The sequence below is a fragment of the Agromyces sp. NPDC060279 genome (assembly GCF_042726785.1).
Taxonomy (GTDB): Bacteria; Actinomycetota; Actinomycetes; order Actinomycetales; family Microbacteriaceae; genus Agromyces.
In genome coordinates this window covers 1-55,092 of sequence record NZ_JBHXBK010000007.1, presented here as the reverse complement: position 1 = coordinate 55,092, position 55,092 = coordinate 1, and the positions used below count along the sequence as shown (strand labels likewise).

The window sequence follows — 55,092 nt, the reverse complement described above, 5'->3', positions numbered from 1 at the left end:
TGATCGAGCCGAGCGAGTCGGGGCCGAGCTCGGTCGCCTGCTTCTGCAGTTCGAGCACGCGCTCCTCGGGCAGGCCGCCGAAGCCCGCCCGGGTGGGCTCGACGCCGGCCTGCTCGGCGAGCGCCCGGCCGAAGGCCTCGGCCCGTGAGGTGGCGACGTCGGCGAGCGCCGCCGACAGGGCGTAGGCCCCGTGGAACAGGCGCTGCGCCGCCGGCATGCCGAGGAGGGTGAGCACCGCGCCGCCGCCGGCCGACTGCCCGGCGATCGTCACCCGCCCGGGGTCGCCGCCGAACGCGGCGATGTTCCGCTGCACCCACTCGAGGGCGAGCAGCCAGTCGCGTACGCCGCGGTTCGACGGGGCATCCGCGATCCAGCCGAAGCCGTCGAAGCCGAGCCGGTAGGAGATCGTGACGGTGACGACCCCGTCGCGGTTGAAGCTGCGGCCGTCGTACCAGGGGCTCGCGGGGGAGCCGGCGAAGTAGCCGCCGCCGTGGATCCACACGAGCACGGGGAGCCCGGCCTCGCCCTGCGCGGGTGCGACCGGCGACGGGGTGAAGACGTTCACGTTGAGCGTGGACTCGCCCGGCACGCTCGGCTCCGGGATGAGCGTCACGCCGGGGTCGCCGCGCTGCGCCGTCGGCGCGAACTCCAGCGCGTCGAGCGTGCCGGTCCACGGCGCCTTCGGCACGGGCGCCGCGAAGCGCAGCTCGCCGGCGGGCGGTTCCGCGAAGGGGATGCCGAGGAACGCCGCCGAGCGCTCGGCGCCCCCGCCCCCGCTCGCGTCGCTCGTGCGGCGAACCGTCGGGCGCCACCGCCCGCGCACCCGTCCGGCGAGGGTGTCGACCTCCACGAACTCGGCGGTGTCGATGGCGGATGCCGATGGGCGGGGCTCGGTGGCGGGGGTGTGCGACATGCAGTGCTCCTAACGCACGCTCTTGATGGGGGCGGTGGCGATCGCAGCGATGATGACGAATACGATGCCGAAGACGAAGAGCATCGGGTAGCCCCCGAGCACGCCGATGATGGTGCCGGCGACCGCGGCGCTCATCGCCTGCGGGATGTTCGTCGCGATGTTCAGGATGCCGAGGTCCTTGCCCGCGGCCGCGCCGTCGCCCGGCAGCACCTCGCTCATGAGCGCGGCGTCGACCGACATGTAGAGCCCGAAGCCGATGCCGTTGATGACGGCCATCGCGATCATGCCGGTCATGTTCGGCATGAGGAGCGGCATGGTGAAGCCCGCGACCATGATGACCGAGGCGACGTAGATGAACACCTTGCGCCGGCCGATCTTGTCGCTCCACCAGCCGGAGAGCGCGATGGCCACGAGCGTGGGCACGAGCGAGACGAGCGTGAGCGTCACGGTCGCCCCGGCGGCGCCCTCGAGCGACATGCCGATGTAGTCGGTGAGGATGTAGAGCTGGAAGGCGGCGACGACGAAGTAGCCGAGCATGAGCAGGAAGCGCGCCGCGAACGCCCAGGCGAAGTCCGGGTGCTGCCGCGGGCTCACCCAGAAGCCGCCGAGGAAGCGCCTCCAGCTCCACGGCTCGATGGCCGCGTCCTTCGAGGACCAGTCGCGGTCGATGAGCACGTAGACCACGGTGACGACGATGATCGCGACGCCGAACGCCGAGTAGCCGACGCCGAAGTTCGTCGCGAACTGGCCGGCGATCATCACGCCGATGGTCATGCCGAGCTGCGTGCCGATGCCGAACATCGCGCTCGCGGCGCCGCGCTTGTCGCGCGGGAAACGGTCGGGCGTGATCGCCGACAGCGGGCCCTGGAGGGCGTTCAGCGAGACCTGGATCAGCACCCAGAAGATCGTCACCCAGAGGATCGAGTCGAGCATGCCGAGGCCGAACAGCAGGATGCCGCCGATGAGCGCGCCGCCCACCATCCACGGGGCGCGGCGGCCGAAGCGGGTGCGGGTGCGGTCGCTGATGGCGCCGACGATCGGCTGGGCGAAGAGGGTGAAGACGAAGGAGACGGTCGAGACGATCGCGAGGTTCGCGACCTTGTTCGCCTCGTCGATCATCGCGACCTGGATGGGCAGGAGGATCGCGATGAGCCCGCCGTAGGTCGCGAAGAGGGTGAGGGCCACGAGCAGGATGCCCGGGAGGGTGCGCCGCGTCGGCGGCGGGCTCGCGGGCGGGTCGCCCGGCACGGGCTCGGTGGCGGAGATGGCGCCCGTGGGGGCGAGCTCCGCGGCGGGGTCGATCGGGGGCTGCATGGACATGGGGCTCCTCATCGTCGAGTGGGCCGGTGCGGGTGGGGTGAGGCAGAGGCTGAATCCCGAGCGCCGTTCGGAATCCGTGGCACCAGTGTGCCGCGCGCGACGCAAAACTTCAAGTCTCGAATTATGTGCGTGCGGGTCGCGATCTGCGAGGATCGCCGCGTGAGTCAGAACGCGACCGACGGGGAGACCGGGCCCGCCGCGGCGACCGGCCGGCCGCGGCGCGCATCGGAGCGAGCGGCCCGACGTCGTCGCGCTCGCCTGCTCGTCGCGGCCTACGTGCTCGGCATCGTCGCGACGCTCACGGCGGCGGAGGCCCTGCGCACGCTGGGCGACGCGGCGGAACGCCCCGGCCTCGCCGCGTTCTACGCCGCGCCCGCTGCGGCCGAGCTCACGGGCGCGCCCGGCACGATCATCCGGAGCGAGCCGCTCGCCGGCGTCCCCCTCGCGAGCCGCGGCTGGCGCATCATGTACCGCTCGACCGACCTTCACGGAACCCCGATCGCCGTCACGGGCATCGTGGTCACCCCGCTCCGCCCGGTCATGGGCGAGCGCACGGTGCTCGCCTGGGGGCATCCGACCACCGGCACCTCGCCCGACTGCGCGCCGTCCCGCAGCGACGACCCGTTCCTCGGTATCGAGGGGCTGCGCCTGATGCTCGATCGCGGCTACACGGTCGTGGCCACGGACTACGCCGGAATGGGCACCGAGGGACCCGACTCGTACCTCGTCGGGGTCACCGCCGCGCACTCCGTGCTCGACGGCGTGCGCGCGGCGCAGGCGATCGAGGCGGCGGCGGCTGGCGACCGCGTCGTGCTCTGGGGGCACTCCCAAGGCGGACAGGCGGTGCTCTTCGCCGCCGAACAGGCGTCCGCCTACGCCCCGGAGCTCGAGATCGCCGCCGTCGCGGCCGCCGCGCCGGCGGCCGACCTCACCGCCCTCATGGGCTCGCACCTCGACGACCTCTCGGGCGTCACGATCGGGTCCTACGCCTTCGCCGCGTACGCCGACGTGTACGGTCCGACCATGCCCGGCGCCGAGCTCGACACGGTGCTCACCCCGGAGGCGATCGCACAGCTCCCGGAGATGAACCGGCTGTGCCTCCTGCCAGAGCTCGATCGGCTGCACGCGATCGCCGAGCCGCTCGTCGGCGACTTCTTCGCGCACGACCCGACGGCCATCGAGCCCTGGGCCGGTCTCCTCGAGGAGAACTCCGCCGGACGCACCGCGATCGACGTCCCCCTCTTCGTCGCGCAGGGAGCCGACGACCGGCTCGTGCTGCCCGCGGACACCGCCGAGTTCGTCGCCCGCGAGCGGTCGCTCGGCGTCGACGTCACCGAGACCGTCGTGCCGGGCGCCACGCACTCCACGATCGCCTATCTCGCGCTCCCGGCGCTCGACGCCTGGCTCGACCGAGTCGAACAGCGGGCCTCGGGCGGGTGAACCCGGTCGGCAGCGCAACGGCCCGGGCCGCTACGGCACCCTGAGCTCCGCGATCGGCTCGCGCCGCGCCGCGGACAGGGCGGGCAGGAGCGCGGCCAGCGTCGCGACGAGCACCCCGAGGACGTCGACGCCGATCAGGTACGCGAACTCGGGGACCGGATCGCCGGAGAGCCAGAGCACCGCCGCGGCGACCGCCGAGCCGACGGCGGCGCCCGCGGTCGCGGTGATCGCCGTCTGCGTCGTCACGAGGGCGACGATCAGCCGCTGCGAGGCGCCGAGGGCGCGTCGCCGGCCGAAGTCCTTGCGGCGGAGCATCACCATGCCGAACAGCAGCACGGCGACGAGGAGCGCGCTGCCGCCCAGGATGCCGAGCGTGAGCGCGCGTCCGTGCGCCCCGAGCTGCCCCCCGACGAGCCCGCGGAGGGTTGCGAGCGCCTCGCTGCTGCGGATCTCGACGGTGTCCGGATCGGTGACGTCGAGCAGCGTGCGGACGGTGTCGGTCACGGGCGCCACGAGCTCGGGCCGCGTCGCGATCACGACGAGTGCGCCGACCGGCGCCGCCCGCTCCGCCCCCGACTGCGGGGCGATGACGAGCGGTTCGAGGAACGCGAGGTGCTCGGGCGTCCCGATGCGTCCGGCGATCGCGTAGGAGGTGCCGCCGCGCACGGCGATGCCGCCGGCGGCCTCCGCCATGCCCAGCTGCGCCAGCGCTGCGTCGGAGGCGTACGCCGCCTCGCCGAGCGCGACCCCGGGCTGCGCCGACAGCCCGAGCCCGGCCCAGTCGTCGCTCCAGGCCCGGCGCAGCGCGACCGGGGCGCCGTCGGGGAATGCGGTGTTGCGCGCATCCTCGGAGAGCCCGAACGCTCCCGCCCACTCGATGCCGTCGATGTGGGCGAGGCGGTCGAGCACCGAGACGTCGAGCCCCGCGTCGGGCTCGGCGCGGACGACGATGGCGCGGGTGCCCGTCGAGTCGATCGAGGCGACGACCTGCTGCTCGGCCGCGACCGTGCGGCCCGAGGTGAGGAGCACCGCCGCGCACATCCCGGCGACCATGACGAAGCCGAGCACGGACCCGACCGGCTGGGCGAGGGCCGAGACGAGCGCCTCCCGCAGCAGCGCGCGCGCCCGCCGGACGGCGTTCACAGGACCAGTTCCCGGTCGCACCGGCCGACGAGCGCCGGATCGTGCGTCACCACGACGACCGCCGCCCCGCGAGCGGCCTGCTCGCGCAGCGCGGTGAACACGACCTCGCTCGACGCGGGGTCGAGGTTGCCCGTCGGCTCGTCGGCGAGCACGATCCGCGGGTCGCCGAGGAGCGCCCGGCACAGCGCGATGCGCTGCGCCTGCCCGCCAGAGACCTGGCCGGGCCTCGCGTCGGCGCGGAGCGCCACCCCGAACCGTTCGAGCAGCTCGTGCGCCCGGTGCCGGGACCGCCGGCGGTCGTCGCCGCGGTACAGGGCGGTCTCGAGCACGTTGTCGAGCACGGTGCGGGTGGTATCGAGCGCGGCGTCCTGGAAGACGAAGCCGAACCGGGCGGCGCGATGGGCGGCGCGCTCGCGATCGGGGCGGGACTGCATCGGCTCGCCGTCGAGCAGCACCTCGCCCGCCGTCGGGCGCAGCATGAGCCCGAGCAGGTAGAGCACCGTGGACTTGCCGCGGCCGGACGGCCCGGTCACGGCGACGAGCTCGCCCCGGTGGAACGTCGCCGACCAGTCGTCGAGCAGCGGGGTCGCCGGCTCGTAGCGGAAGGAGACGCGTTCGGCGCAGAGCACCGCCCGCGGAGGCCGGCTCATCCCTCGGCCGCCGGGTCGCCGCCCTCGGGTGCGGGGACGCGGACGCGGAGCCCCGCGTCGACCCCCTCGACGACGGCCATGCCGCGCGCGGCCGCCACGACCTCGACGGGATGCCTGCGGCCGCGCTCGTCGACGACCGCCACGGTGCCGTCGGCCGCGGAACCGAGTGCCGCGACCGGGACGACGAGGCCCCGCACCGTCTCGGCGGTCACGACGGTGGACGGCAGCGGAGTGTCGCCGCGTGCGGACAGCGCGCCGCAGCCCGCGCCGCAGATGGATGCGCCGTCGGCCCCGCCGAGCACGAGCGCGAGCTGGTCGTCGGCTTCGCCGGAGGGGAGCTGCTCGGCGACGACCGCCTGCCAGCTCGCACCGTCGGGCGCCTGGATCGCCACGGCGGTGCCGGGCGGCATCGACGCCGCCTGGGAGCGCCCGACCGGGATCACGAACTGCGGTTCGGCGGGAAGCGTGGAGACCACCGCCTCGCCGCCGACCAGCCCGGCACCCGGGCGGACGAGCTCGTCGTCGAGGGAGATGCGGCCCGGCAGCTCCGGCACGAAGACGAGGTCGCCGGCCTGCACGACGCCGTCGGCCGGTACGCCGAGCGACTCCTGCCAGCGCTTCACCGCCGCCTCGGTGAGCGGGCCGAACTCGCCGTCGACGAGGCCGTCGTACTGGCCGAGCTCGGCGAGCAGTTGCTGCAGCTGCTGCACGTCGGCGCCCTCGCTCGCCAGAGTGAGCGGGCGGAACGCTGGCACCGCGCCGGTCGCGACGACGACCGGACGGAGGTCGACCGAGTACAGCTCGGCGCCGTCGCCCACCTCGTCTCCGGGGCCCACCGCGACCGAGGTGACGGTGCCCGCCGCGCGGTTCGTGCCCGCCGGCGTCTGCGGCCACGACGCCACGGTCGTCAGCTGCACCGAGGAGCCGACCTCGCCGGCGACCACTTCGACGTGCGTGGAGCCGCTGGTGGCGAGCGCATCGCTCGGCGGGACGAAGACGGCCGAGACGGACCAGCCGACGAGGGCGCCCGCGCCGAGCAGCAGTGCGGCGACGACGAGACGCGCCGGCCAGCGCGCGGTCGTGTGCGGTGGTCGATTCCGTTCCATCATGCTGTGCACCCGTTCATCGTGGTATCCCGATGCATCGAGCGTACGCGAACCAGCCGACATCCATCGCCGGAAGTCCAGAGCGTATCCACCTCTGGCGGGGAACAGCGCGGGGTCGGCGGCCCCGGTGGAGGCATCCCGAGCCGCAGCCCCGGGCTGCGGGTCCTCAGTCGCGGGCGAGCGCCGCCGGATCGGCGAGGAGCCGCGCCACCGCGGTGCGCTCGGCGCCGACGAGCGCCGCATCCGCGCCGAGGCGGCTGCCGAGCACCCGAGGCGGGGTCAGGTACCGCCCGTCGATGCCGGGCTGGATGGCCGCGAGCGCCTCGCCGAGCTCGTCGGCCAGCTCGGCCAGGTAGCCGCCGAGCACGATCACCGTCGGATCGATCGCCATGACCAGGATCTGCAGCGCCCGGGCCAGTTCGGCGCGACCGCTCCGCCAGGCCGCGACCGCGCGGGGCTCCTCGGCCCGGATGCGGTCGACGAAGACGCGGAGCGCCGCGGTGAGGCCCGCCTCGCGGGCGAGCGCGTCGAGTCCGGCGGCGGCGAGGAGGACGTCGGGGCCGGCGACCGTGACGAGGCATCCGCGCTGCCCGCAGCCGCAGGCCGCGCCCTCGGGGACGACCGGCAGGTGGCCGAGCGCGCCCGCGATGTGGTGGCTGCCGTCGAGCGGGGCGCCGTCGACGACGATCGCGCCGCCGATGCCCGAGTCGCTCTTCAGGTACAGCAGTTCCGCCGGGCGTCCCGTGTCGAGGTGCTCGGCGACCGCGGCCACGGCCGTGTCGGCGAGCAGGCGCAGCCGCCCGGCGCGGGCGAGCGCGGCGATCGTGGGCGAGCGCTCGGCGAGGAGTGCGAGCAGATCGACCGTGCCCCAGTCGAGATCGGTGTCGGCCAGCACGACGGCGGGGTCCCCGCCGACCGGGGCCCAGGCGACGACGGATGCCTCGGCGATCCGGCGCCCGGCCGGCTCGAGCTCGGCGAGCAGCTCGCCGACGACGGCCGCGGCGACGTCCGCCACCCGGGCCGGGTCGCCCATCGGTCGGCCGTGCCGGCGTTCGGCGCGGTGCAGGCGCTCGCCGCGCAGGGAGGAGGCGACGGCGACCGCGCGGTCGGCGTCGATCAGCACGGTGAGGATCGCGAGGTGGTCGCCGCTCAGCTCGAGGAGCGTGCGCGGGCGGCCCTTGCCCGTCGGGGCGATCGATGCGGTCTCGCGCACGAGCCCGTCGTGCTCCAGGCGCCGCACGAGGGCGGTCACCGATCCGCGCGCGAGGCCCGTCGCGGTCGCGAGCTCGCTGCGGCTCGCGCTGCCGAGCGCCGCGAGCCGGCCGGCGACGAGCGCCAGGTTGTGCCGGCCGACGTCGGCGCTCGCGAGCGACCCGGTCATTCCGCGGCCGGCGGCTTCAGCGACGCGAGCAGGTACTCGATGTGATCGCCCATGTCGATCGAGGGGTCCATCAACCACTGGGTCTGCAGCCCGTCGGCGGCGGCGAGGAGCAGGCTCGCGATCTTCTCCGGGTCGAGGTCGGCGCGGAGCGTGCCGTCTGCCTGGCCCTCGCGGATGCTCTCCACCGACATCTCGCGGAACATCCGGAACCGCTCCGTGAAGAAGGGGCGGGCGGCGTGGTCGGCCTCGGTGGCCTCCGCCGACAGCCGGGCGTAGAGCTGCACGAGCCCGGGCACGTCGGCGTTGTGGCGCATCACCTGGACGAAGCCGTCCATCATGCTGAGCTCGTGGTCGGCGTCGGCGGCCTCGAGGACCTCGCGGTCGACCTCGTCGCGCTTGCGCAGGATCTCCGCGAAGAGCTCCTCCTTCGAGGAGAAGTAGTGCAGCAGGCCGGCCTGGCTGAGGCCGACGGCGTCGGCGAGCTCGCGCACGGAGGCGCGCCCGTAGCCGTTGCGGGCGATGACGTCGAGCGCGGCGGTGAGGATCTCCTCGCGCTTCGCGATGCCCTTCGCGTACGAACCCCTGCGTGCCATACGTGAATCGTAGTCGCTTGCAGAGCAAAACCGAGTGGCGTATGGTTTTCGCACCGCCTCGATGACGAGGCCTCCTGGAAGGACTTCCCCCGATGACGATGTCGTCCGCTCCGCAGCCCGCCGCCGAGTCCCGACCCGACGATCCCGAATCCCTCGAAGCCGCCGCCTTCGTCGAGGAGGCCGCCGGCAACGAGGACCCGCCCGCCCCGATCACGGGCGTCGGCCGGCTCCTCGGCTGGATCATCCCCGCGAACCTCGGCATCTTCCTGATCTGGGGCGCCGTCCCCGGCATCCTCCTGCCGCGCCAGGTCGAGCTCACCTTCGGCAGCGCCGACAAGGTCGCGAACCTCGCGATCGTCATGACCATCGGCGCGTTCTGCGCGATGATCGCCCAGCCCATCGCCGGGCAGATCTCCGACCGCACCCGCTCCCGCTTCGGCCGCCGCGCCCCCTGGATCTTCCTCGGCGCCCTGGCCGGCGGCCTCTCGCTCGTCGGCCTCGCCTTCGCCGACTCGCTCGTCGGCGTCGTCATCGCCTGGACCCTCGTGCAGATCACCTACAACTTCGCGCAGGGCCCGCTCAGCGCGGTCATGCCCGACCGCGTGCCGCTGAAGCGCCGCGGCACCTTCGCCGCGCTCTCCGGCATCGGGCTCATGGTCGGCGCGCTCGGCGGCCAGGTCGTCGGCTCGATGTTCTACGACAGCCTCACGGCCGGGTACTTCACCTTCGCCGCGATCGCGATCGTCGTGCTCACGCTCTTCATCGTGTTCAACCCCGATCACTCCTCGAAGGACCTCCCCGTCGAGCCGTTCAAGCTCGGCGACTTCCTGCGCACCTTCTGGGTGAACCCGGTCAAGCACCCCGACTTCTTCTGGGCGTTCACCGGGCGGCTGCTGCTCTACACGGGCTACTTCGCCGTGACCGGCTATCAGCTGTTCCTGCTCACCGACTACTTCGGCGTCGAGCGTCCGCAGGACGTCATCCCGCTGCTCGGCCTGATCAGCCTCGCCGGCATCCTCATCGCGACGGTCGTCTCGGGGCCGCTCTCCGACAAGCTCGGCCGCCGCAAGATCTTCGTCTTCGCCTCCTCGGTCGTCACCGGACTCGCCTTCCTGCTGCCGTGGGTCTGGCCCGACGTCACCGCGTGGATGATCATGATCTTCATCTCGGGCCTCGGCTTCGGCATGTTCCAGGCCGTCGACACCGCGCTCATGAGCGAGGTGCTGCCCTCGGCGAAGTCCTTCGCGAAGGACCTCGGCGTCGTCAACATCGCCGCGACCCTGCCGCAGACGCTCGCCCCCGGCGTCGCCGGCGCGATCGTGCTCGCCTTCGGCTTCGCCGGCCTGTTCCCGGTGGCGATCGTCCTCTCCGTGCTCGGCGCCTTCGCCGTCTGGCCGATCAGGGCCGTGCGATGACGGCGGATGCCTCGAGGTCCCGTCGCCCCCGGGTGCTGCTCGTCGCCGGGCTCGCCGGCCTGGCCGTGTTCGTCGCGTTCGCCTTCGCGGTGGCCGCGAACGTCGAGCAGCCCTTCACGCAGCCCTTCGACGACGCCTGGCGGGCGTTCGTCGGCCTCGCCCCCGGCACGGGCGGCGAGACGTGGGCGCTGCCGATGTTCTTCCAGTACCTCGGCGAGCTTCCCGGCGCGGTGCTCACGATCCTGCTCATCCCGATCTGGCTCTTCGTCGTGCGGCGCTGGCGCTCGGCGCTGTTCTTCCTCGCGGCCGAGTTCGGCGGCACCCTCCTCGTGTCGCAGCTGGTGAAGAACCTCGTCGACCGCCCGCGCCCGGCCGACGACGTCGCGGCGAACCTCTTCGGGCCGCTGTTCCAGGTCGACCACGGCTCGTTCCCCTCCGGGCACTCGGTCAGCGCCGGCATCCTGCTCGTCGGCGTCGCCGCGCTGCTGCCCGTCGCGAAGCGGCGCTGGTGGTGGCTCGTCGGCGGCCTGATCGCCGTCGGCATGGTGTGGCAGCGCACGCTCATCAACGCGCACTGGTTCTCGGACGCCGTCGTCGGCGTCATCGGCGGCGCCTCCGCGACGCTCGTGCTCTGGTGGGCCTTCGCGACGCTGCTGCAGCGCGACTACGGCAAGCCCCTCTTCCGCCGGGCCGATCCGGCACCGCTCGACGCCCGGCCGGCGTCACCCTACGAAGGAGCATCGGTATGACCGACACCATCGACCAGGCCGCCGAGTTCACCGCGCGCGACGCGGCGGAGCTCGTGGCGGGACTCACGCTCGAGGAGAAGGCGTCGCTCACGAGCGGCGCGAGCTTCTGGAGCACGAAGGCGGTCGAGCGGGCCGGCATTCCGTCCATCGTGCTGACCGACGGCCCGCACGGCGTGCGCCTGCAGCGCGGCTCCAGCGACCACCTCGGCCTCGCCGACAGCGTGCCGGCGACCTGCTTCCCGCCGGCCGTCGCCCTCGGCTCCGCGTGGGACCCCGAGCTCGCCGAGCGGGTCGGCCGCGCCCTCGGCGAGGAGGCGCGGGCCGAGGGCGTCGGTGTCCTCCTCGGGCCGGGCATCAACATCAAGCGCTCGCCGCTGTGCGGGCGCAACTTCGAGTACCTCTCCGAGGACCCGATCGTCTCGGGCGTGCTCGGCGCGGCGCTCGTCCGCGGCCTGCAGTCGCAGGGCGTCGGCGCCTCGCTGAAGCACTTCGCCGCGAACAACCAGGAGTTCGACCGCATGCGCGCGTCGAGCGACGTCGACCCGCGTCCGCTGCGCGAGATCTACCTGCGCGGCTTCCAGCGGGTCGTCGAGGACGCCCAGCCGTGGACCGTGATGTGCTCCTACAACCGCATCAACGGGGTGTTCGCGAGCGAGGACCCGTGGCTGCTCACGAAGGTGCTGCGCGAGGAGTGGGGTTTCGAGGGGCTCGTCGTCAGCGACTGGGGCGCCGTGAACGACCGGGTCGCGGGCCTGCCCGCCGGGCTCGATCTCGAGATGCCGTCCTCCGACGGCCGCACGGACGCGCAGCTCGTCGAGGCCGTGCGGGAGGGCCGGCTCGCCGAGTCCGCGCTCGACCTCGCGGCCGAGCGCGCCGTGCGGCTCGCGCAGCGGGCGGTCGCCGGGGCGGACGCGGATGCCTCGTACGACGTCGATGCCCATCACGCCCTCGCCCGCGAGGCCGCGGCCCGCGGCGTTGTGCTGCTGAAGAACGAGGGCGTGCTGCCGCTCGCTCCCGGCGCCCGGGTCGCCGTCGTCGGCGAGTTCGCCCGCACCCCGCGCTACCAGGGCGCCGGCTCCTCGCTGATCAACCCGACCCGGCTCGACACCGCGCTCGAGGAGATCGGCCGGCTCGCCGGCGCGGCCCCCGTGTTCGCCCCGGGCTTCACGCTCGACGCGAAGGCCGCCGCCGACCCCGCGCTCCTCGCCGAGGCCGTCGCCGCGGCCGAGGGCGCCGAGGTCGTGCTCGCCTTCCTGGGCCTGCCGGCCGCGGCCGAGTCGGAGGGCTTCGACCGCGAGCACCTGCGTCTCCCCGAGGCGCAGCTCGAGCTGCTCGCAGCCGTGCGCGCCGCGAACCCGAACGTCGTCGTCGTGCTCGCGAACGGCGGCGTCGTCGAGCTGCCGTTCGCCGAAGAGGTCCCGGCCGTCGTCGAGGGCTGGCTCGGCGGGCAGGCGGGCGGCGGCGGCGTCGCCGACGTGCTCTACGGGGTGGTGAACCCCTCGGGCCGCCTCACCGAGACGATCCCGCTGCGACTCGCGGACACCCCCGCCTACCTCGACTTCCCGGGCGAGTTCGGGCACGTCCGCTACGGCGAGGGGCTCTTCGTGGGCTACCGCTGGTACGACGCGCGCGACGCGGCCGTGCACTTCCCCTTCGGACACGGCCTCTCCTACACCTCCTTCGCCTACTCGGCGCTCGAGGTGTCGGCCGACGCCGACGGCATCGCCGCCCGCGTCACGGTGACGAACACGGGCGAGCGCGACGGCCGCGAGGTGGTGCAGCTCTACACCGGGCTCGCCGGCTCGGCCGTGCAGCGGGCGCACCGTGAGCTGAAGGCCTTCGCCTCGGTCGAGCTCGCGGCCGGGGAGTCTCGGGTGGTCGAGCTCGCGGTGCGTCGCAAGGACCTCGCCTACTGGGACGTCCGGGTCGACCGCTGGGTCGTCGAGGGCGGCGAGTACCTCGTCGCCGTCGGCGCCTCGAGCCGCGACCTCCGGGTCGAGGCCGGGGTCGTCGTCGAGGGCGACGCCGTGCGGCTGCCGCTGACGATGGAGTCCTCGATCGGCGATCTGATGGGCGACCCGGTCGCCGGCCCGATCGTCGCGCAGGCGCTCGGCGGCCTCTTCGGCGGTGACCCGACGATGGCGGCGATGGCCGACGACGAGGGCATGGCGAAGATGATGGCCTCGTTCCCGATCGGCCGGCTCGTCGGCTTCCCGGGCATCCCGGTGACGCGCGAGCAGATCGAGCAGCTGCTGCAGGCGGCGAACGCCGGGCGCTGATCCGGTCGCACGGCGTGCGGATGCCTCGGGCGCGGGCCGCCCGAGGCATCCGCCGTGCCGGGCGTCGCGGCTGATCGCGGCGCGGAGACTGGCCCGCCGTCACCGAGTGGCGCTACCATCGGCGGGTCGGGGGGGCGACACTCCCCGGACCATGTCCGCGACTCGGAGGAGCCCACCATGACCGACCCCAACACCCCGCAGGGCGAGCCGCCGCAGCCGGCCGAGCCCGCCGTCCCGGTCGAGCCCGCCGCCGCGCCCGCCGAGCCCGCCGCGGCTCCCGCGGAGCCCGTGGCTCCCGCCGAGCCGGCAGCTCCCGCCGCACCGGCGTACGAGGCGCCCGCCGCCCCGGCTGCCGAGCCCGCCGCTCCGGCCTACGCCGCACCGCCCGCACCGCCGGCCTACGGCACCCCGCAGGGGCAGCCCGGTTACGGCGCTCCGGGCCAGCCGGCCTACGCGCCCGCCCCGGCCGGCGACACCTTCCCGGGCAAGGGCCTCGGCATCGCCGGCCTGATCCTCGCGATCTTCATGCCGCTCATCGGCCTCATCCTGAGCATCGTGGCGAACTCGCAGTCGAAGAAGGCGGGCCACAAGAACGGCCCGGCGAAGGCCGGCATCATCGTCGGTTCGATCCTGCTGGCGCTCGGCATCATCGTGACGATCATCGCCATCGTGATCGCCGTCGCGGCCGCGGGCAGCCTCGGCGCCGCCTGCGCCGAGCTCGGCTCGGGCGTGTGGCAGCTCGACGACGGCACCGTCATCACCTGCAACTGATCGCGCAGCAGCGCTCGCACGCGGATGCCCCGGGGCCCGTCGGCCCCGGGGCATCCGTCGTTCCGGAGCGCGCTCAGGGCACGACGACCGCGCGACCCCGGAGCGTGCCCTCGTGCAGCCGGCGGTACGCCTCCGGCGCCTCGTCGAGCGAGAAGCGCTCGGTCTCGATCTTGACGAGCCCGGCGCGGGCCAGCTCGAAGACCTCGAACAGCTCGGCGCGCGAGCCCCAGTACGGCGCCCGCACCGTCGAGTCGTAGGGCGAGGCGAGCAGGCCCGCCGGCACCGCGCCCGCGCCGACCCCGACGAGCACCTGGTCGCCCTCGACCGCGAGCATGGCGTGCCCGGCGTCGATGGTCGGCTGGATGGCGACGAAGTCGAACACCGCCGTCGCGCCCTTGCCGCCCGTGAGCTCCTTCACGCGCTCGGCGGCCTCGGCGTCCGAGGGGAACACGTGGTGCGCGCCGACCTCGGTGGCCAGCCGCAGCTTGTCCTGGCTCACGTCGAGCGCCACCACCGTCGCCGGCGAGAGCGCGCGGAGCAGCTGGATCGCGACGTGGCCGAGGCCGCCCGCGCCGATGACGACGGCGGTCGTGCCGGGCACGAGCTTCGGCAGCGACATCTTGATCGCGTGGTACGGGGTGAGGCCCGCGTCGGTCAGCGCGACGTGCTCGACGGGGTCGAGGTCGCCGAGCGGCAGCAGGAAGCGGGCGTCCGGCACCACGAGGTACTCGGCCATCGCACCGGGCGCACCGAGCCCGGGCGGGCGGATGCCGAGCTCCGCGGCGCGCTCGCAGTAGTTCTCCTTGCCCTGCGCGCACTGCACGCAGCGGCCGCAGCCCTGCGGCCCGTAGACGGCGACGGCCTCGCCCACCTCGACGCCGGTGACGCCCTCGCCGAGCTTGTCCACGATGCCCGCGCCCTCGTGGCCGAGGGTGAGCGGCAGGCCGTAGACGTACTGCTCCTCGTTCAGCCCCATGATGAAGCTGTCCGAGTGGCAGGCGCCGGCGGCCGTGACCCGGATCCGCACCTCGCCCGGACCCGGCTCCGGCGTCTCGATCTCGACGATCTCGGGGGCGGCCCCGATCGTGCGGTACTGCAGCGCTTTCATGTGCACGGACTCCTCGGCTCGATTCCGGCCCGCCCAGCTGCGGGCTCACCGCCAGTCTGCTCCCCGATGCTGAACGCCAGTCGAGCAAGCGACGGACAGGTGGGGGCCTCAGTCGGCGGCTCGCCCCGGTTCGACGGATCGAGCAGGAATCGAGAAGCCCGGGGCATCCGCTCGCTCGTAGCGTGGCCGACATGGACACGAAGACGAACCCCACCACCGCCCCGGCGATCGACTCGATCGTCATCCAGGCCGACGACGTCGCCGCCGCCGAGCGCTTCGCCGCAGCCGCCTTCGGCCTCGGCGACCGCCTGCGGGTGCAGCCCGCGGAGGCTCCGAGCAGCGGCTTCCGCGGCTTCACCCTCTCGCTCATCGCCGCCCAGCCCGGCGACGTCGACGCGCTCGTGCGCTCGGCCCTCGACGCCGGCGCCACCGTCGTGAAGCCGCTCACGAAGTCCCTCTGGGGCTACGGCGGCACCGTGCAGGCGCCCGACGGCACCATCTGGAAGGTCGCGACCTCGGCGAAGAAGGACGTCCGTCCCGCCGCCGCCGTGTTCGACCGGATCGTGCTGCTCCTCGGGGCCGAGGACGTCGCGGCGAGCAAGCGCTTCTACACCGAGCGCGGCATCGCCGTCGGCAAGAGCTTCGGCAGCTACGTCGAGTTCGAGACACCCGGCAGCCGCATCGGGCTCGGCCTGTACAAGCGGCGCGCCCTCGCGAAGGACGCCGGAGTGCCCGCCGAGGGCGCAGGCTCGCACCGGATCGTCATCACGGGTGCGCTCGGCTCGGTCAGCGACCCGGACGGCTTCGCCTGGGCGGCATCCGCCCGCTGAGCGGGCTCCGCCCGCCCCACCCCCGAGTTGCCCAATTTTCATGGAAGTCGGGCAACTCGGGGTGGAGTCGGCGGGGCGCGCGACCCCCGCGCGAGCTCAGCGGCGGGGGAGGAGCCCCGCGACGAGGGCGTCGACGACCTCGTCGGTGGAGGTGCCGGGGTCGATCGGGCTCGTGAGCCGGTCGAGGAGGAGCCCGTCGATCGCGTAGTGGAACAGGGCGATCTCGCGGGCGCCGCCCGGCAGTCCGGCATCCGTGTTGAACGCGACGTCGGCCTCGAATCCGGCTCGCTGCCAGGCGCCGAGCACCGCGGCGAGTTCGGGGCGACGGGTCGACTCCAGCCGGAGCTCGAAGAGGGCGAGGGTGACCTCGCGCTCGGTCGTGAGCCGGCGGACGATGTCGCGGAGGTAGTCGGCGAAGAGCTCCGGGCTCGGCTCGGCGCCGGCGCGCGCCTCGAGGTCGGCCTCGCTCGGCGCCAGGCGCTCGCCGATGCGATCGACGAGCCCGCCGATGAGGGCCTCGCGACTGCGGAAGTAGTTCGAGGTCGTCCCTGCGGGCACGGATGCCGCGTCGTCCACCGCCCGGTGGGTGAGCCCGCGCGAGCCCTCGCGGGCGAGGACCTCGAGCCCGGCATCCGCGAGCGCCCGTCGGCGCGCCTCGTTCTTCGCCATGCTCCGACCCTAGCGCAACCACAACATCTGTTGTAGTCTCCCAATCACTACACATGTTGTGAATGGAGCAGGATGCGAGCACTCAGCTACTACGTCGCCGTCACCCTCGACGGGTTCATCGCGGGGCCGAACGGCGAGTTCGACGCCTTCCCGGTGGAGGGCGACCACATGTCGGCGATCAACGAGCGGTTCGCCGACACCGTCCCCACCGACGCGGCCGCCGCCCTCGGCCTCGCGCAGGTCCGCAGCCGCTTCGACACCGTGCTGATGGGCTGGAACACCTACGCCGTCGGCCTGCCCTTCGGCGTCGACAGTCCCTACCGGCACCTCAGGCAACTCGTGTTCAGCCGGGAGCAGGAGGCGAGCGGCGACGGCGTCGAGACCGTGCGTCGCGACCCCGTCGACGTCGTGCGCGAACTCAAGGCCGAGGAGGGATCGGGCATCTGGCTCTGCGGCGGCGGCGCGCTCGCCGCAGCGCTCGCCGACGAGATCGACCGGCTCGTGCTGAAGCGGTACCCGCTGCTGTTCGGCGCCGGCATCCCGCTGTTCGGACCGCGGCCGTACGCGCCGAGCGGCTTCGCCGAGGTCGCCACGCAGGTCTTCGAGACCGGCGTCGTGCTCTCCGAGTACGTACGCACGCGCTCGCTGCGGCGCCCTGCCCGCTGACCCGCGCTCGCCCATCCCACACCCCGAGTTGCCCGACTTCCATGAAAGTTGGGCAAGTCGGTTTGGGGGCCGCCGAGAGGGTCGGATTCCGACGCGGATGCCTCGGCGGATCGCCGCGGATGTCGGGATGCGACGCTCTCGGAGCGGGGAGCGGGGAGCGGGGAGCGGGGAGCGGGGAGCGGGGAGCGGGGAGCGGGGAGCGGGGAGCGGGGAGCGGGGAGCGGGGAGCGGGGTCAGCCGGCCTTCGGGGCGGCGGGCTTCTTCGGGGCGACGGGCTTCTTCGCGGCGGCGGCCGGCTTCTTCGCCGCAGGCCGCGGCGAGCGGACCGTCTTCGGCTTCGACGCGGCGGCCAGCTCCGCCGCGGCCTGCACCGGGCGGGCGATCGGCTGCAGGCGCGCGAGCTGCGTCACGTGCTGCGGGCCGAGCTCGTCGAGCGTCGACACCTCGAGCAGCTTCATGGTGCGCTCGATCTGCGTGCGCAGGATCGCGATCGTCTGGTCGACCCCGCGCCGCCCGCCGGCCATCAGGCCATAGAGGTAGGCGCGGCCGATGAGGGTGAAGCGCGCGCCGAGCGCGATCGAGGCGACGATGTCGGCGCCCGACATGATGCCGGTGTCGACGTGCACCTCGAGGTCGCCGCCGACCTCGCGCGCGACGTCCGGCAGCAGGTGGAACGGGATGGGCGCCCGGTCGAGCTGGCGCCCGCCGTGGTTGGAGAGCACGATGCCGTCAACGCCGAGGCCCGCGAGCTTCTTCGCGTCCTCCAGGGTCTGCACGCCCTTCACGACGATCTTGCCGGGCCACATCGCGCGGATGATCTCGAGGTCGTCGAAGGAGATCGTCGGATCCATCGCGGCGTCCAGCAGCTCGCCGACCGTGCCGCCGGTCGTCGACAGCGACGCGAACTCGAGCGGCGGGGTGGTGAGGAAGTTGATCCACCAGGCCGGGCGCGGGATCGCGTTCACGATCGTGCCGAGGGTGAGCTGCGGCGGGATCGAGAAGCCGTTGCGCTTGTCTCGGAGCCGCGCCCCGGCGACCGGGGTGTCGACCGTGAAGAAGAGCGTGTCGAAACCGGCGGCGGCAGCGCGCCGGGTCAGCTCATACGAGATCTCGCGGTCGCGCATGACGTACAGCTGGAACCAGTTGCGGCCGCTCGGGTTCGCCGCCTTCACGCCCTCGATCGAGGTGGTGCCGAGCGTCGACAGCGTGAACGGGATGCCCGCCGCGCCTGCGGCCCCGGCGCCCGCGACCTCGCCCTCGGTCTGCATCAGCCGGGTGAAGCCGGTCGGCGCGATGCCGAAGGGGAGTGCGCTCGGCCCGCCGAGCACCTCGCGGCTCGTGTCGACCACGGGCACGTTCCGCAGGATCGAGGGGTGGAACTCGACGTCCTGGAACGCCTGCCGCGCGCGGGCGAGCGAGAGCTCGTCCTCGGCGGCGCCCTCGGTGTAGTCGAAGGGGGCCTTCGGGGTGCGGCGCTGGGCGATGTCGCGGAGGTCCCAGATCGTGAGGGCGCGTTCGAGGCGGCGATCGGTGGGGTTCAGCGTCGGCGTCTTGAACTTCATGAGCTGGAAGAGCTCGCGCGGGTTCGGCAGCTGGCGTTGCACCATGTCGTGGTCCTATCGTGCGGGGTCGGAGATCGCCGCGTAGTACCCGGCGATGTGGTCGTGGATGCCTCGGCGGGCCGCCGCGGCATCCCCGTCGGTGATCGAGCGGAGCACACCGCGGTGCTCGGCGCGCAGCCGTGCGGCCATGGCGGGCCAATCGGCGATGCGCTGCATGCCGGCGACGACGTAGCCCTCGATGCCGCTGCGCAGGCCCGCCATCGTCGCGAGGGTGACCTGGTTGCCGGCGGCCTCGGCGAGGGCGAGGTGGAAGGCGGCGTCGAGCGCGAGGAACTCCTCGGGCGCGAGCGTCGGATCGTCCATGGCGTCAAGCAGGCGTTCGGCCGCGGCGAGCTCGGGTGCGGCGGATGCCTCGCCGGCGGATGCCTCGGCGAGGCGCGCCGCGACGGCGCCCTCGAGCAGCACGCGGGTGTCGACGAGGTCGGCGACGGGGAGTCCGCGCGCCGCGACCTGCAGGCGCATGAGGGTGCGCATGCCGCCGTCGGGGGTCGCGACGATCACCGCGCCGGCACTCGGGCCGGAGCCCGAGGCGGTGCGGACGAGGCCCATCGCCTCGAGCACCCGCAGCGCTTCGCGCACGCTCGAGCGGCCGACGCCGAGCTCGGCGGAGAGGGCGCGCTCGCCGGGGAGGCGGTCGCCGGGTGCGAGCTCGCCCGCGAGCAGGCGCGACTCGACGTGCTCGAGCACGTGCTGCCAGGCGCGGGTGTCGCTCACGGAAACCTCCTGTGGTCAGACCACAGGCTAGCAGATGTGGTCAGACCACACGGGCGCCGCTTCAGCGGGGAGCCCGCTCAGCCCTTCTTCGGGCGGATGCGCACGCGGCCCCGGCCCGACTCATCCAGCTCGACGACGCCGCCCCGCGACTTCAGGAACTCCGTGAACGAGGCGAAGCCGAGCCGGCGCTCCTGGAACGTCGGATCCATCCGCATCATCTGGTTCTTCACGGCGCTGGAGCTCTGCCACTCCTCGTCGTTCTTCGAGCGCAGCAGCTCGATGGCCTTCAGCAGCAGCCGCCCGGGGTTGCGGGGGCTGCCGGACGCCTCGGCCACCGGCTCGACCGGCGGCATGAACTGCAGCGTGCGCGCCGAGGGGCGTTCGGCGGGCGGGGCGGGGGCCTCGGCATCCTCCTGGTCCTCGGCGCTCGCCTCGGCCGCGACCTCCTGCGGCTTGCCTCCGCCGCGCCGCCGTCGCGAGCCCGAACCGCCCGTCGCGGCAGGAGCGGCCTCCGGGGCGGCATCCGCTGCGCCGTCGGCCGGGGCCGAAGCCGCCGCCTCGTCCTCGTCGTCGCCGACCGCCGCATCGGTCGCGAGCAGCGCGTCGTAGTCCGCGTACTCGTCGCACGCGGCGGTGAGCGCGCGGCTCGTGCCGCCCGCGACGCCGATGCCGACGACGTAGCGGCCGAGCCGCTTCGCCTTCTGCGCGAGCGCCACGTAGTCGGAGTCGCCCGCGACGATCACGATGTGCGTGAGGTCGTCGAGGCGGAACATGTCCTCCACCGCGTCGACCGCGAGCCGGATGTCCGCCCCGTTCTTCGTCGAGGAGAGCGGGAAGAGCTGCACCAGGTCGACCGCGCGGTCGATGAGCTGCCCGCGGTAGCTCGCGTTCACGTGCCCCGACCAGTCGGCGTACGCCCGGGCGATCGCGATCGTGCCGAACGTGGCCGCGAAGTCGAGCACGGCGTCGACGTCGACCGTCGCCTCCCGCAGTCGCTCCGCGGTCTTGGTGCCCGCGGTCGGGGACTTCGACCGCGAGGTGTCGCGGCGGTAGGAGCTGTCGCCGTGCAGCTGGTCGTAGCGGGAGATGACGATGTTGTCGAAGTCGAAGTAGAGGGCCACGCGGGGTTCGCTGGATGCCGGCATGACGCGAGCCTACGCCGCGCGCCTGAACGGGGAATACCCGCGCGGGGGTCGCCGTTGGCGGGAGGCATGACCGAATCCAGCGCCACCGCCGCCGTCAGCCCCGCCCTCGCCCGCCTCGCCGAGACGCTCGGGGTGCGCCCGTTCCCGCTCGCCCTCGGCGGCAACGTGTTCGGCTGGACGGCCGACGAGACGACGTCCTTCGAGGTGCTCGACGCCTTCGCCGCGGGCGGCGGCACGCTCCTCGACACCGCCGACGGCTACTCGCGCTGGGTCCCGGGGCACAGCGGCGGCGAGAGCGAGACGATCATCGGCCGCTGGCTCGCCGGCCGCTCCGACCGCGACGAACTCGCCATCGCGAGCAAGGTCAGCACGCACCCGGAGTTCGCCGGGCTCTCGGCCGCGAACATCCGGGCCGCGGCGGATGCCTCGCTGACGCGACTCGGCACCGATCGGATCGACCTCTACTACGCGCACTTCGACGACGAGTCCGTGCCGCTCGAGGAGACCGTCGGCGCCCTCTCCGCGCTCGTGGACGCGGGCAAGGTGCGGGCCATCGCGATCTCGAACTACACGCCCGAGCGCATCGACGAGTGGTTCCGCGTGACCGCCGAGAACGGGTTCCACCGCGCCGTCGCGCTGCAGCCGCACTACAACCTCGTCGAGCGCGAGTTCGAAGGGGCGCTGCGCGAGCGCGCCGAGCGCGAGGAGCTCGCGGTGCTGCCGTACTTCTCGCTCGCGAAGGGCTTCCTCGCCGGCAAGTACCGCGATGCCGCCGACGTCGAGGCCCCCGGCGCGAGCGTCCGCGCGGGCGGTGCCGCCGAGTACCTCGACGCGCGCGGGCAGGCCGTGCTCGCCGCGCTCGACGAGATCGCCGCCGCGCACGGGGTCGAGGTCGCGACGGTGTCGCTCGCCTGGCTGCACAGCCAGCCGACCGTCGCCGCGCCGATCGCGAGCGCCCGCACCACGGCGCAGCTGCCCGCGCTGCTCGCCTCCGCCGAGCTCGAGCTCACGGCGGCCGAGCTCGCGGCGCTCGCCGAGGCATCCGTGCGGGCGGCCTGAGCGCCCCCCGCCCCCGCCCCGCACACAACTCAGGAACATCTGGCGGTTATGGGTGCCGAGATCTTCGGCGCTCCCCGGAATCGCACGGGTTCTGCCGCGGGGATCCTGAGTTGTGTCGGGCGCAGGGGCGGCGTTCCTGAGTTGTGCCCGCGGCTCCTGAGCCGTGGGGACCGGCGGGCGCGGGGCGGATGCCTCGGCGCGCTCAGCTGCGGAACACGATGTTGCGCGGCTGCTCGCCGGCGAGCATGCGCTCGATCTGCTCCCGCAGCAGCCGGGCCATCCTCGGCATCATCGCCGACGAGGCCCCGCCGACGTGCGGCGTGATCAGCACGTTCGGCAGGGCGAACAGGGGGTGCCCTTCGGGCAGCGGCTCGGGGTCGACGACGTCGAGCGCGAAGCGGAGCCGCCCGCTGCGGGCCTCGGCGAGCACCGCGTCGGTGTCGGCGACCTTGCCGCGGGCGACGTTCACGACGAGCGCGCCGTCGGGCAGTGCGGCGAGGAAGTCGGCGTCGACGAGGCCGGTCGTCGCCTCGGTGAGCGGCACGCCGACGACGACGATCTCGGCCGCGGGCAGCAGCTCGGGCAGCTCGTCGATGCCGTGCACGTGACCGCGCTCGTCGTCCCTGGCGCGGCTCGCGACGCGGGTGAGCTCGACCTCGAAGGGGGCCAGACGGTCCTCGATCGCCCGGCCCACGCCGCCGACGCCGAGGAGCAGCACCCGCCGGTCGGCGAGGCTCGGCCGGCGCTCGGGCGCCCAGCGGCCTTCGTCGGCGGCGCGCACGAACTGGGGGATGCCGCGCTGCGCGGCGATCATCAGGCCGACGGCGAGCTCGGCGGTGGAGGGCTCGTGCACGCTGGCGGCGTTCGCGAGCACGTGACCGGCGGGCAGCACCTCGACGAGATCGTCGTAGCCGATCGACTGCGACTGCACGAGACGGCACTCGACGCCGGCGAGGGCGCCCACCCTGTCGGCCGCATCCATGTAGGGCGGCACGACGAGGTCGAGCCGCGGTGCGGGCGGCGGCGAGTCGAGCCCCCAGATGAGCACCTCGGCTCCCTCGGGGATTCCGCCCGGCGTGGCCTCGAGGGCCCGCAGCAGGGTCTCGCCGGGCACGGTCACCGTGAGTCGCGCGTCGCTCATGCCGCCATCCTTCCAGAGCCGCATGCACACGCCGGAACGCGGCCGCCGCGGCCGCCCGCTGCTAGCTTGGGGCGCATGGCCAGGCCGGATCGGGCGAGCGAGGAACGGGCGGATGCCCTGAAAGAGCGCGTGTACGCGACCTTCACCGGGCTCGCCATCGTGCTGGTGCAGCACTCCAACGTCGAACACATCGACGCGGCGCGCGCGACGGTGACGCTGCTCGTCGGCATCGTCGCGATCACGGCGGCGGGCTTCGTGGCCGATGTGATCGCCCATCTCGCGGTGCACGAGGCGTTCCCGGATCGCGCCGAGGCGGCACGGATGGTCCGGGTGTCGAGCACCGCGCTCGCCTCGGCGGCGCTGCCGCTCGTGCTGCTCGCGCTCGCCTGGGCCGGGATGCTGGAGCTCGGGCCCGCGCTGCGCATCTCGAGCATCGTGTACCTCGCGACGCTCGGGGTGATCGGCTACGCCGCCGTGCGGCGCACCCGCATCGCCTGGTGGAAGCAGCTCATCGCCCTCGGCATCCTCGTCGCGCTCGGCGCGGTCGTCGTGCTGCTGCAGCAGCTCGCCCACGGCCACTGAGCCGCCGGGCGGGCGGCCGTCACAGTTGCGGAGTCTCCGGTCCGGCTGGCTATGGTGGACCCAGCCCGCACGCAACGGCGCGTCGCTCGGCGACCCCGCACCGGCCCCGGCCCTTGCGCTTCCCGTCCGCCAAGTCCCGAAGGAGTTCCGCGTGCCCGCGACCCCGAATCTGATCGACGACGTCTACGACGAGATCCTGTCCCGCAACCCCGGTGAGCCCGAGTTCCACCAGGCCGTCCGCGAGGTCTTCGGCTCCCTCGACCGCGTGCTCGAGCGGAACCCGCAGTACGTGCAGGCGTCGATCCTCGAGCGCATCTGCGAGCCCGAGCGGCAGATCATCTTCCGGGTGCCGTGGGTCGACGACGCGAACCGCGTGCGCATCAACCGCGGCTTCCGCGTGCAGTTCAACTCGGCGCTCGGCCCGTACAAGGGCGGCCTGCGCTTCCACCCGACGGTCGGCCTCGGCACGGTCAAGTTCCTCGGCTTCGAGCAGATCTTCAAGAACGCCCTCACCGGCATGCCGATCGGCGGAGGCAAGGGCGGCAGCGACTTCGACCCCAAGGGCAAGTCCGAGGGGGAGATCATGCGCTTCTGCCAGTCGTTCATGACCGAGCTCTCGCGCCACGTCGGCGAGTACCGCGACGTGCCGGCGGGCGACATCGGCGTCGGCGGCCGGGAGATCGGCTACCTGTTCGGCCAGTACAAGCGGATGACGAACCAGTACGAGTCCGGCGTGCTCACCGGCAAGGGCCTGACCTGGGGCGGTTCGCTCGTGCGCACCGAAGCGACCGGCTACGGCGCCGTGTACTTCACCCAGCACATGCTGCAGACCCGCAGCCGCTCCTTCGACGGCGCCCGCGCGCTCGTCTCGGGCTCCGGCAACGTGGCGATCTACGCGATCGAGAAGGTCGTCGAGCTCGGCGGCGTCGTGGTCGGGGCCTCCGACTCGTCCGGTGCCATCCACGATCCCGACGGCATCGACCTGGCTCTGCTCCGCGACGTGAAGGAGCGCCGCCGCGAGCGCATCGCCGTCTACGCGGAGGAGCGCGGCGGCCGCGCCCGCTTCCTGCCCGGGGCATCCGTCTGGGACATCGAGAGCGACGAGCCGATCCACGTGGCCCTGCCCTGCGCGACCCAGAACGAGCTCAGCGAGGCGCAGGCGGCGAAGCTCGTCGCGAACGGGCTCGTCGCCGTCGCCGAGGGCGCGAACATGCCCGCCACGCCGGGCGCCGTGCGCGTGTTCCGCGAGGCCGGCGTGCTCTTCGGGCCGGGCAAGGCGGCCAACGCCGGCGGGGTCGCGACGAGCGCGCTCGAGATGCAGCAGAACGCCTCGCGCGATTCGTGGAGCTTCGAGCACACCGAGCAGCGGCTCGCCGAGATCATGGAGGCGATCCACGAGCGCACCGCGGCCACGGCCGAGGAGTACGGCGCCCCCGGCGACTACGTGGTCGGCGCGAACATCGCGGGCTTCACGCGGGTCGCCGACGCCATGCTGGCGCTGGGCGTCATCTAGCGGCTGGGCCCGGCCGGCCTGGCCCGGCCCGGCCTGACCCGGCCTGCTGGCTTCCGGCGGCGGAGGAGATTCGCACCGCGGGAGGATGTCTCGCGCGGCCGAGGCCTCCCGAAGCGACGATCTCCTCCCGCGGGGACGGCCGGCCCTCCCGTGAGCGGCCGGCGCCTACCTCGAGCGGGCGACCCTGGCCCGGCGCGTGCCGCCGAACCTGCCCCGGCGCGGGCGCACGGCCGAGTCCGAGGCGTCCGCGATGGGGCTCGCCTCGGTCGGCACCTGCAGCGCCTCCGCGGGGATGACCGGCACGGCCTCGGTGCGCGCCGCCGGGATGGCCGAGGTCGGCACGACGGCGATCGCCGCGGTCGGCGGCTCCTCGAAGCGCACGGCGGCGGCCCAGCGGCGCTCAGGATGCCGCACCAGGCGCATGCCGCGCGACGCCACGAGCCAGCCGAGGCCGATCAGCGCCGCAACCCCCGCCGCGATCGCGGCGACGCCGAGCCCCCAACGCGGGCCCCAGCTGTTCGCCACGGCGCCGACGATCGGGGCGCCGATCGGGGTGCCGCCGGAGAGGATCGCGAAGTAGAGCGCCAGCACGCGCCCGCGCAGCACCGGCTCGGTCGTCGTCTGCACGTAGCCGTTCGCGGTCGTGAGCAGGGTCACCGCGGTGAAGCCGATGAGCACGGTCGAGGCGGCGAACCAGCCGAACTCCGGCATGACCGCCGAGAGCAGCGCAGCGACGCCGAAGCCCGCCGCCGCGACGATGATGATGCGCATGCGAGCACGCTCGCGCCGGGCGGCGAGCAGGGCGCCCGCGAGCGAACCGATCGCGAGGATGGAGTTCAGCAGGCCATACTCGCCGGCGCCGCGGCCGAACTCCACCGCCATCGTCGAGGAGAAGATCGGGAAGTTCATGCCGAACGCGCCCACGAGGAACACGATCACGAAGACGACGACGAGGTCGGGGCGGCTCCACACGTAGCGGAAGCCCGCGATGAACGCGCCGCGCTCGCGCGGGGCCCGAGGCATCCGCTTGAGCTTGCGCCCGCGCAGCATCGCGAGCGCCGCGAGCACCGCGACGAAGCTGGCCGCGTTGATCACGAACACCCAGCCGGAGCCGACGACGACGATGAGCAGCCCCGCGACCGCCGGGCCGATGAGCCGGGCGGTGTTGAACGAGGCGGAGTTCAGGGCGACGGCGTTCGACATGTCGGAGCTCGCGACGAGGTCGGTGACGAAGGTCTGCCTGGCCGGGTTGTCGACGGCGTTCACGATGCCGAGCAGGCCGGCGAAGATGTAGAGGTGCCAGAGTTCGGCGTGGCCGAAGATCAGCAGCATGCCGAGCGCGAGGCCGAGCAGCATCATCGAGGACTGCGTCACGACGAGGATCTTGCGGCGATCGAAGCGGTCGGCGATGAGGCCGGTGACGGGCACGAGCAGCAGCTGCGGGGCGAACTGCAGCGCCATCGTGATGCCGACGGCGAGGGCGTCGTTGTCGCTGAGCTCGGTGAGGACGACCCAGTTCTGGGCGGTGGCCTGCATCCACGCGCCGATGTTCGACACGAGGGCCCCGATGAACCAGATGCGGTAGTTGACGTGGGCGAGGGAACGGAACATGGCACTCACTGGTCGATGAGCCTCCCGAGGATCGTGGTGGCGCGGGCGAGCGTCTCGCGCTCGTCGGGGGAGAGGGCGGCGTAGCGCTTCGCGATCCACGCGTCGCGCCGTTTGCGGGTCTCGAGCACGACGCGCGAGCCCGCCTCGGTGGCGGTGACGAGCACCTTGCGGCCGTCGTCGGGCGAGCTCGAGCGCACCGCGTAGCCGGCGTCGACGAGGCAGTTCACGGTGCGGTTCATCGACGGCGCGGTGACGCGTTCGAGCTCGGCGAGTCGGCCGATGGTGAGCGGCCCCTCGCTGTGGATCCAGCCGAGGGTCGAGAACTGCGAGCCGCTGATCTCGGTGTCGCTGCGCTCCTGTCGCAGTCGCCGCGACAGTCGCATGATCGCGATGCGCAGCTCGGTGGACTGCTCGGCGAGGGTACGACGGCGGGATGCCTCGGGGCGGCGTGCGTCGGTCGAGGCGGTGCTGGTCGCGGCATCCGTCATGATCGTTAGTCTAACAAATTAGTGTGGCTAAGTAAATCGCGTGAGCCGCGCCGGGCCGGTCGAGCCGTGCGCGGGCGGAGCCCGCCTGCCATGATGAGCGCATGGCGACCTTCACCGACTCGCACGGCGTCCGGATCCACTACGAGTCGTGGCGGGTGCCCGACGCGCATGCGGTGATCCAGCTCGCCCACGGCGTCGGCGAGCACATCGGCCGCTACGGCGAGCTCATCGCGGCGCTGAACGCGGCCGGCTACTCGGTGTGGGCCGACGACCACCGCGGCCACGGCAAGACGGGCTTCGAGCAGCACGGCGGCGACCTCACCCGGATGGGCAAGCTCGGCCCCGGCGGGCTCGTCGCGACGATCTCGGCGGTCGAGCAGTTCACCGAGGTGATCCGCGAGGCCGAGGGCTACGAGCTGCCGCTCGTGTACCTCGGCCACTCCTGGGGCTCGCTCATGGGCCAGATCATCGTGAACCGGCACGCCGAGCGCTACGACGGCGTCGTGCTCACCGGCACCGCGTATCGCACGCTCCGGCACATGAACGGCGGAGACCTCAACAAGCGGCACGCCCACCTCGGCGCGACGACGGTCGAGTGGCTCTCCCGCGACCGCGCCGTCGCCGAGGCCTTCATGGCCGACCCGTACACGACCGACGTCTCGCTGCAGAAGCTCTTCGGCCTGCTCGACGCCGCGCGGCTGCTCGGCCGCCCGGCGCGGAACCTGCCGAAGGAGCTGCCGCTGCTCATCATGGTCGGTGATGACGATCCGCTCGGCGGCGAGGAGAGCGCGCGCCGGCTCGCCGAGGCGTACGTGCGCCGGTCGGGCCTCGTCGATGTCGAGCTGATCGTCTACGCGGGCGCGCGGCACGAGATCTTCAACGAGACGAACCGCGAAGAGGTGCGCGCCGACCTCGTCGCCTGGCTCGACGAGCGCTTCGCCGTCGACTGAGTGGCGCCTTCCCTGTTCCGACTTGCCCGACTTTCATGAAAGTCGGGCAAGTCGAATAGGGCGGGCCGGCGGGGCGGGCCGGCGGCTCAGGTGGCGGCGCGGTCCGGCGGCACGTCGAAGCCGAGCAGGCGCATCCGGGGATGGTTCGGATGCCTCGCGCTCGACTCCATCGACCACGGGTAGACGATCGTCGTGACGTTGCAGTTGCCGAGCACGGGCAGCAGGTCGCGGTAGCCGTCGGGGTCCATGCCCGCCAGCTCGCAGAACAGCAGCCGGATGAGCGTCGCGTGGGCGACGATCAGCACGCGCCCGTCGGGGAACTCCTGCACGAGCTCGTCGAGCGCCGGCAGTGCTCGGGCGAGGCCCGCCCGCCCCGACTCGCCGCCGGGGAACGGGTTCGAGGCGGGTGCGCGGCAGAACGCCGCCCACTCGGCCGGGAACCGCTCGGCGAGTTCGTCGGGCGTGAGCCCCTCGGCGACGCCGAAGTCGACCTCGACGAGCCGCGGCTCGATGCGCAGTTCGAGGCCGGTCGTCTCGACGGCGGGCGCGGCGGAGCGCTGCGCGCGGCTGAGCGGCGAGGCGACGATGGCGTCGAGCCGGGCGTCGACGGCCCAGGCGCCGAGCGCCGCCGCCTGGCCGAGCCCGTGCCGGGTGAGCGCGACGTCGGAGTTGCCCGCGTAGCGGTGTTCGGCGTGCCAGACGGTCTCGCCGTGGCGAGCGAGGAAGAACGTCGTCATGGCCACAGCGTACTCGTGGGGGTGGCGCGTCGGCTGCGAGGCGGGTATCTTTTGAACATGTTCGAAAATGAGCGCAGCGACGGCGACACCGAGCCCGAGCCGGACACCGAGCCCGAGCGCACGGGCCCGAGGCGGAAGACCGGCGCGAAGGCCGAACGCACCCGCGCGCTCATCCGCGACACCGCCCTCGCCTCCTTCCGCGAACGCGGCTACGACGACACCACGCTTCGCCTCATCGCGCAGGAGGCCGGGGTGTCGCTCGGCAACGCGTACTACTACTTCCCGACGAAGAACCACCTCGTGCAAGAGCTCTACGCCGAGGTGCAGCGCGAGCACCGGGCGGCCGCGAGCGAGCTGCTCGCCGGCAGCGATGACCTCGTCGATCGCCTCGGCATCGTCTACCGCACGGGGCTCGCGACGCTCGAACCGTTCCACGCGTTCGCCCCGGGCTTCCTCACCGCCGCGATCTCGCCCCGCTCGCCGCTCAACCCGCTCGCCGAGGACTCCGCCGAAGCGCGAGAGCTCGCCGTGGGGCTCTTCCGCGACGCCGTCGCCGGGGCGCGCCACTCCCTGCCCGACGACCTCGCCCGCTCGCTCCCCGAGGTGTTCTGGCTCGCCTACCTGCTGCTCGCGCTCTTCTGGGCGTACGACCGCTCGCCCGGTCGCGAGCGCACCCTGCGCCTGCTCGACGGCGGCCTGCGCCTGCTCGGTCTGGCGCTGCCGCTCGCGCGGCTGCCGATGCTGCGCCGTCCGCTGCGGGAGCTGGTCGAACTGGTCGCGGCGGTGCGGGCATGAGCGCGCCGGAGCCGGGCACGGGCCCGGCCGCCGAGTCGCTCGCCGAACGCTACGGCCGCGGCACCCCGCGCACGGCGGAGCGCCCCATGGCCTTCACCTTCGGCGAGTTCGCGCGCGGCGCGGGCCTGGCGTGGCTCGCCTTCCAGCTCGCGTTCCCGCTCGTCTACGCCGTGGTGGGGATCGTGGCCGGCCTCCTCGCGCCGAGCTCGAGCGATCCGGTGGGGCAGTCGTTGGCCTTCGGGATCGCCTCGGTGTTCTACACCTTCCTCTCCCAGACCCCGTGGACCCTCGGCGCACTCGTCCTCGGCGGCATCCTCGCCTGGCTGCTGGGGTGGGCGCTGCAGCGGGTGCCGGCCCTCGGCTGGCACCTCGCGGCATTCGGGACCCTCGGTGCGGTGATCGGGGCCGTCGCGTCGTGGGTCGCGTTCGGCACGCTCGGCGGCGGGGCCGTCGTCGTGCAGCTCCCGGCGGTCGCGGTCTCGGCCGCCGCCGTCGCCTTCGGCTGGTGGTGGACGGCCAGGCGGGCGCTGCGCGCGGATGCCGCGGCGACCGTAGGCTTGGGGCATGCACGGTGAGTACAAGGTTCCCGGGGGCAAGCTCGTCGTCGTCGACTTCGACGTCGTCGACGGACTGATCCGCAATCCGCGGGTCGCCGGCGATTTCTTCCTCGAACCCGACGAGGCGCTCGGCGACCTCGACCGGGCGCTCGACGGCCTGCCCGCGGCATCCGATGCGAAGACGATCGCGAAGGCGGTGGCCGACGGCCTCCGCCCCGACGCGGTGCTGCTCGGCTTCTCGCCCGAGGCGGTCGCCGTGGTCGTGCGCCGCGCCCTCACCGAGGCGCGCAGCTGGACCGACTACGAGTGGGAGCTCGTGCACGACCCCGCCGTACCGCCGCGCCTGCACCTCGCGCTCGACGAGGTGCTCGCGAGCCGCGTCGGCGACGGCCGTCGCAAGCCGACCCTGCGCTTCTGGGAGTGGGACGAGTCCGCGGTCGTGATCGGCTCGTTCCAGTCGGTGAAGAACGAGGTCGACCCGGAGGGGGCCGCCAAGCACGGCTTCGAGGTCGTCCGGCGCATCTCGGGCGGCGGCGCGATGATGATGGAGAAGGGCAACGTCGTCACGTACTCGCTCTACGTGCCGGCCGAGCTCGTGCAGGGCATGAGCTTCGCCGACTCCTACGCCTTCCTCGACGACTGGGTGCTGCAGGGCCTGCGCTCGCTCGGCATCGAGGCCACGTACCAGCCGCTCAACGACATCGCGAGCCCGGCCGGCAAGATCGGCGGGGCCGCGCAGAAGCGGCTCGGCAACGGCGGCGTGCTGCACCACGTGACGATGTCCTACGACCTCGACAACGAGAAGATGCTCGAGGTGCTGCGCATCGGCCGCGAGAAGATCAGCGACAAGGGCATCGCCTCGGCGGCCAAGCGCGTCGACCCGCTGCGCGCGCAGACCGGACTCAGCCGCGCCGAGATCATCGAGCGCCTCGAGCAGACGTTCGTCTCGCTGTACGGCGCGCAGCCCGGCACGGTCGCGCCCGACGAGCTCGCCGAGGCCGAGGAGCTCGTCGCCTCGAAGTTCGCGACCCCGGAGTGGCTCAACCGGGTTCCCTAGGCCTCGACTGTCCACAGGCGGGCGGATGGCGCGAGGAACGCTCAGCGTCGGACGCTACAATCGCCCGGATGGAGTGGTGGGCCTGGGCACTGATCGCCGTCGCCGTGGTGGCGGTCGGCACGTTCCTGGTGCGCCGTGGGTGGATCGACCTCTCCGACAAGACGAAGCGCGGCAAGCCGTCCGGGCACGCGGTGCTCATGATCGGCGACGAGGTGTTCGCACCGCGCAAGTACGAGGCGCAGCTCGAGGTCGAGAAGCAGAACCGGCTGCCCACGCCCGCGCCGACGCCCGACGGTGACAAGGGCATCGCCTTCGCCGACGAGCAGGGCGACCCGACGGCGGAGCCCGATCCCTCCGACCGCTTCCGCGGCAGCATCCGCCTCGACGTCTAGCGCCCTGGTTCGCTGAGCTCGTCGAAGCGCTGGTTCGCTGAGCTTGTCGAAGCGCCCCTCCACGGGCTCGGGGAACCATCCCCTCGACGGGCTCGGCCCCTCGACAAGCTCGGGGAACCAGCGACTCAGCGAGCCACGGGGCAGCCGAGGTCGGCGGCGACGGCGCGCATCGCGGCCTCGGCGGTCGCGACCGTCATGAGCGCATTGCCGCCGACGATGTGCAGGCCGTACGCGTCCTCGAGCGCGACGAAGGTCATCGCGAGCTGCTCGTCGTCGAGGCGCGGGGCGAAGGCGCCGCTCGCGCGGCCGGCGGCGAGGATGCCCCGGTAGGTGCCGAGCTGCCGAAGGTAGAGCTTCTGCACGAGCTCGTCGTGCAGCGCCGAGTTGCCCGCGAGCACGTCGAACTCGTAGAGCAGGCTCATCAGGGCGTCGTCGGGACCGCTCGGCAGCCCGCCCGAGATGGCCGCCGACAGCTGCTCGCGAGGGTCGTCGAGCGCCGCGACGGCGGCGTCGCGGGCGTCGCAGAAGCGCTCGATGCCGGCGGCGTGCGCCTCGACGAGCAGAGCGTCGAGGTCCTCGTAGTAGTAGAGGATGGCGCCCCGGGTGAGGCCGGCCTGCGCGGCGACGTCGGTCAGCGAGAGCGAGCGGAGCCCGTGCATGCGTCCGGCGGCATACGTCGCCTCGATGAGCGCTTCGCGGCGGGCGCGCTGATCTCGGGGTCGGGCCATGACCTTGACATTAGCCGACCCCTTTGCCAGACTCGGGGAATTCTTTGACTCCAGCGTCAAAGAATCGGACCGGCCGCAGCCGCCACGGTTCCCCGACGAAGAGAGACCGCCCCCATGACCACCCCCACCCCGGCGGGTCCGCCCGCCCTCGACACCGCCGCCACGACGACGCACGGCGCCCAGCTCTCGCGTTCGCTCGGCGTCGGCGGCAACGTGCTCATCACGCTCTCGGGCATCTCGCCGGCGTCGAGCGTCTTCATCCTGGGCGGCGCCGCCCTCGCCACCTACGGCACCGGCGTCTTCTGGGGCTTCCTCCTCGCGGGCGTGATCAGCCTGCTCGTCGCGTACTGCTACGCCGAACTCGGCTCGAGGCATCCGATCGCCGGAGGCGACTACACCCTCGTGAACCGCGTGCTCGGCCCGGCCGCCGGCGCCGCCGTCTTCTTCATCAACCTGATCACGCTGCCGCTCATCGTCGCGATCTTCGGCATCGGCGTCGCCGACTACCTCGGCGTCGCGATCGCCGGCCTCGATCCCATGTGGACCGCCCTCATCGTGATCGCGCTCGCCACCGTCACCGCGTGCTTCAACATCCGCACGAACGCCTGGGTGACCGGCGCGTTCCTCTTCGTGGAGATGGCGGCGCTCGCCTTCCTCGCCCTGCTCGGCTTCATCCACATCGAGCGCCCCGTCACGGCCCTGCTCGACCCGCAGGCCCTCGACGCCGCCACCGGTGGGCTCGCCCCGCTCGGCATCGCCGGCCTCGTGCTCGCGGTGACGCAGGGCATCTTCTCGTACAACGGCTACGGCGGCGCCATCTACTTCGCCGAGGAGACCCGCAACGCCCGGCGCACCATCGCCCGCGCCGTGCTGTGGTCGGCGCTCATCACGGTCGTCGCCGAGATCGTGCCGCTCTCGGCGATCCTGCTCGGCACCGACTCCCTCGAGGAGCTGTTCGGCGCGGCGCTGCCCGTCGAGTCCTTCCTCACAGCGCGCGCGGGCGAGGCGGTCTCGATCGTCATCCTCGTCGCGATCGCCCTCGCGATCGTGAACGCGATCATCGCGATCGCCCTGCAGTCGGGTCGCCTGCTGTTCGCGGCCGCGCGCGACCAGGCCATGCCGGCCGCCATCGCCCGCCCGCTCGCGACGATCTCGCCGACGACGCGGATGCCGGTGCGCGCGACGATCGTCATGGGCCTTATCGCCCTCGCCGCCTGCTTCGTGCCCTTCGACATCCTGCTGAACGCGACCGGTTCGACCCTCGCCTTCAGCTACGGCTTCATCGCCATCGCGGCCCTCGTCGTCCGCCGCCGCCGTGCCGGCGAGACGGTGCCGAGCGGCGGCTTCCGCATGCCGCTGTGGCCCGCGCCGCCGGTCGTCGCCCTCATCGCGATCGCGACGATCTTCGTGGTCGGCATCCTCGATCCGGCGCAGTGGCTGAGCCTCGGCCTCGCGGCGGGCATCGTCGCCGCGGGATTCCTCTACTACCTGCTCTACCTCCGCAGGCATCCAGGTGCCGCCCACCTGCTCGAGGCCGACGACGACGAACTGGAGCCCGTGAAGTGACCCTCGACACCCTGATCACCGGCGCCCGCGTGCGCACCTTCGACGCCGCGGCGCCCTGGGCGGAGGCGGTCGGCGTCGCCGACGGGCGCATCGCCTACGTCGGGCCTGCCGCTGCGGCGCCGGCGGCGCGCCGCACCGTGCACGCCGAGGGGCGACTCGTGACCCCCGGCGTCATCGACAGCCACAACCACCTGCTGCTCGGCTTCGACGAGGACGCCGTCTCGCTCGAGGGCGCGCACACCCTCGACGAGGTGCGCCGTCGCATCGCGGACTTCGCGGCGCGACGCCCCGAGCTGCCGTGGATCTGCGCCGAGAACGCCGTCTACGCCGTCGTGCAGGGCCGCCGCCCGAACGCGGCCGACCTCGCCGGGCTCGACCCCGCCGGCCGGCCGATGTTCGTCACGACGTACGATCAGCACTCCGTCTGGCTGAACGACGCCGCGCTGCGCGTGCTCGGCATCGCCGCCGGCGGCGAGATCGCGTGGGGCCGGCCGGAGCGCGACCCCGCGACGGGCGAGCCCACCGGGTGGGTCACCGACTTCTACACGAGCGCGATGACGGAGGCCGGCCTCGCCGAGCTGCAGCGCGACATCCCGATGTATTCGCCCGAGCGCCGGTACCGCAAGCTGCAGTCGAGCATGCGGATGGCGACGGCGCTCGGCATCACGACCGTCGTCGAGCCGCAGGTGCCGCTCGCCGAGCTGCCCCTGTTCGAGCGCGCCCTCGCCGAGGGGGTGCTGAGCTCGCGGGTGATCGCGGCGCTGTTCCACCCGGTCGGGGCGGATGGCGCGTTCCGCACGCGGCTCCGGGAGACGATCGACCGCGCGTCGGCCGAGGCGGATGCCGAGGGGCTGCTGCGCCTCGGCCCGATCAAGCTCTACGCCGACGACGTGATCGAGCCGCACACCGCACTCATGCTCGAGGACTACGCGAACCGGCCCGGACGGCGCGGCCGTCCGAGCTACGCCGGCAACGGCGGGCGCGAGCTCGTCGACATCGTGACCGAGCTCGACCGGCTCGGCCTGCAGACCCACACGCACGCGACGGGCGACGGCGGCATCCGGCTCGCCCTCGACGCGATCGAGCAGGCGCAGCGGGTGAACGGCGCGAACGATCGCCGGCACGGTGTCGTGCACGTCGAGTGCCTGCACCCCGACGACCTGCCCCGCTTCGCGGAGCTCGGGGTGACGGCTGCGATGCAGCCCCGGCACTGCTCGCCCGACCTCGTCGCGGGCACCTGGATGGAGAACGTCGGCGAGGCTCGCTGGGATCGCGCGTGGCGGTTCCGCAGTCTCCTCGATTCGGGTGCGACGGTCGCGTTCTCGAGCGACTGGCAGGTGGGCGAGATGGACCCGCTCGTCGGCGTGTTCTCGGCGGCGACGCGCGCCGCGCTCGACGGGACGGATGCCTGGACCGCCGCCGAACGCGTCGGCCTCGACCGCTCGCTCGAGGCGTACACCGTGCACGGGGCGCGGGCCTGGCACCTCGAGGGCTCGCGCGGCCGGCTCGCCGTGGGCATGGACGCCGACCTCGTCGTCTGGTCGGGCGACCTCTACGCGCACGAGCACGACCCGGCGGGGCTCCTCGGCGAGCACGCCGAGGTCACGATGGTCGGCGGGCGAGTGGTGCACTCGCTCGGTGCGGTGGCGGAGGCGGTCGGAGCCGCCGCGGGGGACGACCCGGCGGCCGGGCGCGAGCTCAGCGACGCGCACGCCCACGGGCACTGACGTGGTTCGCTGAGCTCGTCGAAGCGCCTGGTTCGCTGAGCCTGTCGAAGCGCCTGGTCCGCTGAGCTCGTCGAAGCGAACGAGTCGAAGCGTGCCGGGCCTTCGCTTCGACGAGCTCAGCGAACCAGTCGAGCTCAGCGAACCAGACGAGCTCAGCGAACCATGCCTCAGCGAACCGGGCTCAGCGGGCCGCGCCGAGCAGCCCCTCGGCCCAGGCGGCGGCGCGCTCGAGCTCGCCGTCGCGGAGCGGCCCGGCGGTCGGCCCCACCCGGAACGACGCCGGCTCGCCGATCGTGCGGAAGCCGAGCCCGTCGAGCCGGCGCCGCACCCGATGCGAGGGGGCGCCCGCCGTGCCCGGGGCCTGCCGCACGTCGAACGTCGCCGCGAACGGCGCGGGATCGGTGCGCACCGTCGCGAGCTCGGCGAGCCACTCGCGGATCCCCGCGCGGCTCGCGGCCGAGGCATCCGCCCCCTGGGCCCGCGCCGCCCGGCGCGAGAGCCGGCTCGGCAGCGCGAAGCCGTGCGTCGGTGAACCGACGATGACGAGTTCCGCATCGCCGACGTCGGGGCGGGTGTCGGCAAGCTCCAGGCGCACCGCGCCGGTGGGCGTGAGCGCCCGCGCCATCGCGGCCGCCACCGCGGCGGTGTTGCCGAACATGGATTCGTAGACGACGAGCGTGCGCATCCTGGCCTCCCGCGGGCATCGTAGCGGCCGCACGCCTTCGCCTGCTGGCAGACTGGAACGCGTGGCCGCCGCCGAACCGAACCGCGTCATCCACGCCGACAACCTCGACGTGCTGCCGACGCTGCCCGACGGCCGCTTCACGATGATCTACCTCGACCCGCCGTTCAACACCGGCCGGCCGCAGGAGCGGCGCACGACGAGCCACGTGCGCATCGTCGAGCCGGAGCTCGAGCCCGACGAGGCATCCGAGGACCCCGACCCCGATGCCGGCCCGCGCCCCGCTCCCGCGACGGTCCGCGGCTTCGCCGGCCAGCGCTACGAACGGGTGCGCGGCGATCTGCTGCGCTACGACGACCGCTTCGAGGACTACTGGGCGTTCCTCGAGCCGAGGCTGCTCGAGGCGTGGCGGCTGCTCGCCGACGACGGCACCCTCTACCTGCACCTCGACTACCGCGAGGCGCACTACGCGAAGGTGCTGCTCGACGCGCTCTTCGGGCGCGAGTGCTTCCTCAACGAGATCATCTGGGCCTACGACTACGGCGCGAAGACGAAGCGCCGCTGGCCGACGAAGCACGACACGATCCTCGTCTACGTGAAGGATCCGGACCGCTACTGGTTCGACTCGGCCGAGGTCGACCGCGAGCCGTACATGGCGCCCGGGCTCGTCACGCCCGAGAAGGCGGCCGCCGGCAAGCTGCCCACCGACGTCTGGTGGCACACGATCGTCTCGCCGACCGGGCGCGAGAAGACGGGCTATCCGACGCAGAAGCCCGAGGGGGTGCTGCGCCGCATCGTGCAGGCCTCCACCCGCGAGGGCGACTGGGTGCTCGACTTCTTCGCCGGCTCCGGCACGACGGGCGCAGTCGCCGCGGCCCTCGGCCGGCGCTTCGTGCTCGTCGACGAGCATCCCGACGCCGTCGCCGTGATGCGAGCTCGCCTCGGCGAGGTGCCCGGCACGGTCTTCGAAAGCAGTGCCACCGCGCCGGCCACGGCGCTCGACGCGAAGGAGCGCGCATGAAGTTCCGGATCTTCACCGAACCGCAGATGGGGGCGAGCTACGAGCAGCAGCTCGCGATGGCGCTCGCCGCGGAGCGGCTCGGCTTCGACGCGTTCTTCCGCAGCGATCACCTGCTCACGATGGGCGGCGACGGGATGCCGGGGCCGACCGACTCCTGGGTGACGCTCGGGGCGCTCGCGCGCGAGACGTCGACGATCCGGCTTGGCACGCTCGTCACGAGCGTGACCTTCCGGCATCCGGGGCTCACCGCGATCCAGGTCGCGCAGGTCGACGCGATGAGCGGCGGCCGGGTCGAGTTCGGGCTGGGCACGGGATGGTTCGCCGCGGAGCATTCGGCGTACGGCATCCCGTTCCCGGCGCAGCGCTTCGGCCTGCTCGAGGAGCAGCTCGAGATCATCACCGGGCTGTGGTCGACGCCCGTCGGCGGGCGCTTCTCGTTCGAGGGCGACCACTACACGCTCCAGGACTCCCCGGCGCTGCCGAAGCCCGTGCAGGACCCGGTGCCGATCATCGTCGGCGGCACCGGCCCGAGCCGCACGCCGGCGCTCGCCGCGCGCTTCGCGCACGAGTACAACGTGCCGTTCAGCACCGACCAGGAGATCGCCGAGGCCTTCGGGCGCGTGCGCCGGGCGGCGGAGGAGTTCGGCCGCGAGCCGGGTTCGCTCGTCTACTCGGCGGCCCTCACGACGACGGTGGGGGAGACGGATGCCGCCTACCGGCGCCGTGCCGCGGCCATCGACCACGACCCGGCGGAGCTCGCCCGGGACGGCATCGGCGGCACCGTCGCCCAGGTCGTCGACCGCATCGGCGGGCTCGCGGAGCTCGGCGTCGAGACGCTCTACCTGCAGGTGCTCGACTTCGACGACCTCGAGGTGCTGGAGCTGCTCGCCGCCGAGGTCGTGCCCGCCTTCCGCTGAGCGCCGGCCGAGGCATCCTGCGCCCGCCCTCCCGCCGCTCCCTCTCCTCCCTCGCATGAAGTCAGTATTTGCGGGTCCCCGCGCCGCCTGACCCGCAAATACTGACCACACGGGTGGGGTGAAGGTGAGGTGCCGGCCCCGATTCCCTTCGGCATCCCGCATGAAGTCGGTATTTGCGGGGCCCCGCGCCGCCGGACCTGCAAATGCTGACCACACGGGTGGGATGGCGTACGGGTGGGCGGGAGCGAGGGAGCTGCGGGAGGGATGGCGCGGCGGCGGATGGCCCGCGGTCCTCTTGCGGCGCAGAGCCGCAGCAGTATCATGGTGCCACGCGATGCGTAATCGATTGCGCAACTTTTGCTGACGCATCCGTCCTTGCATCCCCCCTGCCTCGCCAGACGAAGGAGTACCCGTGAGACAGCACCGCACCCGGACCGCCGTCGCGCTCGCCGCCATCGGCGGCCTCGCGACCGCCCTGACCGCCTGCTCGGCGCCCCCGGCCGAGAGCGGCGACGCCGCCGCGACCACCGACTTCCTCGCCTGTATGGTCTCCGACTTCGGCGGCTTCGACGACCGCGGCTTCAACCAGGCCGTGCTCGCCGCGCTCGACACCGCCGAGGAGAAGTACGGCGTTGAGACGCTGCGCCTCGAGTCCACGACGGAGAACGACTACGCGCCGAACCTCGCCCAGTCCGTCGACCAGGGCTGCGACTTCACCGTCACGGTCGGCTTCTCGCTCGCCGAAGCCACGAAGGCCGCGGCCGAGCAGAACCCCGATTCGCGGTTCGCGATCATCGACGACTCCTCGATCGAGCTGCCGAACGTCAAGCCGGTCGTCTTCGACACGGCGCAGGCCTCGTTCCTCGCGGGCTACCTCGCGGCGGGCTACTCGAAGACGGGCACGGTCGCGGTCTTCGGCGGCCAGCCGTTCCCGCCGGTGCTGCTGTTCATGGACGGCTTCTCCGACGGCGTCGACCGCTACAACGCCGACGCCGGCACCGACGTGAAGCTGCTCGGCTGGAACAAGGCGGCCCAGGACGGCACCTTCGCCGGCACCTTCACCGACATCGCCGCGGGCAAGACGCTGACCCAGACGTTCATCGACCAGGGCGCCGACGTCATCATGCCCGTCGCCGGCTCGCTCTACCTCGGCAGCGGCGAGGCGGCGCACGAGGCGCCGGGCGACGTCGTGCTCGTCGGCGTCGACAACGACGTGGTCGAGCTCTCGCCCGACCTCGCCGACGTCATGCTGACCTCGGTCATGAAGCAGATGGCCGACGCGGTCGTCGAGCTCATCGGGCAGGCCGTCGAGGACGAGTTCGACAACAGCCCGTACATCGGCGAGCTCGCCAACGACGGGGTCGCGATCGCGCCCTTCCACGAGTACGAGGACTCGGTGAGCCCCGAGCTCGCGGCGGCCGTCGACGCCATCCGGGAGCAGATCATCTCGGGCGAGATCGTGGTCGAGTCGGTCAACGCGCCGTAGCGAGCGAGCGTAACCGGATCATCCGGAACGGCGGATGCCGCGGGGCCCGAGGCGCCCCGCGGCATCCGTGCGTCGGCGCGCGCGCCCCGGCGCCGCCGCTCGGCGGGCATGCGCTCAGCGCGTGGTCGAACCGCCCACGAGCAGGGTCGGCGCGACCCGGCTGCTGCGCACCGGAGCCGTCGAGCCGGCGACGCGCGACAGCAGGAAGCCGATGGCGTCGGCCGCGACCGCCTCGATCGGCTGCACGACGGTCGTGAGCGTCGGCGCCAGCACCTGCGAGAGCTCGGTGCCGTCGAAGCCGGTGACGAGCAGATCGCGCGGCACCTCGACGCCGTGCTCGCGGAGCCGGCCGATGAGGCCGAGCGCGATGAGGTCGGAGGCGGCGATGACGGCGTCGGGCAGCTCGCCGCGGGCGACGAGCGCGTCGGCGGCCGCGGCGCCGGTAGCGAGGCTGAAGTCGCCCCGGAACGGCTCGCCCACCGCGACGGTGTCGCGGTCGACGGTGCGGTCGAAGGCGTTCCAGCGCTCGACGCCACTGGAGGTGACGTCGTCGGCGCCGACGTAGACGAGCGAGCGGGCGCCGCGCTCGTGCACGTGCTCGAGGGCGAGGCCGAGGCCGATCTCGTTGTCGACGCCCACGTAGTCGGCGAGCGAGACGCCCGCCGAGCGGTCGATCTGCACGAGCGGGATCTCGGCGCCCACGGCGCGCAGGGCGCCCGCGGAGCGTTGCCGGTGCGAGGGCACGATGACGATCCCGTCGACCTTGCGGTCGCCGAAGACGGTGAGGCGGCGCGACTCCTCGGCGAGCTCGCCGTGCGAGTCGGCGAGCAGCAGCTCGAAGCCGGCGCGGTGCAGCTCGTGCTCGACCGCGTCGACGAGCTGGGCGAAGTAGGGGTTGCCGATGACCGGGACGATCATCCCGACGATGCGGGTGGAGCCCTCGCGGAGCGCCCGGGCGATCGGGTCGACCCGGTAGCCGAGCTCGGCGGCGACGGCGCGGACCTTGGCGACGGTGTCGGCGGCCACGCGGTTCTTGCCGGAGAGCGCCCGCGACGCGGTCGCGACGGACACGCCGGCGGCGTCGGCGACCTCCTGCAGGGTCACGGCGTGCGGCATCGACTGCTCCGGTCTTGCGCACCCGGGCGGGCGCATCGCTCCCACTGTACGGGGTTTCCGGGGCCTCGCGGGGGAGGGGCTTGACAAAATCGACGCCGCAGAGTGCAATCGATTACGCAAAGCTTGTACAGTCTGGCACGGATGCCGCCACGGCATCCCGCGCCCTGCGCCCGAGACCACCGGAGCGGCCATGACCACCCCCATCATCCTCGACTGCGACCCCGGCCACGACGACGTGTTCGCCATCTGGCTGGCTGCGGGCGACCCCGCGATCGAGCTCCGGGCGATCACGACCGTCGGCGGCAACGGCCGCCTCGAGCACACCACGCTGAACGCCCGCATCGCCTGCACCGTCGCCGGCATCGAGGGCGTGCCGATCGCGGCCGGTGCCGCCGGTCCGCTCGCAGGCGAGCTGCACCCGGCCGACTGGATCCACGGCGACAACGCCCTCGGCGGGCCGGTGCTGCCCGAGCCGACCGTGCCGCTCGACGAGCGCGACGCGATCACGCTCATGCGCGACGTCATCGAGGCCTCCGCCGAGCCCGTCACGATCGTCGCGACCGGCCCGCTCACGAACGTCGCCGTGCTGCTGCGCGACCACGCCGAGCTGGCCCCGCGGATCGCCCGCATCGTCTGGATGGGCGGCTCGACGACCCGCGGCAACGTCACCCCGTACGCCGAGTTCAACGCCTGGACCGACCCCGAGGCGATCAAGATCGCGCTCGACAGCGGCGTCGACTTCAACATGGTCGGCCTGAACATCTCGCACCAGGCGCTCATCACCCGCGAGGTGCGCGACCGCCTGTCTGCGATCGGCACCCCGCTCTCGGCGTTCGGCGTCGAGCTGCTCGAGTTCTTCTGCTCCACCTACGAGCGCGCCGAGCGGATGCCCGACGGGCCGCTGCACGACCCGATCACCGTCGCCCTGCTCGCCGACCCGGCGGTCGCGACGACGGTGCGCACCCGCATCGATGTCGAGCTCGACGGCACCGAGACCCGCGGCGCGACGAGCACGGACCTCATCGACATCCTCGGCCGCGAGCACAACGCGACCGTCGCGCTCGACCTCGACGTCGACCGCTTCTGGGGGCTCATCGAGCGCTCGCTCCGCGCGCTCGGCTGAGACGGGTTCGGGTGGCACACGACCGGCCCGCCTCGACCGCTACGCCGAGTCGCGCAGCACGAGGCGGGTCGGCAGGATCGTCTGCCGCGGAACCGTCTCGTCGCCCTCGATCAGGCGGATGAGCAGCTCGGCCATGAGCCGGCCCTGCTCGGCTGAGGGCTGGGCGACCGTGGTGAGCGGCACCCCGGCGCGCAGCGCCGCAGGACTGTCGTCGAAGCCGACGATCGCGACGTCCGCCGGCGCGGTGAGCCCGCGCTCGGCGAGCACGGCGAGTGCGCCCGTCGCCATCAGGTCGCTCGCGACGAACAGGGCGTCGACGCCGAGCGGGCGCCCGTCGCGGCCGTCGCCGACCCGGTCGAGCAATCGCCGGGTCGCAGCGGTCGCGCCCTCGGCGGTGAAGTCGCCCGTCTCGACGAGGTCGGCGGGCAGGCCGGCCGCCTCGACCGCGCGGCGGAATCCCTCGAGCCGGTCGATGCCGGCGGGCATGTCGAGGGGGCCCGAGATCGTGCCGATCCGGCGCCGGCCGATCTCGATCAGGCGTTCGGTGCCGCGCACGGCGGCCTCGACGTTGTCGACGTCGACGACGTACGCATCGATGCCAGCCGGCGGGCGGCCGCCGTACACGAGCGGGACCGCCGCGCGCTCGAACAGCTCGTCGCCCGCGTGGTGCGAGATGACGATCGCCCCGTCGACGACGCCCGACTCGAGGTAGCCGCGGGTCTTGCGCTGCGGATCCGCCGAGGCCACGAGCAGGTTCAGCACGTACTCGCTGTCGTCGATGCGGTCCATGATGCCCTGCACGACCGCCGCGAAGTAGGGGTCGCCGAAGAAGACGGTGACGTCCTCCGGCACGATCAGGGCGATGGCGCTCGAGGAGCGGCGGGCCAGCGAACGGGCCGCCCGGTTCGGCACGTAGCGGAGCTCGGCGACGGCCGCGTTCACGGCGGTCACGACCTCGGGGCTCACCTTCGGCGAACCGTTCACGACGCGACTGACCGTCGCGCGCGAGACGCCGGCGCGTCGCGCGACCATCTCGAGGGTGGGCGCTCCGCCCGCGGCATCCTTCGCCATGCGGCAAGTCTAGGTCGCGCGCGCCGCGCGTCTCGGAGAGCCGCTTCTCGAGTTGCCCGACTTTCATGAAAGTCGGGCAAGTCGAGATGGGGGCGGGGTCAGAGGGCGCGGTCGCGGATGACCCGCTGGTACGTGCGCCCGCTCCGCTTCACCGTGCGCTCCTGCGTGTCGTAGTCGACGCGCACGATGCCGAAGCGCTTCTCGTAGCCCCAGGCCCACTCGAAGTTGTCGAGCAGTGACCAGTAGAAGTAGCCGTGCACGGGCGTGCCCTCGTCGATCGCGTCGAGGATCGCGCCGAGGTGCAGCTCCAGGAACTCGGCGCGCTCGACGTCGGGCACTTCGCCGTCGGCCTCGACGTCGTCGTCGTACGCGGCGCCGTTCTCGGTGACGTACAGGCGGATGCCTCGCTCGCCGGTGTACTCGCGGTGCACGCGGGTGAGCAGCTCGGTGAGGCCCGCCGGCTGTACCTCCCACTCCATCGCCGTGAGCGGCAGCCCCTGCGGGTGCCAGAAGACGCCGTCGCCGTTCGGGAACGGCGAGCGGGTCTCGCGGGCGGTGGGCGCCTGGGCGAGCAGCGGATGCTCCGCCGGCCGGTCGCTCAGGAGCTCGCCGTGGTAGTAGTTCACGCCGAGGGTGTCGATCGGGGCGCTGATGGTCCGGAGGTCGCCGTCCTGAACCGCCTCCTCGAGCACGTGCCCGAGCTCGATCTCGGCGAGGTCGGCGAGGAAGTCCGCGGGGTACTCGCCGCGCAGGATCGGGTCGAGGAACACCCGGTTGAAGCCCGCGTCGATGCGGCGCGCGGCATCCACGTCGCCCGGTCGCTCGGGGTCGACGGGCTTCGCGACGGTCAGGTTCAGCGTGATGCCGAGGTCGAGCGAGGCATCCCGCTCCCGAAGCGCCTCAATCGTGAGCCCGTGACCGAGCATGAGGTGGTGCGCGGCGCGCAGGCCGTCCGCCTTCGAGAAGCGGCCCGGCGCGTGCGCGCCCGCCGTGTAGCTCAGGAAGGAGGAGCACCACGGCTCGTTGAGCGTCGTCCAGACGTCGACCCGGTCGCCGAGCGCGTCGTGCACGCTGAGGGCGTAGTCGCGGAAGCGCGAGGCGGTGTCGCGGTTCGTCCAGCCGCCCTGCTCCTCGAGCGACTGCGGCAGGTCCCAGTGGTAGAGGGTGAGCCAGGGCTTGATGCCGGCGCCGAGCAGCTCGTCGACGAGCCGCGAGTAGAAGTCAATGCCCTCGGGGTTCACCGGGCCGCCGTCGGGGCGGACGCGCGACCAGGAGGTCGAGAAGCGGTAGGTCTGCAGGCCGAGCTCGCGCATGAGCGCGACGTCCTCGGGCATGCGGTGGTAGTGGTCGCAGGCCACGTCGCCGGTGTCGCCGTTGATGACCGCGCCGGGCACTCGGCAGAAGGCATCCCAGATCGACGCCGTGCGCCCGCCCTCGAAGGCCGCGCCCTCGATCTGGAACGCCGCGGTCGCGGCACCGAAGAGGAAGGAATCGGGGAAGGCGCGCCGCGGCTCGCCCGGGCGGGAGGCTTCCGTCGCATCGGTCATGGGCGTTCCTCCGGAGGGTCGGTGTCGTCGTCGTGCGGGCCCGTGTTCCCCGCGCTGCTGCGCATCGGGCCTCGGCGCTGCGACTCTAGGCGGGCCGCTCCGCGCTGTCAAGAGAGCGCTCTCACGCTCGGATTCCCAGGGACTCCCATTCGGCCGGACGTACACTCGGAGGGTGTCTGAGAGCTCCCCCCGCCCAGTCGTCAGCGAGGCGGTGCACCGCCGCCGCATGATCGTCGCGCTCGCCCTCACCGCGGCGCTGATCGGGATCGCCGCGTTCGTCGTCGGCGCCGCCTCCGGGGCACCCGCCGGTGCGTCGCCGAGCGGGGCGAAGGGCGCGGCGAGCGAGACCCCCACTCCGCGGCCGACGCCGGAGACCGCGCCCCCGGCGCAGTCCGTGCCCGTCTTCGACATGACCGCGCACTCGATCGACGACCCCGACAGCATCTGGGTCGTCGTCGACAAGCTGCGCCCCCTCGACCCGCAGGACTACGAGCCCGCCGACCTCGTCGAGGTGCCCGTCGCGCACACCTGGGAGCCGCTCATGCGGCAGGAGGCCTCCGACGCCATCGTCGAGATGTTCGACGCCGCTTCGAGCGAAGCCGGCCTGGCGCTCGCCTCGAACAGCGCCTACCGCTCGTACTCCACGCAGGAAGAGATCTACGACGGCGACGACACGCTCACCGCACGGCCCGGGTACAGCGAGCACCAGACCGGCCTCGTCATGGACATCGGCGCCGAGTCGGGGGACTGCTCGCTCGACGCGTGCTTCGGCGACACCGACGAGGGCATCTGGCTGCGCGACAACGCGTACCGCTTCGGATTCATCCTGCGGTACCCCGCCGACAAGATGGAGGTGACCGGCTACGAGTACGAGCCGTGGCACTTCCGCTACGTCGGCGTCGACCTCTCGACCGAGATGCACGAGCGCGGCATCACGACGCTCGAGGAGTTCTTCGGCCTCCCCGCCGCCCCCGAGTACGAGGAGTAGCCCGGCCGGGGCCAGCGGAGGAGATTCGCGCCGGGGGAGGAGTGGATGCCTCGAGGCATCCTCCCGATGCGACGATCTCCTCCCGCGGGGTGAATGGGCGGGGCGTGGCCCGGTGACCGCGCTCTCACGGGGCTCCCAGGATTCGGGAAGAATCCTCACAAAAACGCATGATGGGGTGTCCAGGTTCCGTTTCCCCCAACCCGGACTCCTGACTCAGTGCCTGACATTTCCCCCGACACCCCTGCCCGCCGCCCGAAGCACCGCGCCGCCCCGAGCGGCACCCGCGCCCCGAGCGGCACCCGCGCCGCCAATGGCACCCGCCGCCCGGGCGCCCGAGGCATCCGCCGGGTCGCTGCCCTCTCCGCAGCCAGCGCGATCCTCGGCGTGACCGCCTTCGGCGCCGTGTCCGCTGCCGGCGCCGACGGCGCGCCCGCCCCCGCCTCGCTCGCCGCCGAAGCCGCGCCGCACGTCGCGAGCGGCGACGAGCTCACCGTGACCCCCGGCGGCTCCACCGTCTCGCAGGTCGAGCAGGCCCCCGTCGTCACGAGCGGCCTCTCCGTCGCGGCGGCGCCCTTCACCGGCGGCACCCAGGTCACGGTGCAGGGCGAGTCGCTCGACGAGGTCGCCGCGGTGCAGGTGGGCGGCACCGCCGCGACGATCGTCTCCGCCGAGGAGGACCAGCTCACCTTCGCCGTGCCCGCCGTCGCCGAGACTGCGCTCGGCTCGGTCGCGGTCACCATGACCGAGGCCGACGGCACCGCGGTCGCCGCGGAGACCCCCGCTTCGCCTGCGACCGCCTCCTTCACGGCGGCGCATCCGCTCGTCGCGGCCGCCTCGCCGGTCGCCGTGCCGAGCGAGCTCAGCCTCACCTACACGAGCGACCCGCGAATCGACGCGCAGCTCGGCTACGTGCTCGCGTACTGGAGCGACTACAACACCGACGCCTACACGGTGATCTCGGGCAACGACTGCGCCAACTTCACGAGCCAGTCGCTCATCGCCCGCGGCTGGACGATGGACGGCGGCTGGTACTACGACGCCGGGACGGGCGCGATGTCGGCGAGCTGGTCGAGCTCGACGGCGATGCGCGACTGGCTGCTCGGCCGACCCGACCTCGCGACCCCGCTCGACGACTCGCAGCGCGCGCAGGTCAAGGTGGGCGACATCGCCCAGTTCGACTGGGATGCCTCGGGCGACCGCGACCACACGGCGATCGTCACCCGGGTCGAGCACAGCGACGCCGGCACCCGCATCTGGGTCGGCGGGCACACGAAGGACGCCGACTACTGGGACGTCGACGAGGCGATCGCCGGCGGCGGCACCGTCAGCTACTTCTCGGTGAAGTAACCGAGCTACCCGCCGAGCGCCTCGCCGACGATGCGCTGCGCCTCCGCCTGCACCAGCCGCAGGTGTTCAGGCCCGCGGAACGACTCCGCGTACACCTTGTACACGTCCTCGGTGCCGCTCGGCCTGGCCGCGAACCACGCGTCCTCGGTCACGACCTTGACCCCGCCGATCGCGGCGTCGTTGCCCGGCGCGCGCGACAGCTTCGCGGTGATCGGCTCGCCCGCGAGCTCGCTTGCCGCGATCGCGTCGCCGTCGAGCCGGCCGAGGGCGGTCTTCTGCTCGGGGGTGGCGGCGGCATCCGTCCGCTCGTACGCGGGGTCGCCGAAGCGCTCGACCAGGCCGCGGTAGAGCTCGGACGGGGACTTCCCGGTGACCGCGCGGATCTCCGCGGCCAGCAGGCACAGCAGGATGCCGTCCTTGTCGGTCGTCCACACCGAGCCGTCGAAGCGGAGGAAGGATGCCCCGGCGCTCTCCTCGCCGCCGAAGCCCACCGAGCCGTCGATGAGACCGGGCACGAACCACTTGAAGCCGACCGGCACCTCCCAGAGCCGCCGGCCGAGCGACGCCGCGACCCGGTCGATCATCGAGCTCGAGACGAGCGTTTTGCCGATCGCGGCATCCGCCGGCCACTCGGGCCGGTGCGCGAAGAGGTACTCGATCGCGACCGCGAGGTAGTGGTTCGGGTTCATCAGCCCGCCGTCGGGGGTGACGATGCCGTGCCGGTCGGCGTCGGCGTCGTTGCCGGTGAGCAGGTCGAAGTCGCCGGCCTTCGCGACGACGGAGGCCATCGCGTTCGGGCTCGACGGGTCCATGCGGATCTTGCCGTCCCAGTCGAGGGTCATGAACGACCAGGCGGGGTCGACGAGCTCGTTCACGACGGTGAGGTCGAGCCCGTAGCGGTCGCGGATGGCCGCCCAATAGTTGACCGAGGCGCCGCCGAGCGGGTCGGCGCCGATGCGGATGCCGGACTCGCGGATGGCGTCGAAGTCGATGATGCTCGCGAGGTCCTCGACGTAGGCGCTGCGGAAGTCGTACGTCTCGACCGCGCTCGGCTCGGCCTGCTTGACCTCGGCCAGGCCGCCCTCGATGAGCTCGTTCGCGCGGTTCGCGATCCAGCTCGTCGCGTCGCTGTCGGCGGGGCCGCCGTGCGGCGGGTTGTACTTGAAGCCGCCGTCCTGCGGCGGGTTGTGCGAGGGGGTGATGACGATGCCGTCGGCCTCGCCCTCGGCGCGGCGGGCGGGGTCGGCGTTCCACGCGATGATCGCGCGGGACAGTGCGGGCGTCGGCACGTAGTCGTCGAACTCGTCGACGAGCACGCGCACCTGATTGCCGACGAGCACGTCGAGCGCGGTGGTCTGCGCGGGGGCCGAGAGGGCGTGCGTGTCGGCGCCGATGAAGAGGGGACCGGTGATGCCCTGCGCCGTGCGGTACTCGACGATCGCCTGCGTGATCGCGAGGATGTGGGTCTCATTGAAGCTCGACGTCAGGCTCGAGCCGCGATGCCCCGAGGTACCGAACGCGACGCGCTGCGCCGGAACCGACACGTCGGGCGTCAGCTCGTAGTAGGCCCGGACCAGGGCGTCGACGTCGATCAGATCGGCCTCGAGGGCCGGTGTTCCCGCTCGCTCGTGCATGCGCCTAGTCTTCCACTCCGCCCTGTTCCGCTGAGGGGGGTTGCCCAACTTCCATGAAAGTTGGGCAAGTCTCGTCACCTCGAGCCGGGGTTGCCCGACTTTCATGAAAGTTGGGCAAGTCGGAGCAGTGCTCGCGGTCGGAGCGGCGGGTGCAGTCGGAGCGGCGCAGTCAGAGGAGGGCGTGCAGGGCGGTGGCGACGCTGAAGATCGCGAGGCCGGCGAGCGCGCCGACGACGGTGCCGTTGATGCGGATGAACTGCAGGTCCCGGCCGACCTGCAGCTCGAGCTTCTCGGTCGTCTCCCGGGGGTCCCAGCGCTCCACGGTCTCGGTGATGACGCCCGCGATGTCCGAGCGGTAGTTCCGCACCACGTAGGCCGCGGCATCCGTCAGCCAGCCGTCGACCTTCGCCTGCAGCCCCTCGTCGGCGGCGAGGCGCGCGCCGAGCTCGACGAGGGCGAGCCGGAGGCCTCGCCGCAGTTCGCTCTCCGGATCCGCGAGCGCCGCCGTCAGCGAGTTCTTCACCGCCGCCCAGGCCTCGCCCGCGAACTCGCGCACCCGCGGGCTGTCGAACAACTCCGTCTTCAGCCGCTCGACCTTGCCGATCGTCGCCGGGTCGTGCTGGAGGCTCTCGGCGAGGTCGCCCAGGTACCGGTCGATCGCGAGCCGCAGCGGGTGCGCGTCGTCGGCGCGCACGGCCCGCACGAAGGCGAGCACCTCGCGGTAGGCGCGGTCGTCGACGAAGCGGTCGACGAGCTTCGGCACCCAGCGCGGCAGCCGGTCGCTGACCATGCTCCCGAACGCCTCCGGGTGCGCGTCGAGCCATCCCTCCGCGCGTGCGAGCAGCGCGTCGATCGCCGGGCGCTGCTGGTCCGCCGCGACGAGCCGGGCACCGACCCGGCCGATCGCGGGCGCCCACTCGGGTTCCAGCAGGTGGCGCCGGGCGAGCTGCTCGAGCAGCTGCTCCACGTCGTCGTCGCCGAGCAGTTCGAGCAGCGCATTCGCGGCGACGGATGCCTCGGCGGCCAGCCGCTCGGCGTGCGCCGGTTCGCGCAACCACTCGCCGGCACGCCGGGCGGGCTCGACCGAGCGCAGCTTGCCGAGCACCACCTCGTCCGAGAGGAACTCGTGCTCGACGAAGGCGCCGAGGCTCGCGCCGATCTCGTCCTTGCGGGTCGGGATGATCGCCGTGTGCGGGATCGGCAGGCCGAGCGGCCGGCGGAACAGCGCCGTCACCGCGAACCAGTCGGCGATCGCGCCGACCATCGCCCCCTCGGCGGCGGCGCGCACGTAGCCGAGCCAGGGCAGGCGGTCCTGCAGGGCGAAGGACACGGCGAAGACGACCGCGGCGATGACGAGGAGCGCCGTCGCGATCGTCTTCATCCGGCGGAGCGCGGCGCGGCGCTCCGCGTCGCTCGGAACGACCCGTTGCATGCCTCGCAGTATTTCAGGGAAGGCCGGCGGACGCGCGACGGGATGCCGCCCGGCGCTCGACTAGGCTCGCGGCATGACGGACGCGCCGGCCCCCACCCCCAGTTACTCCTACCTGGGCCCGGCCGGCACGTTCACCGAGGCGGCGCTGAAGCAGGTCCCCGAGGCGCAGGGCACGAACTGGCGGCCGGTCAACAACGTCGGGGAGGCGCTCGCCGATGTCGTGGCAGGCCGGTCCGTCGCCGCCATGATCGCGATCGAGAACTCGGTCGACGGCGGCGTCAGCGCCACCCAGGACGCCCTCGCCACGGTGCCCGGCCTCCGCATCATCGGCGAGTACCTCGTGCCGGTGAACTTCGTGCTCGTCGCCCGGCGTGGCACCGCGCTCGCCGAGGTGCGCATCGTGAACGCCCACCCGGTCGCCTACGGCCAGTCGCGCGGATGGCTCGAGCAGCACCTGCCCGAGCACGGCCACATCCCGGCGACGAGCAACGTGCAGGCCGCCGCGAGCCTCTTCGAGGAGGGCGACCGCGCCGACGCGGCCGTCGCCCCGCCCGGCATCGTCGAACTCCTCGACGTCGACGTGCTCGCCAGCGACATCGGCGACAACCCCAACGCGGTCACCCGCTTCGTGCTCGTCGGCCGCTCGCGCGAACTGCCGGCGCCCACCGGCGCCGACAAGACGAGCGTCATCGTGGAGCTGCCCGACGACGAGCCCGGCGCGCTGCTCGCGATGCTCGAGCAGTTCTCGACCCGGGGCGTGAACCTCTCGCTCATCCAGTCCCGCCCGATCGGCGACGCCCTCGGCCGCTACCGCTTCGTGATCGACCTCGAGGGGCACGTGCGCGACGAGCGGGTGGCCGATGCCCTGCTGGGTCTGCGGCGGTTTTCACCCAACGTGATCTTTCTCGGCTCCTACCCGCGGGCGGACCGGCGCGAGATCCAGTACCACTCCAAGTACGACGACGGCGTCTTCGTCGAGGCGCGCGACTGGCTGCGCGGCATCCTCTCCGGGGAGCCGGAGGCCTGAGATGACCGAGCTCGACCCGCGGTTCGATGCGCGCTTTCAGCGCGGCTACGTGCCCGGGCCGGGCGAGGAGCAACCGCGGGCGGATGCCTCGCAGGGCACGCCGACCGTGCAGCGGTCGGCGGTCGCGCCCACCGACCGGATCCCCTCCGCCGAGCAGGACGCGGCGATCGAGAGCGCGGAGGCCCGACGGACGTCGCTGAGCTGGCTCGCCGGCGCCTACGGATTCTGCGCACTCCTCGTGCTGTTCGGGGCCTGGTGGCTGTGGGCCGGGGTCGCGGACGAGACCAACTTCCGCGGTCCCTTCTTCCAGAACCCTTGGAGCGAACTGCGATGGTGGCTCGCGCCGGCGCTGCTCGAGGTCGGCGCCGGCGGGGCGGTGCTGCTCGCCGTGGCGCTCGGGCTGTTGCGGGCGCGTCGCGGAGTCCGGCTCCGGGCGAATCCCTGCGTGGTGGGGCTCGGGGCCGCCGTGCTGGTGGCGGCGGGGCTCGTGATCTGGGCCGGCTCCGGCGCGACCTCCCAGCTCTCCGGTGACCCGGGGCTGTGGAGCGACGCCCAACGCCTGGACGCCGCCCTCGCCCAGTTGCGGCCGTATCTCGCGACGCCGGCCGCGCGGGCCGGTGCGCTCGCGGTGCTCGGCATCCTCGTCATCGGTGCCGCGTCCGCGATCGCGAGCCGCGCCGAGCCGGCCGAACCGCCCGCGGCTCCCGCCTCAGCGGGGGACGCGGATGGTGAGCGCGGCGGGGTCGACCCGGAAGCGCGCTGAGACGATCTCGCCGAACTCGTCGCCGTCGATCTCGAACTCCTGCGGCTCGCCGTCGATGTCGATCTCGACCGATCGGCCGCGCGAGTAGGCGACGGCGCGGTGCCGGTCGCCGCCGGTGAGGTCCATGAGCTGGCGGCCGAAGGCGCTCTTGCGCAGCACCCGGTTCTCCCAGGCGACGGTGCGCCACACGAACAGCCAGCCGAAGAGGTTGCGCGGCTGCAGGCGCACGACGTCGAGGCGGCCGTCGTCGATCTCGGCGTCGGGGACGAGCTCGATGTTGCCGGGCAGGTAGCCGAGGTTCGCGACGAGGATGCTCGACACCCGCGAGCGGTGGTGGCGACCGGCATCCATCCGGAACGTGATGCGGAACGGCTGGGACGCCGGCAGCGAGCGCAGCCCCGCGTCGACGTAGGCGAGCCAGCCGACGCGCTTCTTCAGCTCGGGGTTGGTGTTCGAGATCATGGCCGCGTCGATGCCGATGCCGGCCATGACGAGCGAGGTGTGCGACTCCTGGGCGCCGCTCGGGCGCACGACGTCGGCGACGAGCACGTCGACGGTGCGGTCGGCGCCGGAGAAGGCGAGCACCACGGCGTCGTCGGGATCATTGACCGGCACGTCGATGTTGCGCGCGAACAGGTTGCCGGTGCCGAGCGGCACGATGCCCATCGGCACGCCGCTGCCGCTGAGGCCCGCCGCGACCGAGCGCACGGTGCCGTCGCCGCCCGCGGCGATCACGAGATCGACGCCCGCCTCGAGCGCCTCGAGCGCCATGCCCTTGCCGGGGTCGTCCTCGAGCGTGTCGATCCAGAGCGAGGGCGCGAAGCCCTGCCGCTCCTCGGCGCGCTCGACGGCGGCGCGCAGCGCGTCGAGGCCCTGCTTGGTCGGGTTGCTGATCACGGCGGCGCGCGGGCGCGCAGCCTGATCGTCGGTCGCCGGGCCGCCGGCGGTCGTTTCGCTCGCCACACGCCAACGGTACGGCATCGCCGGGGGCGGATCCGGGAGCCCGGCGCCGGGCCCGTCGGCGGGGCGGGCCCGTGTGGGCGGTCCCGGCTAGACTTGCGGGGTGATCGATCCCGTGCTGCTCCGCGAAAACCCCGAGCTGGTCAAGCGTTCGCAGGAGCTGCGCGGGGAGTCTCCCGAGCTGGTCGACGAGGCCGTCGCCGCCGACGCCGCGCGCCGCACCGCCATCACCGCGTTCGAGACGCTCCGCGCCGAGCAGAACGCCTTCGGCAAGCAGGTCGCGAAGGCGCCGAAGGAGCAGAAGGCTGAACTCGTCGCCCAGGCGCAGCGCCTCGCGCAGGCGGTGAAAGACGCGAACCACGCCGCGAACGAGGCCGACGCCGCCTTCCAGGCCGTCGTGCAGCGCATCGGCAACGTCGTGCTCGACGGCGTGCCCGCCGGCGGCGAAGACGACTACGTGGTGCTGCGCGAGGTCGGGCAGGTGCCGGCCTTCGACTTCGAGCCGCGCGACCACCTCGAGCTCGGCGAGCTGCTCGACGCCATCGACATGGCGCGCGGGGCGAAGGTGTCCGGGGCGCGCTTCGACTACCTGAAGGGCGTCGGCGCCCGCCTCGAGCTCGGCCTCATGAACATGGGGCTCGACCGGGCCATCCGGGCCGGGTTCGTGCCGCTCATCACGCCGACGCTCGTGAAGCCCGAGATCATGCAGGGCACCGGCTTCCTCGGCGCCCACGCCGACGAGATTTACTACCTGCCCGACGACGAGCTCTACCTGACCGGCACGAGCGAGGTCGCGCTCGCCGGCTACCACCAGGGTGAGATCCTCGACGTCTCCGAGGGCCCGATCCGCTACGCCGGCTGGTCGACGTGCTACCGCCGCGAGGCGGGCTCGCACGGCAAGGACACCCGCGGCATCATCCGGGTGCACCAGTTCAACAAGCTCGAGATGTTCAGCTACATCGACCCCGCCGACGCCGAGGCCGAGCACGAGCGCCTGCTCGCCTGGCAGGAGGGCATGCTGCAAGACCTGGGCCTCGCCTACCGGGTGATCGACACCGCGGCCGGCGACCTCGGCTCGAGCGCGGCCCGCAAGTACGACGTCGAGGCCTGGGTGCCGACGCAGGGCGCGTACCGCGAGCTCACCTCCACCTCGAACTGCACGACCTTCCAGGCGCGTCGCCTCGACATCCGCCACCGCACCGAGAGCGGCAAGACGGCGCCCGTCGCGACCCTCAACGGCACGCTCGCGACGACCCGCTGGATCGTCGCGATCCTCGAGACGCACCAACAGGCCGACGGCTCGGTCGTGGTGCCCGAGGCCCTGCGCGGCTACCTTGGCGGCCTCGAGGTGCTGGAGCCGGTGCGGCGATGAGCGATCGTCGCGAGCCCCGGGTGCGCACCATCGTCGAGCAGACGGCGGATGCCTCGGCGGGCTCGCGCCCGTCGTCGCAGGCGCTCGCCGATGAGCACCGCTGGTTCGTCGCCCTCGACGTCGACGGCACCGTCATGCACGAAGACGAGTCGATCGACCACGCCGTCGCCGAGGCCGTCACCGCCGCCGTCGCGCGCGGGCACCACGTGACGCTCGCGACCGGGCGCTCCTGGTCGACGACCGGGCCGGTGCTGCGCTCCCTCGGCCTCGAGCCCGAGTACGTCGTCTGCGCGAACGGCGCGGTCACCATGCGCCGCGACGACACCGCCGAAGACGGGTACCGCCGTGAGTTCGTCGAGGTCTTCGACCCGACCGCGGTGCTCGAGCGCATCCGCGCAGTGCTGCCGTCGGGCGAGTTCATGATCGAGCTCGGCGACGGCTACCGCCTCTACACGGCCGGCATGACCGAATGGAACCTCGACCGCGCCCGCGAGGTGCCGTTCGACGAGCTGTTCGGTCAGCAGGCCACGCGCGTCGTCGTGCGCAGCCGCCAGCACGGCCTCGAGGAGTTCTTCGAGATCGTCGACCGCATGGGACTGCACCACGTGAGCTACGCCATCGGCTGGACCGCCTGGCTCGACATCGCCCCCGACGGGGTCAACAAGGCGACCGCGCTCGAGCGCGTGCGCGGCTGGATCGACCACCCCCTCGACCGGGTGCTCGCCGTCGGCGACGGCCGCAACGACATCGAGATGTTCCGCTGGGCGGGCTCCGCCGGCCGGGCGGTCGCGATGGGCCAGGCGCCCGACGAGGTGCGCGAGGTCGCGAGCGAGGTCACGGGCGCGATCCATGAGGCCGGCCTCGCGGCCGTGCTGCACTCGCTGCCCTGAGTCGAGCGCGCTGAGTCGAGCGCCCTGAGTCGAACGCGCTGAGTCGAGCCCGCTGAACCGAGCGTGCTGCCGCCGCCGACTCGCGCCCCTGAGCGCCGGGTGGTGGCCGGGGCATCCCGCTATCCTGTCGCTGCGACGGCCATCGACCTGGCCGGTCCGGGGGAGCGCACGCCATGGCGGCACGGCACGGCAGACAGCGGCGCCCGAGCGCGTGGCGCGCGCTCGGGAAGGGGCTCGCCGCGAGCGTCGCGGTGCTGCTCGTCTCGACGCTCGGCATCGCCGCGTACGCCGTCGCCGAC

General features: G+C 73.0%; 51 protein-coding genes (1 of these 51 only partly in view). 27 read left to right on the top strand and 24 right to left on the bottom strand.

Annotation, left to right across the window (positions count from 1 at the left end; all coding sequences use genetic code 11):
• Both ACFWE1_RS15795 and ACFWE1_RS15790 read right to left on the bottom strand, forming a co-directional pair.
• A protein-coding gene (locus ACFWE1_RS15795) for a carboxylesterase/lipase family protein (protein ID WP_376934361.1) crosses the window boundary here: on the bottom strand, positions 1 to 913 show its 5' portion. Its footprint begins 674 nt before the window's first position; the window shows 913 of its 1,587 coding nt (coding positions 1-913); the start codon lies at positions 911 to 913; its stop codon lies beyond the left edge, outside the window.
• A 9-nt stretch (positions 914 to 922) separates the two neighbouring features.
• On the bottom strand, positions 923 to 2,233 hold the full coding sequence (locus ACFWE1_RS15790; RefSeq protein ID WP_376934360.1) for an MFS transporter: 1,311 nt from the start codon (positions 2,231 to 2,233) through the stop codon (positions 923 to 925).
• A gap of 159 nt (positions 2,234 to 2,392) precedes the next feature.
• Between ACFWE1_RS15790 and ACFWE1_RS15785 the strand changes: the two genes are divergently transcribed.
• Positions 2,393 to 3,673, top strand: coding sequence for an alpha/beta fold hydrolase (locus tag ACFWE1_RS15785; protein ID WP_376934359.1), 1,281 nt, complete (start codon positions 2,393 to 2,395; stop codon positions 3,671 to 3,673).
• 30 nt (positions 3,674 to 3,703) lie between these two features.
• Here the strand turns inward: ACFWE1_RS15785 and ACFWE1_RS15780 are convergent, their stop codons facing one another.
• The 5 genes from ACFWE1_RS15780 to ACFWE1_RS15760 form a co-directional block, all read right to left on the bottom strand.
• On the bottom strand, positions 3,704 to 4,816 hold the full coding sequence (locus ACFWE1_RS15780; protein ID WP_376934358.1) for an FtsX-like permease family protein: 1,113 nt from the start codon (positions 4,814 to 4,816) through the stop codon (positions 3,704 to 3,706).
• The gene (locus tag ACFWE1_RS15775) at positions 4,813 to 5,466 is read right to left on the bottom strand and encodes an ABC transporter ATP-binding protein (RefSeq protein WP_376934357.1); all 654 of its coding nucleotides are present in this window, start codon (positions 5,464 to 5,466) and stop codon (positions 4,813 to 4,815) included. Before ACFWE1_RS15775 ends, ACFWE1_RS15780 begins: the two co-directional genes overlap by 4 nt.
• The gene (locus ACFWE1_RS15770) at positions 5,463 to 6,575 is read right to left on the bottom strand and encodes a peptidoglycan-binding protein (protein ID WP_376934356.1); all 1,113 of its coding nucleotides are present in this window, start codon (positions 6,573 to 6,575) and stop codon (positions 5,463 to 5,465) included. The genes ACFWE1_RS15775 and ACFWE1_RS15770 overlap by 4 nt, the downstream gene beginning before the upstream one ends.
• Before the next feature lie 163 nt (positions 6,576 to 6,738).
• Positions 6,739 to 7,953: an ROK family protein gene (locus tag ACFWE1_RS15765; RefSeq protein ID WP_376934355.1), complete on the bottom strand. Its 1,215-nt coding sequence runs from the start codon at positions 7,951 to 7,953 to the stop codon at positions 6,739 to 6,741.
• Positions 7,950 to 8,546 (bottom strand): TetR/AcrR family transcriptional regulator, encoded by a 597-nt coding sequence (locus tag ACFWE1_RS15760; protein WP_376934354.1) that lies wholly within the window; start codon positions 8,544 to 8,546, stop codon positions 7,950 to 7,952. Before ACFWE1_RS15760 ends, ACFWE1_RS15765 begins: the two co-directional genes overlap by 4 nt.
• Before the next feature lie 92 nt (positions 8,547 to 8,638).
• On the opposite strand from ACFWE1_RS15760, the gene ACFWE1_RS15755 reads away from it, so the two are divergent.
• From ACFWE1_RS15755 to ACFWE1_RS15740, 4 genes are all read left to right on the top strand, one after another.
• Positions 8,639 to 9,961: an MFS transporter gene (locus tag ACFWE1_RS15755; RefSeq protein ID WP_376934353.1), complete on the top strand. Its 1,323-nt coding sequence runs from the start codon at positions 8,639 to 8,641 to the stop codon at positions 9,959 to 9,961.
• Positions 9,958 to 10,710: a phosphatase PAP2 family protein gene (locus tag ACFWE1_RS15750; RefSeq protein ID WP_376934352.1), complete on the top strand. Its 753-nt coding sequence runs from the start codon at positions 9,958 to 9,960 to the stop codon at positions 10,708 to 10,710. The genes ACFWE1_RS15755 and ACFWE1_RS15750 overlap by 4 nt, the downstream gene beginning before the upstream one ends.
• Positions 10,707 to 12,989 carry a glycoside hydrolase family 3 C-terminal domain-containing protein gene (locus ACFWE1_RS15745; RefSeq protein ID WP_376934351.1) on the top strand — a complete coding sequence of 761 codons (2,283 nt, stop codon included), beginning with the start codon at positions 10,707 to 10,709 and terminating at the stop codon, positions 12,987 to 12,989. Before ACFWE1_RS15750 ends, ACFWE1_RS15745 begins: the two co-directional genes overlap by 4 nt.
• Positions 12,990 to 13,166: 177 nt before the next feature.
• Complete coding sequence (locus tag ACFWE1_RS15740) at positions 13,167 to 13,760, top strand: DUF4190 domain-containing protein (RefSeq protein WP_376934350.1); 594 nt, start codon at positions 13,167 to 13,169, stop codon at positions 13,758 to 13,760.
• 73 nt (positions 13,761 to 13,833) lie between these two features.
• Here the strand turns inward: ACFWE1_RS15740 and ACFWE1_RS15735 are convergent, their stop codons facing one another.
• Complete coding sequence (locus ACFWE1_RS15735) at positions 13,834 to 14,868, bottom strand: NAD(P)-dependent alcohol dehydrogenase (RefSeq protein WP_376934349.1); 1,035 nt, start codon at positions 14,866 to 14,868, stop codon at positions 13,834 to 13,836.
• A gap of 191 nt (positions 14,869 to 15,059) precedes the next feature.
• Here ACFWE1_RS15735 and ACFWE1_RS15730 point away from each other — a divergent pair, with 191 nt between their 5' ends.
• Positions 15,060 to 15,698, top strand: a complete 639-nt coding sequence (locus ACFWE1_RS15730; RefSeq protein ID WP_376934348.1) for a glyoxalase — start codon at positions 15,060 to 15,062, stop codon at positions 15,696 to 15,698.
• Between the two features lie 96 nt (positions 15,699 to 15,794).
• Here ACFWE1_RS15730 and ACFWE1_RS15725 read toward each other — a convergent pair whose 3' ends face one another.
• Complete coding sequence (locus ACFWE1_RS15725) at positions 15,795 to 16,367, bottom strand: TetR/AcrR family transcriptional regulator (RefSeq protein WP_376934347.1); 573 nt, start codon at positions 16,365 to 16,367, stop codon at positions 15,795 to 15,797.
• A gap of 72 nt (positions 16,368 to 16,439) precedes the next feature.
• Here ACFWE1_RS15725 and ACFWE1_RS15720 point away from each other — a divergent pair, with 72 nt between their 5' ends.
• Positions 16,440 to 17,033, top strand: a complete 594-nt coding sequence (locus ACFWE1_RS15720; RefSeq protein WP_376934346.1) for a dihydrofolate reductase family protein — start codon at positions 16,440 to 16,442, stop codon at positions 17,031 to 17,033.
• 233 nt (positions 17,034 to 17,266) lie between these two features.
• Here the strand turns inward: ACFWE1_RS15720 and ACFWE1_RS15715 are convergent, their stop codons facing one another.
• From ACFWE1_RS15715 to ACFWE1_RS15705, 3 genes are all read right to left on the bottom strand, one after another.
• On the bottom strand, positions 17,267 to 18,640 hold the full coding sequence (locus ACFWE1_RS15715; RefSeq protein ID WP_376934345.1) for an alpha-hydroxy-acid oxidizing protein: 1,374 nt from the start codon (positions 18,638 to 18,640) through the stop codon (positions 17,267 to 17,269).
• 9 nt (positions 18,641 to 18,649) lie between these two features.
• The gene (locus ACFWE1_RS15710) at positions 18,650 to 19,369 is read right to left on the bottom strand and encodes a FadR/GntR family transcriptional regulator (protein WP_376934344.1); all 720 of its coding nucleotides are present in this window, start codon (positions 19,367 to 19,369) and stop codon (positions 18,650 to 18,652) included.
• A gap of 77 nt (positions 19,370 to 19,446) precedes the next feature.
• Positions 19,447 to 20,514, bottom strand: a complete 1,068-nt coding sequence (locus tag ACFWE1_RS15705) for an NYN domain-containing protein (protein ID WP_376934343.1) — start codon at positions 20,512 to 20,514, stop codon at positions 19,447 to 19,449.
• Positions 20,515 to 20,580: 66 nt separating this feature from the next.
• Here ACFWE1_RS15705 and ACFWE1_RS15700 point away from each other — a divergent pair, with 66 nt between their 5' ends.
• A complete protein-coding gene (locus tag ACFWE1_RS15700) occupies positions 20,581 to 21,573 on the top strand; it encodes an aldo/keto reductase (RefSeq protein WP_376934342.1) in 993 nt (330 codons plus the stop codon).
• 202 nt (positions 21,574 to 21,775) lie between these two features.
• Here ACFWE1_RS15700 and ACFWE1_RS15695 read toward each other — a convergent pair whose 3' ends face one another.
• Positions 21,776 to 22,714 (bottom strand): 2-hydroxyacid dehydrogenase, encoded by a 939-nt coding sequence (locus tag ACFWE1_RS15695; protein ID WP_376934341.1) that lies wholly within the window; start codon positions 22,712 to 22,714, stop codon positions 21,776 to 21,778.
• A gap of 75 nt (positions 22,715 to 22,789) precedes the next feature.
• On the opposite strand from ACFWE1_RS15695, the gene ACFWE1_RS15690 reads away from it, so the two are divergent.
• Together ACFWE1_RS15690 and gdhA are read left to right on the top strand one after the other, a co-directional pair.
• Positions 22,790 to 23,296, top strand: a complete 507-nt coding sequence (locus ACFWE1_RS15690; RefSeq protein ID WP_376934340.1) for a hypothetical protein — start codon at positions 22,790 to 22,792, stop codon at positions 23,294 to 23,296.
• A gap of 151 nt (positions 23,297 to 23,447) precedes the next feature.
• Positions 23,448 to 24,809 (top strand): NADP-specific glutamate dehydrogenase, encoded by a 1,362-nt coding sequence (gene gdhA / locus ACFWE1_RS15685; protein WP_376934339.1) that lies wholly within the window; start codon positions 23,448 to 23,450, stop codon positions 24,807 to 24,809.
• 165 nt (positions 24,810 to 24,974) lie between these two features.
• On the opposite strand, the gene ACFWE1_RS15680 is transcribed toward gdhA, so the two are convergent.
• Positions 24,975 to 26,420: an MFS transporter gene (locus tag ACFWE1_RS15680; protein WP_376934338.1), complete on the bottom strand. Its 1,446-nt coding sequence runs from the start codon at positions 26,418 to 26,420 to the stop codon at positions 24,975 to 24,977.
• A gap of 5 nt (positions 26,421 to 26,425) precedes the next feature.
• Positions 26,426 to 26,908 (bottom strand): MarR family winged helix-turn-helix transcriptional regulator, encoded by a 483-nt coding sequence (locus tag ACFWE1_RS15675; protein ID WP_189085286.1) that lies wholly within the window; start codon positions 26,906 to 26,908, stop codon positions 26,426 to 26,428.
• 101 nt (positions 26,909 to 27,009) lie between these two features.
• Between ACFWE1_RS15675 and ACFWE1_RS15670 the strand changes: the two genes are divergently transcribed.
• A complete protein-coding gene (locus ACFWE1_RS15670) occupies positions 27,010 to 27,858 on the top strand; it encodes an alpha/beta hydrolase (RefSeq protein WP_376934337.1) in 849 nt (282 codons plus the stop codon).
• A gap of 86 nt (positions 27,859 to 27,944) precedes the next feature.
• Here the strand turns inward: ACFWE1_RS15670 and ACFWE1_RS15665 are convergent, their stop codons facing one another.
• Positions 27,945 to 28,595, bottom strand: coding sequence for a histidine phosphatase family protein (locus tag ACFWE1_RS15665; protein WP_376934336.1), 651 nt, complete (start codon positions 28,593 to 28,595; stop codon positions 27,945 to 27,947).
• 57 nt (positions 28,596 to 28,652) lie between these two features.
• Between ACFWE1_RS15665 and ACFWE1_RS15660 the strand changes: the two genes are divergently transcribed.
• The 4 genes from ACFWE1_RS15660 (at position 28,653) to ACFWE1_RS15645 (ending at position 31,396) form a co-directional block, all read left to right on the top strand.
• On the top strand, positions 28,653 to 29,390 hold the full coding sequence (locus ACFWE1_RS15660) for a TetR family transcriptional regulator (protein WP_376934335.1): 738 nt from the start codon (positions 28,653 to 28,655) through the stop codon (positions 29,388 to 29,390).
• Complete coding sequence (locus tag ACFWE1_RS15655) at positions 29,387 to 29,965, top strand: hypothetical protein (protein WP_376934334.1); 579 nt, start codon at positions 29,387 to 29,389, stop codon at positions 29,963 to 29,965. Before ACFWE1_RS15660 ends, ACFWE1_RS15655 begins: the two co-directional genes overlap by 4 nt.
• Positions 29,955 to 31,004 (top strand): biotin/lipoate A/B protein ligase family protein, encoded by a 1,050-nt coding sequence (locus tag ACFWE1_RS15650; protein ID WP_376934333.1) that lies wholly within the window; start codon positions 29,955 to 29,957, stop codon positions 31,002 to 31,004. The genes ACFWE1_RS15655 and ACFWE1_RS15650 overlap by 11 nt, the downstream gene beginning before the upstream one ends.
• A 68-nt stretch (positions 31,005 to 31,072) precedes the next feature.
• On the top strand, positions 31,073 to 31,396 hold the full coding sequence (locus ACFWE1_RS15645) for a hypothetical protein (protein ID WP_376934332.1): 324 nt from the start codon (positions 31,073 to 31,075) through the stop codon (positions 31,394 to 31,396).
• A gap of 125 nt (positions 31,397 to 31,521) precedes the next feature.
• Here ACFWE1_RS15645 and ACFWE1_RS15640 read toward each other — a convergent pair whose 3' ends face one another.
• Complete coding sequence (locus ACFWE1_RS15640) at positions 31,522 to 32,124, bottom strand: TetR/AcrR family transcriptional regulator (RefSeq protein ID WP_376934331.1); 603 nt, start codon at positions 32,122 to 32,124, stop codon at positions 31,522 to 31,524.
• A 114-nt stretch (positions 32,125 to 32,238) separates the two neighbouring features.
• Between ACFWE1_RS15640 and ACFWE1_RS15635 the strand changes: the two genes are divergently transcribed.
• The gene (locus ACFWE1_RS15635) at positions 32,239 to 33,690 is read left to right on the top strand and encodes an APC family permease (RefSeq protein WP_376934330.1); all 1,452 of its coding nucleotides are present in this window, start codon (positions 32,239 to 32,241) and stop codon (positions 33,688 to 33,690) included.
• Positions 33,687 to 35,417, top strand: coding sequence for an amidohydrolase (locus tag ACFWE1_RS15630; RefSeq protein WP_376934329.1), 1,731 nt, complete (start codon positions 33,687 to 33,689; stop codon positions 35,415 to 35,417). The genes ACFWE1_RS15635 and ACFWE1_RS15630 overlap by 4 nt, the downstream gene beginning before the upstream one ends.
• A gap of 181 nt (positions 35,418 to 35,598) precedes the next feature.
• Here ACFWE1_RS15630 and ACFWE1_RS15625 read toward each other — a convergent pair whose 3' ends face one another.
• Complete coding sequence (locus ACFWE1_RS15625) at positions 35,599 to 36,102, bottom strand: flavodoxin family protein (RefSeq protein WP_376934328.1); 504 nt, start codon at positions 36,100 to 36,102, stop codon at positions 35,599 to 35,601.
• 61 nt (positions 36,103 to 36,163) lie between these two features.
• Here ACFWE1_RS15625 and ACFWE1_RS15620 point away from each other — a divergent pair, with 61 nt between their 5' ends.
• The 3 genes from ACFWE1_RS15620 (at position 36,164) to ACFWE1_RS15610 (ending at position 39,523) form a co-directional block, all read left to right on the top strand.
• Positions 36,164 to 37,120, top strand: a complete 957-nt coding sequence (locus tag ACFWE1_RS15620; protein WP_376934327.1) for a DNA-methyltransferase — start codon at positions 36,164 to 36,166, stop codon at positions 37,118 to 37,120.
• Positions 37,117 to 38,037, top strand: coding sequence for an LLM class F420-dependent oxidoreductase (locus ACFWE1_RS15615; protein WP_376934326.1), 921 nt, complete (start codon positions 37,117 to 37,119; stop codon positions 38,035 to 38,037). The genes ACFWE1_RS15620 and ACFWE1_RS15615 overlap by 4 nt, the downstream gene beginning before the upstream one ends.
• Before the next feature lie 412 nt (positions 38,038 to 38,449).
• The gene (locus ACFWE1_RS15610) at positions 38,450 to 39,523 is read left to right on the top strand and encodes a BMP family protein (protein ID WP_376934325.1); all 1,074 of its coding nucleotides are present in this window, start codon (positions 38,450 to 38,452) and stop codon (positions 39,521 to 39,523) included.
• Between the two features lie 114 nt (positions 39,524 to 39,637).
• On the opposite strand, the gene ACFWE1_RS15605 is transcribed toward ACFWE1_RS15610, so the two are convergent.
• A complete protein-coding gene (locus ACFWE1_RS15605) occupies positions 39,638 to 40,639 on the bottom strand; it encodes a LacI family DNA-binding transcriptional regulator (RefSeq protein ID WP_376934324.1) in 1,002 nt (333 codons plus the stop codon).
• Positions 40,640 to 40,829: 190 nt separating this feature from the next.
• On the opposite strand from ACFWE1_RS15605, the gene ACFWE1_RS15600 reads away from it, so the two are divergent.
• Positions 40,830 to 41,762 (top strand): nucleoside hydrolase, encoded by a 933-nt coding sequence (locus ACFWE1_RS15600; protein ID WP_376934323.1) that lies wholly within the window; start codon positions 40,830 to 40,832, stop codon positions 41,760 to 41,762.
• A gap of 39 nt (positions 41,763 to 41,801) precedes the next feature.
• Here the strand turns inward: ACFWE1_RS15600 and ACFWE1_RS15595 are convergent, their stop codons facing one another.
• Positions 41,802 to 42,833 carry a LacI family DNA-binding transcriptional regulator gene (locus tag ACFWE1_RS15595; protein WP_376934322.1) on the bottom strand — a complete coding sequence of 344 codons (1,032 nt, stop codon included), beginning with the start codon at positions 42,831 to 42,833 and terminating at the stop codon, positions 41,802 to 41,804.
• A gap of 98 nt (positions 42,834 to 42,931) precedes the next feature.
• Complete coding sequence (locus tag ACFWE1_RS15590; protein ID WP_376934321.1) at positions 42,932 to 44,380, bottom strand: GH1 family beta-glucosidase; 1,449 nt, start codon at positions 44,378 to 44,380, stop codon at positions 42,932 to 42,934.
• A 172-nt stretch (positions 44,381 to 44,552) separates the two neighbouring features.
• Here ACFWE1_RS15590 and ACFWE1_RS15585 point away from each other — a divergent pair, with 172 nt between their 5' ends.
• Entirely contained in the window at positions 44,553 to 45,368 is an 816-nt protein-coding gene (locus ACFWE1_RS15585) for a M15 family metallopeptidase (RefSeq protein ID WP_376934320.1), read from the top strand.
• A gap of 216 nt (positions 45,369 to 45,584) precedes the next feature.
• Positions 45,585 to 46,715 (top strand): amidase domain-containing protein, encoded by a 1,131-nt coding sequence (locus tag ACFWE1_RS15580; RefSeq protein ID WP_376934319.1) that lies wholly within the window; start codon positions 45,585 to 45,587, stop codon positions 46,713 to 46,715.
• Positions 46,716 to 46,720: 5 nt separating this feature from the next.
• Here ACFWE1_RS15580 and pgm read toward each other — a convergent pair whose 3' ends face one another.
• Together pgm and ACFWE1_RS15570 are read right to left on the bottom strand one after the other, a co-directional pair.
• The gene (pgm, locus tag ACFWE1_RS15575; protein ID WP_376934318.1) at positions 46,721 to 48,349 is read right to left on the bottom strand and encodes a phosphoglucomutase (alpha-D-glucose-1,6-bisphosphate-dependent); all 1,629 of its coding nucleotides are present in this window, start codon (positions 48,347 to 48,349) and stop codon (positions 46,721 to 46,723) included.
• Between the two features lie 169 nt (positions 48,350 to 48,518).
• Positions 48,519 to 49,781 (bottom strand): DUF445 domain-containing protein, encoded by a 1,263-nt coding sequence (locus ACFWE1_RS15570; protein WP_376934317.1) that lies wholly within the window; start codon positions 49,779 to 49,781, stop codon positions 48,519 to 48,521.
• A 73-nt stretch (positions 49,782 to 49,854) separates the two neighbouring features.
• Here ACFWE1_RS15570 and pheA point away from each other — a divergent pair, with 73 nt between their 5' ends.
• Both pheA and ACFWE1_RS15560 read left to right on the top strand, forming a co-directional pair.
• Complete coding sequence (gene pheA, locus ACFWE1_RS15565; RefSeq protein WP_376934316.1) at positions 49,855 to 50,808, top strand: prephenate dehydratase; 954 nt, start codon at positions 49,855 to 49,857, stop codon at positions 50,806 to 50,808.
• A gap of 1 nt (position 50,809) precedes the next feature.
• Positions 50,810 to 51,571 carry a hypothetical protein gene (locus ACFWE1_RS15560; protein WP_376934315.1) on the top strand — a complete coding sequence of 254 codons (762 nt, stop codon included), beginning with the start codon at positions 50,810 to 50,812 and terminating at the stop codon, positions 51,569 to 51,571.
• On the opposite strand, the gene ACFWE1_RS15555 is transcribed toward ACFWE1_RS15560, so the two are convergent.
• Positions 51,518 to 52,534: a diacylglycerol/lipid kinase family protein gene (locus ACFWE1_RS15555; protein ID WP_376934314.1), complete on the bottom strand. Its 1,017-nt coding sequence runs from the start codon at positions 52,532 to 52,534 to the stop codon at positions 51,518 to 51,520. The genes ACFWE1_RS15560 and ACFWE1_RS15555 overlap by 54 nt on opposite strands.
• Positions 52,535 to 52,634: 100 nt before the next feature.
• On the opposite strand from ACFWE1_RS15555, the gene serS reads away from it, so the two are divergent.
• Entirely contained in the window at positions 52,635 to 53,903 is a 1,269-nt protein-coding gene (gene serS / locus ACFWE1_RS15550; RefSeq protein WP_376934313.1) for a serine--tRNA ligase, read from the top strand.
• A complete protein-coding gene (locus ACFWE1_RS15545; RefSeq protein WP_376934312.1) occupies positions 53,900 to 54,793 on the top strand; it encodes an HAD family hydrolase in 894 nt (297 codons plus the stop codon). Before serS ends, ACFWE1_RS15545 begins: the two co-directional genes overlap by 4 nt.
• Positions 54,794 to 55,092 lie beyond the last annotated feature (299 nt).

Bases quoted from the DNA above. Each gene is read 5' to 3' on its own strand.
- ACFWE1_RS15775 (WP_376934357.1), bottom strand. From the start codon at position 5,466: ATGAGCCGGCCTCCGCGGGCGGTGCTCTGCGCCGAACGCGTCTCCTTC.
- ACFWE1_RS15655 (WP_376934334.1), top strand. From the start codon at position 29,387: ATGAGCGCGCCGGAGCCGGGCACGGGCCCGGCCGCCGAGTCGCTCGCC.
- ACFWE1_RS15560 (WP_376934315.1), top strand. From the start codon at position 50,810: ATGACCGAGCTCGACCCGCGGTTCGATGCGCGCTTTCAGCGCGGCTAC.
- ACFWE1_RS15690 (WP_376934340.1), top strand. From the start codon at position 22,790: ATGGCCAGGCCGGATCGGGCGAGCGAGGAACGGGCGGATGCCCTGAAA.
- pgm (WP_376934318.1), bottom strand. From the start codon at position 48,349: ATGCACGAGCGAGCGGGAACACCGGCCCTCGAGGCCGATCTGATCGAC.
- ACFWE1_RS15595 (WP_376934322.1), bottom strand. From the start codon at position 42,833: ATGGCGAAGGATGCCGCGGGCGGAGCGCCCACCCTCGAGATGGTCGCG.
- ACFWE1_RS15590 (WP_376934321.1), bottom strand. From the start codon at position 44,380: ATGACCGATGCGACGGAAGCCTCCCGCCCGGGCGAGCCGCGGCGCGCC.
- pheA (WP_376934316.1), top strand. From the start codon at position 49,855: ATGACGGACGCGCCGGCCCCCACCCCCAGTTACTCCTACCTGGGCCCG.
- ACFWE1_RS15660 (WP_376934335.1), top strand. From the start codon at position 28,653: ATGTTCGAAAATGAGCGCAGCGACGGCGACACCGAGCCCGAGCCGGAC.
- ACFWE1_RS15700 (WP_376934342.1), top strand. From the start codon at position 20,581: ATGACCGAATCCAGCGCCACCGCCGCCGTCAGCCCCGCCCTCGCCCGC.
- ACFWE1_RS15735 (WP_376934349.1), bottom strand. From the start codon at position 14,868: ATGAAAGCGCTGCAGTACCGCACGATCGGGGCCGCCCCCGAGATCGTC.
- ACFWE1_RS15675 (WP_189085286.1), bottom strand. From the start codon at position 26,908: ATGACGGATGCCGCGACCAGCACCGCCTCGACCGACGCACGCCGCCCC.
- ACFWE1_RS15670 (WP_376934337.1), top strand. From the start codon at position 27,010: ATGGCGACCTTCACCGACTCGCACGGCGTCCGGATCCACTACGAGTCG.
- ACFWE1_RS15715 (WP_376934345.1), bottom strand. From the start codon at position 18,640: ATGGTGCAACGCCAGCTGCCGAACCCGCGCGAGCTCTTCCAGCTCATG.
- ACFWE1_RS15635 (WP_376934330.1), top strand. From the start codon at position 32,239: ATGACCACCCCCACCCCGGCGGGTCCGCCCGCCCTCGACACCGCCGCC.
- ACFWE1_RS15740 (WP_376934350.1), top strand. From the start codon at position 13,167: ATGACCGACCCCAACACCCCGCAGGGCGAGCCGCCGCAGCCGGCCGAG.
- ACFWE1_RS15605 (WP_376934324.1), bottom strand. From the start codon at position 40,639: ATGCCGCACGCCGTGACCCTGCAGGAGGTCGCCGACGCCGCCGGCGTG.
- ACFWE1_RS15750 (WP_376934352.1), top strand. From the start codon at position 9,958: ATGACGGCGGATGCCTCGAGGTCCCGTCGCCCCCGGGTGCTGCTCGTC.
- ACFWE1_RS15790 (WP_376934360.1), bottom strand. From the start codon at position 2,233: ATGTCCATGCAGCCCCCGATCGACCCCGCCGCGGAGCTCGCCCCCACG.
- ACFWE1_RS15720 (WP_376934346.1), top strand. From the start codon at position 16,440: ATGCGAGCACTCAGCTACTACGTCGCCGTCACCCTCGACGGGTTCATC.
- ACFWE1_RS15765 (WP_376934355.1), bottom strand. From the start codon at position 7,953: ATGACCGGGTCGCTCGCGAGCGCCGACGTCGGCCGGCACAACCTGGCG.
- ACFWE1_RS15680 (WP_376934338.1), bottom strand. From the start codon at position 26,420: ATGTTCCGTTCCCTCGCCCACGTCAACTACCGCATCTGGTTCATCGGG.
- ACFWE1_RS15625 (WP_376934328.1), bottom strand. From the start codon at position 36,102: ATGCGCACGCTCGTCGTCTACGAATCCATGTTCGGCAACACCGCCGCG.
- ACFWE1_RS15745 (WP_376934351.1), top strand. From the start codon at position 10,707: ATGACCGACACCATCGACCAGGCCGCCGAGTTCACCGCGCGCGACGCG.
- ACFWE1_RS15730 (WP_376934348.1), top strand. From the start codon at position 15,060: ATGGACACGAAGACGAACCCCACCACCGCCCCGGCGATCGACTCGATC.
- ACFWE1_RS15615 (WP_376934326.1), top strand. From the start codon at position 37,117: ATGAAGTTCCGGATCTTCACCGAACCGCAGATGGGGGCGAGCTACGAG.
- ACFWE1_RS15665 (WP_376934336.1), bottom strand. From the start codon at position 28,595: ATGACGACGTTCTTCCTCGCTCGCCACGGCGAGACCGTCTGGCACGCC.
- ACFWE1_RS15645 (WP_376934332.1), top strand. From the start codon at position 31,073: ATGGAGTGGTGGGCCTGGGCACTGATCGCCGTCGCCGTGGTGGCGGTC.
- ACFWE1_RS15545 (WP_376934312.1), top strand. From the start codon at position 53,900: ATGAGCGATCGTCGCGAGCCCCGGGTGCGCACCATCGTCGAGCAGACG.
- ACFWE1_RS15760 (WP_376934354.1), bottom strand. From the start codon at position 8,546: ATGGCACGCAGGGGTTCGTACGCGAAGGGCATCGCGAAGCGCGAGGAG.
- ACFWE1_RS15695 (WP_376934341.1), bottom strand. From the start codon at position 22,714: ATGAGCGACGCGCGACTCACGGTGACCGTGCCCGGCGAGACCCTGCTG.
- ACFWE1_RS15725 (WP_376934347.1), bottom strand. From the start codon at position 16,367: ATGGCGAAGAACGAGGCGCGCCGACGGGCGCTCGCGGATGCCGGGCTC.
- ACFWE1_RS15705 (WP_376934343.1), bottom strand. From the start codon at position 20,514: ATGCCGGCATCCAGCGAACCCCGCGTGGCCCTCTACTTCGACTTCGAC.
- ACFWE1_RS15755 (WP_376934353.1), top strand. From the start codon at position 8,639: ATGACGATGTCGTCCGCTCCGCAGCCCGCCGCCGAGTCCCGACCCGAC.
- ACFWE1_RS15770 (WP_376934356.1), bottom strand. From the start codon at position 6,575: ATGATGGAACGGAATCGACCACCGCACACGACCGCGCGCTGGCCGGCG.
- ACFWE1_RS15600 (WP_376934323.1), top strand. From the start codon at position 40,830: ATGACCACCCCCATCATCCTCGACTGCGACCCCGGCCACGACGACGTG.
- ACFWE1_RS15650 (WP_376934333.1), top strand. From the start codon at position 29,955: ATGCACGGTGAGTACAAGGTTCCCGGGGGCAAGCTCGTCGTCGTCGAC.
- ACFWE1_RS15570 (WP_376934317.1), bottom strand. From the start codon at position 49,781: ATGCAACGGGTCGTTCCGAGCGACGCGGAGCGCCGCGCCGCGCTCCGC.
- ACFWE1_RS15640 (WP_376934331.1), bottom strand. From the start codon at position 32,124: ATGGCCCGACCCCGAGATCAGCGCGCCCGCCGCGAAGCGCTCATCGAG.